Consider the following 57,671-nt stretch of genomic DNA (forward strand, 5'->3'; position numbering starts at 1 on the left):
CGGATGGCGGTGGGCCCGTCGGCGTTGATAAAGCCCTCGACCACGAGCAGGTTGGGCGGCGCATTGATCACATCGGGCGCGTACGGCTCCACGCAACCCGCCAGCCCCACCAGCAGCAGTAGCAACAATAGGCCGTACCGGCAAGGGGGCAGTGCTTTCATCTAAAATTTGAAGTTATAGGTTGCTGTGGGGATGGGCCGTCCGAAAATCGACAGCTTGTAGCCCTTAATCTGCCCGTTCTCCGACTTGAAATAAATCGAGTAAGGGTTCTGGCGGCCCGTAAGGTTATACACTCCCACTGTCCAGGAGCTGTGGGCCAGCTTCTGCACTTTGTGGTTGCCTTCGATATTGAAAGCCAGATCCATCCGCATATAATCGGGTACCCGGTAGGCGTTGCGGTCGGAGTAGTACACGCGCAGCGAGTTGCCGGCGTAGTACTTGGCAATGGGCAGCGTAATGGGCCGGCCGGTGCTGTAGTTGAAGTTGAGCGAGGTGCTGAAGCGGCGGCTGAAGCGGTAGTTACCCACCAGCGTGGCGTCGTGGGGCTTGTCGAAGTTGCTGGCGTAGTAGCGGCCGTTGTTGATCTGGTCGGCGGGCGTGCCGGCGTTGGCGCGCACCAGCGAACGGGAGTACGTGTAGCTCACCCAGCCGTTCACTTTGCCCGTCAGCTTGCGCACCAGCACTTCCACCCCGTAGGCCTTGCCCTCGGCGTTGATGATGTCGGTTTCGATGGTCCGGTTCAGCAGCAGCACCGCCCCGCCCTTGTAGTCCACAAAATCACGCAACGACTTGTAGTAGGTTTCCACCGACGTTTCGATGGTGTTCGACTTGAAGTTGCGGTAATAGCCCACCGACACTTGGTCGCCTACCTGGGGCCGGATGTTGTTGTCGGCCAGTTTCCAGGTGTCGGCCGGCGACACGGAGGCCGTGTTGGTGAGCTGGCTGATGTACTGGCGGGTGCGGTTGTAGCTGAGTTTCACCGACGAGTTGTCGGAGAGCGAGTAGCGGGCCGACACCCGGTACTCGGGGCCGTGGTAGGTGGCCAGCACCTTGCCCGCGCCGTAGCTCACGGTGTCGATAATCGTGTTCTCGGAGCGCGACTCGCCGGGGGCGTACTCGTACACGGTGCGGGCTCCCAGCGCGTTGTAGAGCGAGTAGCGCAGCCCCACCGATACCGACAGGCGCTGGTTCACGTCAATCTTGTCCGACACGTACACGGCGCTTTCCACGGCCTGCTCGCGGTCCAGAATATTGGGCTTAATCAGCGAGCCATCCTTGAGCGGAGTGAGGCCACCGGGGCTCACATTGTAGAGCAGCGAGCTGACGCCGAAATCGAGGCTGTGCTTGGGGTTGGGATAGTAGCTGAAATCGGCCCGCAGGCTGGTCTGGTTGATGGAATACTTGAGCCGCGACGAGTTTACCTCGTTGTCTTCGCTGGTGATGTTGTAATCGTAGTGGCTGAATGCGCCCGTGAGTACGCCCGTGAGCTGGTTGCTGAAGTTGTGGCGCCATTTCAGGCTGCCCGATTTGTTAGCGTAGCGGTAGGTGGTGTCGGAGGCCAGCCGGAACCGGTCGGTGCTGTAGTAGCCGGTGGCGTACACGGCATCCCGGTCGCTGAACTGGTGGCTCAGGTGGGCGCTCAGGTCGGAGAAGGCGGCCGAGCTTTGCCGGAACTTGCTGTCGGAGAGTTTTTTGAGAAGCCAGTCGGAGTAGCTGGCGCGGGCCCCGATCAAGAACGAGCTTTTCTCTTTGATAATCGGGCCTTCCAGCGTCAGGCGGCTGGTGAGCGGCCCGATGCCGCCGGCCCCGCTGAACTTCTTCTTGTTGCCTTCGCGGGTCGTAATGTCGAGCACCGACGAAAGCCGGCCGCCGTACTTGGCCGGCATAGCACTCTTGTACAGCTCCACGCCCTGCAGCATATCGGGGTTGAAGGCCGAGAAGAACCCGAACAGGTGCGAGGGGTTGTACACGGTCATGTCGTTGAACAGAATCAGGTTCTGGTCGGTGGCCCCGCCGCGCACGTTCAGGCCGGTGCTGCCCTCGCCCACCGATTTCACGCCCGGCAGCGTGAGCACCACTCGCAGAATATCTACCTCACCAAAGGCGGTGGGCACCTGCTTGATGGTCTTGATATCGAGCTTTTCGAGGCCCATCTGGGTGCTCGATATGTTCTTGTCCTTCTCGCCCTCAATCACCACTTCCTTCAGGGTGGTAATGTCTTCCTCCACCTCAATTTCGAGGCGGCCGCTGCCGCGCAGAATCACCTGGCGGCGGGTGTTTTTGCTGCCCACGCTCCGGATCTGCAGCGTGTAGCGGCCGGGCGGCAGCGTAAGCGAGTAGAAGCCGAACTGGTTGGTGCTGGTGCCCACGCTCGGCGACTCGGAATAGATGGTGGCGCCGATAACCGGCTCGCCCGACTTGATGTCGCGGATGTGGCCGGCCAGCGTAACCGGGCCGCTGCCGCCGCCCGTCCCGATTTCGTATACCTTGTACTCGGCCACCGTTACGTAGCGCGAGCGGGTAGGAGCGGCCGTGGGGGCCCGGTCTTCGGGTGCGGCCACCACCGGCCCCTCGGCCAGCGTGCCGGCCGGCCGGAAAAACAGGCCCGACAACTCGGGCTCAATGTTCACTTCGCTGGTAATGAAGGCCCGGCGGTCGGCGGTGAGGGCGAAGCGGTAGGGCGTGCCCTCGAATACGCGCCGCAGGGCCGTAGCCAGCGGCAGTTCGCGCGCCTGCAGGCTCACCCGAAAGCTGTCGGGCGGCGCGGTGTTGTCGTAATAGAAGCGGTAGTCGGTCTGGGTTTCCAGCTCGCGCACGAACTGCCCAAACGGCACCTTCGTGAAGTTGCCGGTAACGGTTTTGGCAGGGGGCGCCAGTTGCTGGCCGTAGCTATGCGGCGTGGCCAGCAGCAGGGGTAGCAGCAAGGAAAGTAAAGCGTATACGTGCTTCATACCAGAATAAAAACGCGGGCGAAAAGGAAGTTGCCAGCCGCAGCCAGCCAGCATTCGGATGGACTGCGGCGGGTGCAGACTCGTTGCACCAGCCTGAAGGGCCGTTAGCGCGGGGGCAGCTGGTTGTAGTGGTTGGTGAGCACCACTACCTCGTTCTCAAACTGCTTTTTGCGCAGCTTCAGCTTTTGCTCGCGCATGTAGGCGCGCACCTCCGGCTCGCGGTCGGCCAGCAGCTTCAGCACCGCCGATTTGGAGTTGACGGGGTAGTAGCGGCCTGCCCTGGAGGCGTACAGCCGGTCGTTGGCAATAAACTCAACCCTTACCACGCGGCCTTCAATGCGCTCCTGCCGGCGCTTGGTGCGGCGGGCCAGCAGCTGCACCGGGCCCTCGGCCAGCACCTCGTAGTAGCCGGTGGCCGGCAGTCCGCCCGCCGCGCTATCGGCCTGCAGGTGCTCGAAGCGGTGACCGGCGATGGTAAAGCGGTCCAGTTTCTCGTTTACCAGCCGCAGCGTGAGGGGGCTGGTGGGCTGCTCCAGCACTATCTGGTCGAGCACCACATCGTAGCGCAGCTGCAGGCCTTCGAAGGGCTGCCGGTAGTAAAACACGCTGCCCGTTTGGGGCTCGGGTGTCAGGAAAAACTGGTGGCCCACCCGCTCGGCGTAGCGCATGGCGTAGTTCACGTACTCGGGGCCGTTGTAGAGCAGCGACGAAACGGGGTCGGCGGCCTGGTAGAGCCGCTGCGCAGCGGCCGGGGCCGGGGTGGCGTAGGCGGCAGCCGCTGGTTCTGGTTGGCTCTGGGCCCGGGCCGCGTGGCCGGCCAGCAACAAGGTAGTGGCGAGCAGCCGGGCAAGCGGTGTTTTTACCAACATAAAGTAACGGCGCGATAAGAGCGTAATGCTATGGGTATAGCTGTGGGCAAAAAAAGCGATAATTCGGTGAATAACAAGCAACATGCCGGCCCGGGCCCGGAATAAACTGCGACCATCAACGGGCGTGCCCCAACGCGCGCCGGCCCCGCGCGTACATTCCTGCGCTATGCGCTACATCTCGCTCGACCTCGAAACCACCGGCGGCCGGCCCGCCCGTCACCAGATTCTGGAGCTGGCCGCCGTGGTAGAAGATACCAAAAACCTGCGGCCCCTGGCCGAACTGCCTTACTTCCGTCGGGTAGTGTGCCACCCCGAGTATGTGGGCACGGCCGGGGCGCTGGCCCTCAACGCCGGCCTGCTGCGCGAGCTGGCCCAGAAGGAGCCCAACCCCGAGCTATGCGAGCCGGTCGAGCTACTGTCCCAGCTGCGCGAGTTTCTGTTGGCCCAGGGCTTCAAAACCGATAAGAAGGACTGCGTAGCCGTAACCATGGCCGGCAAAAACATTGCTTCCTTCGACTTGGGTTTCCTGCGCGAATTGCCCGGCTACGGCACGCTGGTAAGGGCCGAGCCCGCCATGCTCGACCCGGCCGCTTTCTACCTCAACTGGCGCAAAGACACCCGCCTGCCTACCATGCAAACCTGCAAGGCCCGCGCCCACTTCGCCGACGACACCGTGGCCCACCAGGCCCTCGCCGATGCCCTCGACGTGATTGAGCTGCTGCGCCCTTTCTATGAGCGGCCGGCGTATAAAATGATTGACCCGGTAAAAGAATAAGACGTGCTGCCGCAACGAGCAAAGCAACTGAGCACATAGCGCTGCAAGACCGGTGCACCTGCGTTAAAACAGGAACCCCCGACGCCTTTACAGCCGTCAGGGGTTCCTGTTTTAACAAGGCTGAGTAGCCTAAGCCTAGGCCTGATAAATCAGGACCCATTCATCCGCCGAGACACTCATCCAAGGCTACCAGCTGCCGGAGGCGCCGCCGCCGCCGCTGCTGCCGCCGCCAAATCCGCCGAAGCCGCCCCCGCCAAATCCACCGCCGCCGCCGCCGAAACCGCCTCCGAAGGTGCCGCGGCCGCCGCTGAAGTCGCCAAAAATGAGCGGTGGAATCATGGAGCCGCCGAAGCCGCGGTTGCGCCGCCCACCTCCCCCGCCCCCGCCGCCGCGGCTACGGAACAGTATGAACAGAATGAGCACCGCAATAATGAGCCAGAACGAGATGCCCGAGCCGCTGTCGTCGGCCGGGGCGCGCTGCCGGGTGGTCTGGTCGGCCTTGTATTCACCCTGGGCCAGCGAAATCAGCTGGTCGGTGGCGCGGTCGAGGCCATCGTAGTAGCGGTCCTGCTTGAAGGCCGGAACAATGGTGTTGGAAATGATGCGCTTGGAAATAGCGTCCGGAATGGCGCCTTCGAGGCCGTAGCCGGTATGGATGCGGGCTTTGCGCTCCTGCTTGGCCACCAGCAGTAGTACGCCGTTGTTATTGCTTTTCTGGCCGATGCCCCAGGCTTGGTACAGCTTCTGGGCATAGTCGAAAATATCGTAGTCGCCGAGGCTGGGCACGGTTACCACCGCAATCTGCGACGAGGTGGAGTCGTTATAGGCCACCAGCTTCCGCTCCAGTTGGGCCACCTCATCGGGCCGCAGCATCCCGGCCAGGTCGTTCACGAGGCGGGGCGGGTTGGGGCGGGGCGGTACGTTCTGGGCAGTGGCTACCAGCGTCAGCAGCAGCAACCCGAAGGTCAGCAGCCAGCCGGCTGGTCGCCGCAGGTTCAGGAGCAAATACTTCATGGGCGGGTGGGGGGCGAGTCGCCGAACGAAATGGAGTCGTCCAGCTCATTCTGATCGGTAGCGGCGTCGTAGGGGAAATATTGCTGCAGCTGCTCGCCCGCCAGCCGGATGCCGGCTTCCAGGCCCAGTACATATTTTTCACTCCGGAAATGCTGCAGGACGTTCTCCTTGGCCGTTTCCCAGAAATCATCGGGCACCACCGAGTTAATGGCCGCGTCGCCGATAACGGCGAACTGCCGGCTCTGCCAGGCCAGGTAAAACAGCACGCCGTTGCGCTGGGCCGTGTGGTGCATGCCCAGCTCGGCAAACACCTGCGCGGCGCGGTCGAGCGGGTCGGGCGAGGGGCAGGTGTCTTCCAGATGCACCCGGATTTCGCCCGAGGTACGCAGCTCAGCCTGGCGGATGGCTTCTACCAGCGCTGCTTCCTGATCAGGGGTGAGAGGGTTGGTCATTTTAGTTGTCAGTTGCTGGTTGTCAGTTGTTAGGGCGTTTTTGACAATCAACAGTTAGCGACTGACAACCGACAACTAGCAACTGACAACTCAATTAAAACTGGACCGTCGGGGCTTTCTGCGAGCCGGCGTCGGCCTCGAAGTAAGGCTTCTCGGCGAAGCCGAACAGGCCGGCGAACAGGTTGTTGGGGAAACTCTTAACGTAGGCGTTGTAGTCGTTTACGAGGCCGTTGAACTTGTTGCGCTCCACGTTGATGCGGTTTTCGGTGCCCTCAATCTGGGCCTGCAGCTCCTGGAAGTTGGCGTTGGCTTTCAGCTCGGGGTAGTTCTCCGACACGGCCAGCAGGCGGCCGAGGCCGGCACCTACCTGGCTCTGGGCAGCCTGGAATTTCTGCAGGTTCTCGGGCGTCAGCTGGTCGGCATTGAGCTGCACGCTCGTGGCCTTGGCGCGGGCCTCGATTACTTCAGTCAGGGTCGATTTTTCGAAGTTGGCCGCGCCTTTCACGGTGTTTACCAGGTTCGGAATCAGGTCGGAGCGGCGCTGGTAGGAGCTTTGCACGTTGGCCCACTGACCCTTCACGGCCTGGTCCTTGGTGACCATCGAGTTGTAGCCGCACGACGACTGGGAGAGCATCAGCACGATGCCGGCAAAGTAGAGCAGAAAGCGTTTCATGGGAGAGAGATTTGGGAGATTGGGGAAGGGAGAGAGAAAAATCGACCGGAAATGGTTTATGCAGCAACCCACCGGGTCGGGCCGGGCTGCGTGCAAAGTACGAATTCGCGGCCCGGCGGTTGTGCTTAGGGCCACTCGGCCGCTAATGTGTATTTTGCGCTTCGGCGCTTCCCGTTTTTGTTCATGAAAGTAATTATTCCCGTAGCCGGCATCGGCTCCCGCCTCCGTCCGCATACCCACACCCAGCCCAAAACGCTCGTGCCGGTGGCTGGCAATACCATCCTGGGCCACATCATCGACCGGCTGGTAGAAGCCGGCATCCACGATTTCGTCTTCATTATTGGCTACCTGGGCGAGAAAGTAGAAAACTACGTGCGCCGCCAGTACCCCGAGTTGCAGACCAGTTTTGTGGTGCAGGAACCCCGCGAGGGCATTGCCCACGCCCTGTGGCTGGCCCGCGAGCAGTTCCGCCACGAGCCCGATGGCGTGCTCATTCTGCTCGGCGACACCATTGTGGACGTAGACCTGCGGAAGCTGATTGCCACACCCGGCAACGTGCTGGCCGTGAAGGAGGTGAAGACGCCGGCGCTGTTCGGTATCGTGGAAACCGGCCCGCGCGGGCTGGTAACCAAGGTGGTCGAGAAGCCGCGCATCCCCAAGTCGAACTTCGCGCTGGTAGGGCTTTATAAGATTGCCAACGCCGACTGGCTGGCCTCGGCGCTGGAGCGCATCGTGGAGCAGGGCCAGCGCACCCACGGCGAGTTTCAGCTCACCGACGCGCTCATGCTCATGATTGAGGACGGGGCCGAAATGGTGAGCGCGCCGGTGGATAACTGGTTTGACTGCGGCCGCAAAAGCTCGCTGCTCGAAGCCAACGCCCGCCTGCTCAACCGCCCCGAATTCCTGCGCCGCCGCGACTACCCCGAGTTTCCCGACACCATCATTATCCCGCCCGTCAGCATCGGCCAGGACTGCCAGATTGCGGGTTCCATCATCGGCCCCAACGTGGCCATCGGCGACCGGACCATCGTGCAGAACGTCATCCTGAGCGAGTCCATCATCGGCTCCTATAGTGAGCTGCGCTCCGCCGTCATGCAGGATTGCATCGTCGGCTCCGATGCGTTGTTCAAGGGCACCAAGCACAGCCTCAACATCGGCGACAACACCGAAATAGATTACAGCTAGCCCGCAGCGGCCCGCGCAAGGTTCAGCCAGGTTCCCAACCCTCCCCAAAGTTTGTCGTTACTTTAACCCGATGCGCTACCCGACCTCCCTTTTCCCGCGCCTGCTGCCCGCCCTGGGCCTGGCATTGCTGCTGCTGCCCGGCTGCTACTCCCGCTCCGACATCGAGCAGGGGCAGGAGCCGACCGTTGGCATGACCGACGTGATGCCCAACGACAACCCCGACGCGCCGGTTGCCACGGCCGAGGCTACGGAAACTGCCCAGCCGCTGCGGCAGGTAAACGTGCTGCTGGAGGTATCGGGTTCGATGGAAGGCTTCATGCCCAAAACCACGGCCGACGGGGGCAACACCCGGTTTCAGCAGCAGGTGGCGCAATTCCTGTCAGAGGTGAACAATTCGCCGGCGGCCCGGCAGAAGTCGTTTTTCCTGCTCAAAGAAAAGCCCTACGCCGAGTCGTACGCCGTCGTATCGGGCACGGTGCGGGCCGGCATCCGGCAGCCGGCCAAGAGCACCGAGCTGCCCGCCGTGCTCGATACGCTCATGACCCGCTACTACCAGCCGGGCACCGTAAATGTGCTGATTTCGGACTTCATCTACTCGCCCAAAAACGCCGGGGCCATTCCCTACATCAAAACCGATATCACCGACGCGCTCCAGCGCAACGCCGCCCAGGCCGATCTGGCCGTATCAGTATACGGCTTCACCTCGGATTTCCGGGGCACCTACTATCCGGCCCTGGTGGCGGCGGGCAAGAAAACCAACTGCTGCGACACCGACATCCCGTACTACTACTGGGTTATCGGCCCCGCCGAGGCGGTGCGGCAGTTTGATGCCGCGCTGCTAACCGACGAAACCGCCCGGCAGGCCCACTTTGGGGTGGTGTACCCGCGCCCGGCCTACTCGGTGCTCGATAAGTTTGAAAATAAAGGCAGCTGGTACTACGGCGACGCCGGGGCCAGCAAGCGCGACGCCGCGGCCTACCGCGTGGTGGCCGTCAGCGAGGCCTCGGCCCAGCAGCCGGTGGAGTTTGTGGTGGGCCTGGATTTGCAGAACCTGCCCGCCCAGTACCGCGACCTGGCCTATCTGCAGCAGAACCTGGCGGTGCAGACCGTGGACACCGACGCCAAGCTGGTGGGCGTAACGGCCGCCACCGCCCAAACCCGCGGCAGCAGCGGTCCGCAAAGTCGGTTCACGCATTTCGCCAAAATCCGCCTGACCAAAGTGCCGCCCGCCGCCCGCCCGCTGGTGCTGAAACTGCAAAATCAGCGCCCCGCCTGGGTAAGCCAGTGGACCACCAAAAACGACGGCACGCCGGCCGCTAAAACCTTTGCCTTGAGCAGCTTGCTTGACGGGTTGCAGGCCTCCGTGCAGGCCCGGCCCACGGTGTTCGAGCTGCCGCTGACCCTGCAGCCGGCCAAGTAGGCCGCCGGGTTGGCACGATAGTCGTTCAGCGGGCCGAGCCGGGTTCGGGGCCGTAATTGGTCGGGCCGGCCGCAATTTCGTTCTTGTTGTATCGTTTCACGAGTTGCCGGGCCGGTGCCGGGCGTTAATTCTTTGCATGAAAGCATTCTTCCGCTTCCTCTACGAAATCATCGGCAACCCCCAGCCCCCGGCCGACACGCCGGTGTACCGCGACGTAGTGTTTCCCAACATCGGCCTGCTGAACATCGGCCTGTCGCTGGCTTTGGCGGTGATATTCTACCTGCTCATCAACCGGGCCATGGGCGTGGCCACCTTCAACAAAGGCCGCCACTGGGGCCTGTTTCTGGGCCTGAACGCGCTGCTGGCTTTCGGCCTGGCCATCTGGCAGGCCCACGCCCAGCAGGTCGCCGACCACAGCTACATCTACTGGCTGGCCACCTGGAACGCCATTCTGGCGCTGCTCTGGTTCTTCATCTTCTCGCTGCTGCTGCGCAAAGGTTCCACCAACGCCAGCACCACCCCCTTCTAACTTTAGACATGAGACGGTGAGAAGTGAGAAATGAGACGCTGTTCTGACGGCTCAGTTGTCAGCCCATAAGTCTCACTTCTCATGTCTCATTATCTCACCTCTCCAATATGGCTAAACTCTTTCTTTTTGGTATTGGCGGCACGGGTTCGCGGGTGATTCGCTCGCTCACGATGCTGCTGGCCGCCGGCGTTAAGCTGCCCAACTGCGACCGGGTGGTGCCCATCATCATCGACCCTGACGCCCACAACGGCGACATGAACCGCACGGTGGAGCTGCTGCAGAACTACCAGCAGATTTACCAGCACCTCGGTCCCCGCGAGGAAGGCTTCTTTCAGACCGATATCAGCACCCTGAGCGGCATTTCCCAGGACGTGAACGGCTCGGTGAAGGACACGTTCATCTTCGACTTCGGCGGCATCAACCAAACCTTCCGGCAGTACCTCGACTACGACGGGCTGAGCGTGGACTCGAAGGGGCTGGTGGACTTGCTGTTTACCCCCGACAACCTCGAAAGCCCGCTTACCATCGGTTTCCGGGGCTCGCCCAACGTGGGCAGCATCGTGCTCAACAAGCTGGTGGAAAGCGCCGAAATGCGGTTTTTCGCCGATAACTTCCAGGACGGCGACCGGGTGTTCTTCGTGTCGAGCATCTTCGGCGGCACCGGCGCGGCGGGTTTCCCGCTCATGCTCAAGAACCTGAAAGACCCCAACACCCGCCTCAGCAACGCCCGCTACCTGCGCGACGCGCCTACCGGCGCCGTAACGGTAATGCCTTATTTCGCGCTCCAGAGCGAGGATGCGGCCGTTATCGACTCTAACAACTTCCTGACCAAGACCAAAGCCGCGCTCAGCTACTACGAGCACAACCTGCAAGGTCTCGACGCGCTCTACTACCTGGCCGACACGCCCGATACACCCTACGAAAACCAGCCCGGCGGCGTGCAGCAGAAGAACAAGGCCCACATCATCGAGCTGTTGGCGGCCCTGAGCATCGTCGATTTCATGAACTACTCGGCCGCCGAGCTGCGCACCGGCGGCCCGCATTTCCACGAGTACGGCCTGGGCACCGACGCGCCCGAAATCCAGTTCAGCCACCTACCCGACGAAACCCGCGAATTGGTGGCCCGGCAACTCACGCAGTTCCTGTACTTCACGCGCTACCACAAGCAGCACCTGCCCACCGACAAGGCGCCCTACCACGACAACCTCAAGCTCGACTACGCCCTGCGCAACGAGCCGATTTTCCGCGAGCTCAACACCTTCCTGCACAGCCCCGACGCGGGCGTCGACCAGTGGCTCCAGGAGCTGGCCCAGAACCGCCGCGCCTTCCGCCCCTTCGACCTGCAAACCGACGATTTCAACGCCATGATTCTGGGCAAGCCGGTGGAAAAGAAGTGGAACGACTTCTTCAACAAAGGCCTCAGCCACAACTACCTGCTCGACAGCCTCAACAAAACCGAAAAGTCCCTGGCCGAACCCGACAGCTTCCGCAAGCTGCTGGACCTGTTCTACCAGGTGACGAACAAGGCGTTTGAGGAAAAGGTGAAGGTGGTGTAACCTTGTGTCCCAGGGCTAAAGCCCTGGGCTAGTCAGCGAGTCGTTGAACGAAAACGTTGCATAGCCTAGGGCTTTAGCCCTGGGAATCTAGAACGAGACGTCAAAACAGCGCATATGAGCCACGTTTTTCAGTCGTTGTGGGTGCACGTAACGTGGGCTACCAAGAACCGACAGCCGTGGCTCACGGCGCAGTTGAAACCGTTGGTGTTTAATCAAATTCGGCACATTGCTGAGAAGGATAAAATCCACCTCGACTTTCTGAATGGAATATATGACCATGTGCATTGCCTGCTTTCGTTGCGCACTACCGACCGGCTCGATGTGGTGATGCAGCAGCTCAAGGGCAAAAGCGCCCATTGGGTGAATGAGCAGAAACTGACAGACTTCACCTTTGGCTGGCAGAATGGCTACGGTGCTTTTTCTGTAAGTCCGTCGCACGTGGAGCGGGTGCGTAACTACATCCGCAATCAGGAAAAACATCATCGAGAGCAGGACTACTGGCAGGAAATGGAAATGCTGGAAAAAATGGCGCGGGTGCATTGATGTGCCAGCGTCCCAAATGCCCTAACGTACCCCCGAAGCCCCAGGGTTAAAACCCTGGGCTAGTTAGCGGGAATGTTGAATAGAACCACTGACTAGCCCAGGGCTTTAGCCCTGGGATGCTAAAACGGCCCAAAAGAACAGAACCGCTAACTAGCCCAGGGTTTCAACCCTGGGAACCGGGATACCCGGAAATTGGAAATACTATGCCCAAAGTCCTTCGCTTACACAACAACGGCTCCCAGCAGGTGCAGGGCTGGCAGAAAACTGCCCCCGTTACGAGCACCGAAATCAACACCGTCACCGACCCGGCGGGCGGCAAGTCGCGCAACCTGGCGGTGAGCATCCCGACGCCGTTTGCGCGAATGCACCTGTTCGAGACAGCCTTTGATTTTCTGGCCCGGGAGGGCAAGAACAACCCCGGCTCGGTGTACCACGAGCTGACGACCCACTTCTGGGATTTGCTGGAGCTACTCTACAACTACCACCTCTACACCCAGGCGGGCCGCAAAATCACGCTGCGCCGCTGGAACGCGGAGGCTGAGATTCAGCGGATGCGGCAGCGCGAGCCCACCCGGCTGCTGGGCGACACGCTGCAACTGTACATGCAGGACGAGCGGTTCCGCGACTTTACCGACATGTATTTGGTGTATTACGAGTCGCCGGAATTGGCGGGCGGGCCGCGGCTGCTGGGCGGCACCTCGCCGCTGACGCTGCTCTTTACCGGCCCCGGCGTGGGCGCGCTCGATTTGGAGCGCCCCCAGGCTCGTGGTCACTACTTCGACCACCAGACGGTGTTGCTCGATGACCGGGACCCGCAATTCCGGGAGTTCGTGTACGAGCTGTTTCTGGCTTACCCGGCCTTGCAGCGCCGCGAGTTTGCGGGCAGCGTGTACGCCGGCCTCGACCGCATCAAAATCAACCAGTTGCAGATGCAGGGCGACCGGAGCGCCCAGCAGTTCGCGGCCCGCTATCCGGCCCTGGCCGACGCCCAGGGCAACCTGGTAAGCGTGAAGGGCGTGCCCCTGCCCGGCCGCGCCGACCAGTCGGCCGTGACCAGCTCCGACCTGTTTATTCAGCCCACTCGCGAAGCCGGTAACGGCCGCCCGCGCCCGCTGGTGCTGCGCCCCAACCTGACCATGCCGGGGGCTAACTACCTCAACGGTCAGCCCTGGGACGACCGTACGCCGGTGCCCTACCACGACGAGCTGGCGCTGGAAAACCGGGTGCTGCCCGGCAAGGGCTTCAAGTACCCCTACCTCACGGTGGGCGACCTGCTGGAAGATTCGTTGGTGGAACTCCCCTACGAGCTGAACACCCAGCGTTTCCACACCGGCAAAGTCACGTTCCAGTACGGGGCCGATGGGCAGGGCCGGGCGCGTTTCCCTTACCTGCTGCCCCTGAAACAGGCGTTTTTCGAGTACTTCACCGAAAACGAGCTGGCCGAGCTGCTCACCTTCACCATCGACCTGAGCCACGTGCGTGTGCAACTGCGGGTGCCGGTGCAAGGCGGGCGCTTCATTACTTTCGAGCGGAGCTACTATACCAACCCCCAGAACCCCAAGGACGCCCAGGGGCGTGAGATTCTGGAGAAGGGCCGCATTGTGAAGGCCAACGTGGGCGTGGGCGTGTTCCCGTTCTATAAGGTGCGCTACCAGCCCGAGTTTAACGACCTGTATAAGGTGATGCTGGTAGATGCCGACAACGCGCCCACCATGCTCAGCCGCCGCTACGACCTCACGTTTTTCGTGAATGGCGAGCGGATTACCGAGCAGGGCGCCGCCCGCCGCGCCACCCGCTACGAGCGCACCCAGAAAAGCGTGGCTTCGGCCGGCAGCACCTACTACGAAATCACCGGCACCCACTTCGACCTGGCCGAAATAACCTGCCCGCCCGCCACGCTGGGCGCTGAGCCGGCCCGGGGCCTGTTCGTGCCGCGCTGGCGCGAGCTGGAGCGCGGTACCCGCCGCTTTACCTTCGCCATCGACTTCGGCACCACCAACACCCACGTGGCCTACGCCGATTCGCCCTCGGCCCACCCGCGCCCGCTCACCATCGGCGAGGCCGATGTGCAGGTGGAGTGGATGCATGCGCCCGTGGGCGATGCTGGCCTCTCGGCGTCGCAACGGTACCGTACTGGGGCCGGGCAGATGTGGGACGCCATAGCTACGCTGCAAAACCGCGAGTTCGTGCCCAGCTTTATCGGCGAAGGCAGCTCAGTGTATGAGTTCCCGATTCGGACGGCAGTTTGCGAAACAACCTCATTCGCCAATGAGCCAGCTAAAGTGCTCAGTAACATCAATATTGGCTTCAGCATCAACACTGAGAATACCGCCGAGCTGCCCCAGAACCGTTTCGTGACCAACCTGAAGTGGAGCGCCGAGCTCGACCCCCAGGGCGTGTCGCGCATCGAGGCGTTCTTCAAGGAAATCCTGCTGTTGCTGCGCCACAAGGCGGCTTTGCACGGCGGTATTCTCGAAGACACCCGGGTGGTGTGGTTTGCGCCGCTGAGCTTCGACGGCTTCCTGCGCAACCAGTTCCAGCAGGTTTGGGACGAGGCCTTCCGGCAGGTGTTCAAGGCCAACCGCCCCACCATCTGCCTCACCGAATCGGTGGCGCCCTACTACTACCTCACCGCCACCAACCAGGTCGTGCCCAACCGCGACGAGAACGTGGTGAACATCGACATCGGCGGCGGTACCACCGACTTGCTGCTCTTCGCCGACCAGAAACCGGCCTACAGCACCTCGTTCCGCTTTGCCGGCGACGACCTGTGGGGCGACGGTTACGCCCGCGTGCAGGGTGCGCCCAAGCAGAACGGCCTGCTTCGCCTCGGCGTGAGCCACGTCGAAAGCCTGCCCGATTCGGAGCAGAACCAGGAGTACAAGGGCTACCTGCAGGCGGCGCTCAAAAACAACGACTTCGGCTCGGCCGACGTGACCAGCTTGCTCTTCAAGTACGACGATGCGTTGCGCTTCACCCAGGCCCTAGGCTTGGGCCGCGGCCGGCAGCTGCGGGTGCTGTTCTACCTGCACTACACGGCCATCATCTACCACACGGCCCAGCTCACCAAGCATTTCGGGCTGAAAACGCCGCGTTACCTGTGCTTCTCGGGTAAGGCCAGCCTGTACCTGCGCCTGCTGGCCGGCGGTAGCTCGCTGGTGTCCATCGAGAAGATTACGAAAGCCATTTTCCAGGCCGTAACCGGTACCGAGCCGCCCCACAATTTCCGCGTTATTCTGGCCGATAACCCCAAGGAAGCTACTACCAACGGCGGTGTGCTGTTCGAGGAGAAAACCAATACCGACTACGACAACATTCAGGCGGTGAAGCTCAGCGGCACCGTAGAAGGCGGCGAGCTGAACCAGCAGCGCCTCAAGCTGAACCAGGTGGATGCGGCCCTTAAAGACGAGGTGCTGGCCAACGTGCGCAACTACCTCACGCTGGTGCTCGAAGGCGACGAAGTGGCACCCTACCTGCGCGAAGTAGGTGTGGACGTGGACCGCCAGCGCGTGAAGGACATCCTGCTCCGCGAAATCGAGGACAGCCTCAGCCTGGGCCTACACCAGTTCCAGCGCCAGCTTTCGGCCGACGAAACCCTGCCTGAAACCCTGTTCTTCCTGCCGCTGAAGCAGGCGTTGTATAACCTGAGCCGGGAGTTGCAGGCGTAACACGTGGCCCGTTGGCCCAGGGTTGAAACCCTGGGTTATGCAGCCTCCTTCGGCTGGCCGACCTGGTTTACCGCTAACTAGCCCAGAGTTTCAACCCTGGGACCCAGGAATGCAGAATACATCTACCCCCACACCTATGACTCTTTCTCGCCGCGCTGCTTCCCTGTTCACCGGCCTGCTGCTACTGGCGTCCGGCGCTACTTCGGCCCAGACTGCCCCCGGTCAGCCCACACTTGATGAGCAGAAGGTACAGATCTGGTGTGCCGCCGCACGCTACGTGTACGATGATAATGGGCGGCCCAACCTCAAGGACAAGCTCAACTGCGGCAGCTCGCTCAAGGCGTTCGAGAACAGCATCAAGGCTGACAGCCAGAAGGTGTACAGCCTGCTCTACCAGCCCCTCGAAGGCCGTGGCACCATGTACGCCGGCCTCGCCAGCAACGACAAGCGGCTGCAGAAACTGACCTCGGAAATCATCGGTAAGCTCAAGTCGTCGGCGGCGCGGCGGGCTAACCCTGCCCGGATGGAGCGCCTGGCGACCCTCGAAACGGCCCTGAATAGCTACGTGAACAGCGGCACGCCCATCGGCGACCTGGGCGGCAACGAGCCGGCCGCCAACGCGGCCGACACTACCTCCGGCCTTGACGAGGCCACGGCTTCGGCGCCCGCCGATGCGGGGCCGGCCGACGCGGGCCTGACCAGCCGGCCAGCCGCTGCCAGCGGGGTAGGGGAAAGTGTGATGGATAAGCTGTTTGCTCCGCTGGCCTTGATTCTGGCGCTGCTTAGTCTGGTGCTGTTCTGGCTGCAGAGCCGCAAAATGGCCGACCTTGCCAGCCGTATGGGCCGGCACCGCAACGATATTGACGCCGTGAAATCGGTAGCCAGCCCCGGTACCGTGGCTGGCCAACTGACCTTGGCCCAGCGCCGGGAAGTGGAGAAAATAGTAGCCCAGCGCATAGCCGAAGAACTGGAGCAGCGCCCGTCGCAACCGGCTCCGAAGTCTGTTGCAGCCTCCACACCTGCTCCAACAGCAGCTCCAGCCACTACCGTACCTCCTGTTGCTGCGCCGACCCCCAGGCCAAAAGCTGAACCGGCAACTACGGCTGAAATGCAGGTAGCCGAGGCCCCGGCCAACCTTTCGGAAATACCGGCCCCGCCAGCGGCCATTCCGGCGGGCTCGCCCACGGCCGCCCCGCACGACGAGTTCGAGAGCCTGGTGCCGCCGGTGCAGCTGCCCGCGCCAGCTGCGCCGGAAACTGATTCGCAAGCAGCGGCCATGCCGGCTGAACCAGCTGCCCGGGCCCAGTTTACCCGCTACGTGAAGGTGCCGGTGAATGGGGCGTTTAGCGAGTATGACCTCTCCGACGAACCCCAGCACGACAGCATCTACGAGCTGCACTTCGACCCGCAGTGGCCCGAGCTGGCAACGTTCAATGTTACGCCCAACCCTGCCATTCACGCCTACGCTATCCAAAGCGCCCAGTACTCGTTGCGCGAGGCCTGCCGCTACCAGCAGCCCACCGAACCGGTTACCCGCATCGTAACCGAGGAGGAAGGCGTGCTGCGCAAAGTGGCCGGCAGCTGGCAGATTGAGCAGAAGGCCGCTATCCGGTTCGAGTAGAACGGCTTATCGTCTGTCATCCTGAGCATTCCGCGTATCAAGCGGCGACGAAGGACCTTATAACCCTAAAACGACCTTAGCTACGATTCGTTTTAGGGTTATAAGGTCCTTCGTCGCCGCTTGATACGCGGAATGCTCAGGATGACAGGTTTTTCCTGGCTACTCACGAATAGCTGTAGCTTCGTAATCTATGCTTGAAATTGCCCTTGAAGTCCTGGTGGTGCTGGTGGTGGTGGGCCTGCAGATTCGCACGTTCCTGCAAACCCGCGCCAAAACCCGCCAGCTCAGCCAGCTGTACCCGCCCCGCGAAACCCTGCGGGTGGAGCAGCGCCTCGTGCTGCCCGACGGCCGCGACCTGCCCGAATACGCCGCTGATGCCCCCGCCGACGCCTATCCGGCTACCCTGCTCAAGGCCGATAGCCCCTCGACTGAGTTCCAGGAAATCCTGCTCGACACCAACGACTACCTGCGCCACAACAAGGGCGCGGCGGCCGATTTCGGGATTCTCAAGGATATATCGGAGCGCCGCAGCCAGGTGCTCGACAACGAGGTACAGGCCAACGTTTCGACGCCCCTGTACTTAGGCCTGCTGGGCACGTTTCTGGGCGTGATTCTGGGCCTCGTGGGCATTGCCCGCAACGGAGTTTCCGACGAAAATGCGCTGACGCCCTTCCTGACCGGCGTGCTGATTGCCATGACGGGCTCGTTTGTGGGGCTGCTGCTCACGCTGCTCGGCAACGGGTTGCTGCGCGAGGCCCGCCGCCAGCTCGACGGCCGCCAGAACCAGTATTACACCGTGCTCCAGGTGCGGCTGCTGCCCATTCTGCACTCCGATATGGCCGGCAGCCTCAACAACCTCAAATCGGTGCTCGATGCCTTCAACCAGCAGTTCGTGGGCCAGGTGGACTTGTTCAACCCGCTCATGGACAAGGTGACGGCCAACATCAAGGTGCAGAGCGACTTTCTGCAGCGCCTCGACACGATTGGCTACGACAAGATGGCCGCCGCCAACATTGCCGTGTTCGACAAGGTGCGCGAGTCGGCCGAGCTGTTCGCGGCTTTCACCGGCTACCAGCAGCAGCTCAACCAGATGCTGGAAAACGGCTACCAGTCGGCCCAGAGCGTGAACGGGATTCTCGACCGGCTGCGGGGCTTCGAGAAGGGCATCAACGACCTGGGCCAGTACGTGGGCAGCGGCAACAACTCGGTGCAGCTGATGCTGGATTTCTTCCAGAAGCACCAGACCGAGCTGCGCAACCTGCGCGACCGGGCCGAGCAGCACATCGACCAGGCCGGCATCAGCCTGGCCGACATCCTCACCCAGCGCCAGAACCAGAATGAGCGCCAGGCCCAGCTGGCCTACGAAAAGTGGCAGCAGTACTACGAGCAGCTTAACGCCGACAACATCTTCGAGAAGCTCCTCAAGCAGCTGGAGCCCCTGCAAAGCCTCAATGCCCAGCAAACCGACCTCAGCCGCGACGTAACCGCCACCCAGCGCGAGCTACTCCGCAAAGTGGAGCTGGACTCCCAGATTCAGGCCAAGCTACTAGCGGAAATTTCCAACCTGAACACGGTGCTGGTGAAAGCCACATCCAAGAACCGTTTCCAGCGGTTTATGGACAGCCTGTTTGGGGGCGTAAAGCCGGTGTAATAGTAACCATATGGATACGTGCAATTATGGAGGGTATTCATAGCGTAATTGTTAATAATGAAAGATGGCAAGACGTTGCAAACCGCTTATCGAAGTTTCCATCTCACTTCTATCCTAATAAAACAGCTGAGTTGTTGAAACTGTGTCGTTCATCCAGAATCATTCGATACTTATTGCCCTGCATTAGTTTGGGCCGTTTACAATTGGAGCGATATAATGGCTATGAACGTGGGGTTGCTGATAACTTTTTGTGCCTTTATTTCCATGATGATAAATACGTTGCCTCAACCTATGATAATGAGCGTAGATGGTTTTTTGAAATTCCAGAGTTAGCAATTGAGTTTGTTGAGAGAAACGTGAAGCGAGAAGCTGTATTCTTCTAATATAATGAGAGTTATAAAATGCTGATGCGTTGATTATTGGATAAAAAATAAGGCAAAGCATCAATTGAATATATGAACAACCCCTCCTCCAACAACCGCCAAAACAACGACTTCTTCTGGCCCAGCTACGTGGACCTGATGACGTCGCTGTTCGTGGTGATGCTGGTGCTGTTCGTGTACAGCTTCAAGCTGTTTAAGGACCGCGAGGGGGAGTTGAAGCAGGCCAACGGCGAGCTGAAGGCCAAGGCCGAGGAGCTGGAGCAGATAACCAAAATCCGCCGCTCGCTGGAGCGGCTGGAAGGCAAATACTTCAAGTACGACCCCGCCAACGAGCGGCACGAGCTGCTGGTGCCGGTGCAGTTCAAAGCCGGCCGCGACGAAATCCAGGACGCTTACAAGCCCGCCCTGCTGCAGGCGGGCCGCACGTTGCGCACGGTGCTCAAAAGCATTAAAACCGACCAGCCCGTGCGCTACCTCGTGATTGTGGAGGGCATGGCCGCCCGCTACCCGGCCGGCGACCCGCGCAACCAGCGCGAGGAGCAAACCACCTACCAGCTCAGCTACCGCCGGGCGCTTAATCTGCTCAACTTCTGGAAGCAGAACGGCCTCGATTTTGGCCAGGACCGCAACATCGAGCTGATCATCGGGGGCAGTGGCTTCTTTGGCACCGGCCGCTACCAGGGCCGCCGCGAAGGCGACAACAAGCGCTTCCTGATTCAGGTGATTCCGAAAGTGGGGCGCATGCAGTAGGGGGTGCGAGGAGGCTACAGACCAGCTAGCTTTCTAGCTCTAAACCGCAGCTTCGGCTGTTCACGCTGACTAGCCCAGGGCTTCAGCCCTGGGCGCTGAGAGCCGGCTGTGGGCGCGGTTTCTTCTTCTTGTTGCGGCGGCCCCACCACACGATGGTGCCCGTAACGGGCAGGCTGGCCGAAATCAGGCTGGCCAGGAAGGCTACTATTTTGCCGCCCAGGCCCAGTAGCTGGCCGGTGTGTAGGTCGTAGTTCATGTCGGAAAACCTGGTGCCGTTGCTCTTTTGGCTGTGGGGCGTGGTGCGCAGCAGCTGGCCCGAGGTCGGGTGGAAGAAGAACTCGCTGCGGTAGTAGTAGTGCAGGGCCCGCTCGTAGGCCCAGCATTGCAGGGCCGCTTTGCCGGTGCCCGCCGGCGAGATAATTAGCATGTGGGTGCCGGGCAACTGGCGGCGGATGGTGCGGTAAGCTACGTCCGGCAGAGGCTGCGCGGCAGTGGGCACGGTTTGCAGCGTATCGATTCTGGGCGTGAGCTGCTCCGGCGCGGGCGGCCACTTGCCGTCGATGGCGAATACCGTGACGTTGAGCATCCAGGGATACATCATGAATAAACCCGACAGGGCCAGCACCAGCGCAATGCTGGCCACGTAGAAGCCCAGCACGTTGTGCAAATCGTAGTTCACGCGCCGCCAGCGGGCGCCCCACTTCACGGTGAAACGCTGCTTACGCTCCTGTTTCCGCTTGGGCCACCACAGCACAATGCCCGTGCCCAGCATCACCACAAAAATGCTGATGCCAATGCCCACCACCCATTTGGCCACCGCCTCGGGCAGCAGCAGGTGCATGTGGATTTCCTGCACGATGGTGAAGAAGTGAGTGCGCAAATCCTGCTCGTGCAGCACCCGCCCGGTATAGGGGTTCAGGTATACCTGAATGGGCGCCCCCGACTTATCAGTAAAAAACACGGTGGCCGAACGCTCGGGCCCGAAGTAGGTAAACCACGTATCCCGGGCGGCAATGCCGGGGTGCGTGGCCAGCGCCGCCGCCTGCAAACGCGAGGGCAGCAGGGGCGCCGTGGCCTGCACCTCCACTTTGCGCCAGGGTTCCGTCAGGTCCCGGATTTCGTCCTGAAACACGAATATGGCCCCCGTGATGCTCACAATGAACACAATCAGTCCCGAGGACAGCCCCAGCCACAGGTGCAGCTTACCGCTGATTTTCTTGAACGTCATGGGGTAGTCGGGTTGATTGGTGGCCGGTTGGGCGGCGGTAGTAGGGGAGGAGCAGCTGCCGGCTGAGCATCCAGCCAGCGTAGCAGATGGCGCAGCCGGCACAGCTGGTGGTCGGGGGTGAGGTGGCAGAGCCGGCAGCCCGCGCAGCTCCAGGCCGGCATGGCGGCGTGCGGTTCGGGCGGCTGGCGCGGGCTGCTCATCGGGCTAAAACTTGTAGGCGATGCTGCCGATAATGCTGCGCAGCTTCTGCGGGTTCATGGTGGTGTAGCCGGTCCAGTACTGCTTGTCGGTGAGGTTGTCGACCTTGGCCGAGAGGCGGTAGCGGGGCTGGTCGTAGAACAGGCTGGCGTTGAGAATGGTGTAGCTGGGCAGCGTAAATACGTTGGTGCTGGTGTTCTGCACCCGGTTCTCGTTGGCGTAGTTGCCCCCGAAACCGGCCCCCAGGCCCTGCAACGGGCCGGTCGGCTGGCGGTAGCTCAGCCAGGCGTTGGCCACAATGGGCGAGGAGGCCGTGTTGGGCCGGCGGCCGTCCACGGTTTCATCCTGAGTTTCAAACTTCGAGTCGTTGTAGGCAAAGCCGCCCACCACGTTCAGGCCCGGCAGCGGGTTGGCCACCACGCTTACCTCTATGCCCTTGCTGCGCTGGTTGGCATCCTGGGCGCTGATGGCCTGAAAATCGGCATTGTAGCTGACCACGCGCAGGCGGTCCTTCACGTAAATATCGTAGTAGCTCACTGTGGCGCTGAGGCGGCCGCCGGCGGCATCCAGCTTCACACCGCCCTCCCACTGGTTGGCGCGCTCGGGCCGGGCTACCAGGCTACTGCCGCCGCCGTTCAGGTACACACCCAGGTTCTGAAAGCTGTTCTGGTAGTTGGCAAACACGCTCACCCGGTCTTTCACTGGCTGGTACACGGCCCCGAACTTGGGCGAGAAGGCCGTTTGGGCGTACGCCGCTACCGGCGAGTACAGCAGCCCGCCCTTGTTGTCGAAGTGGTCGATGCGCAGCGCGGCCAGCACGCTCAGCCGGTCGGTCAGGTTCAGCACGTCCGATACGAAGGCGCTGTAGGTGTTGGTAATGGTCGTAATCAGGTACTGGCCGGGGGGCTGGGCCGCGTACTTGGCCGCCACGCTCGGGCCATTGAAGCCGCGGATGATGCTGCCGGGGGCACTAAGCGAAATCGTATCGATGTTGCCGCCCAGGAAAGTCACGTCGGAGGTCACGCGCAGGAAGTCGAGGCCCACCACCATGCGGTTGCGCAGGTTGCCTACCCGGAAGTCGCCGTTGAGCAGCTGCTGGGCCTCGAACACGGTGCGCTGGCTGTTGTCGGTCGATTGGTCGGCGCGCACCAGCCGGTTGTTGGGCAGCAGGTAGAAGTAGGGGTTGAAGCCGTTGGAGTAGCTGTGGCTGCTGGTGAGGTAGGTGGTGGTGGTGAAGGCGGGCGAAATGCGGTACTGCACCTGCCCGAACAGGTTGGTGCTGCGCGTATCCTGGGTCAGGCCCGCGCCCTGGTACGACTGCCGGTAGTTGAGCGGCGCCTTATCGGCCCGGTCGAAGCCCAGCGCCGCCGAGGGCTCATAGAAGAAGATAACCTGCTTGCCCACGTTGGTGCCCTTGTAAATCTCGGCGTCCACGTTCACCGTCAGCCGCTCGGAGGGCCGGAATTGCAGGCTCGGGGCCACGGCCAGGCTTTTGGTGAAGCCCGGCGAGTCGAGGTTCTGGAAGCTGTCTTCGTAGGTGTAGGCTGTGTTGAGGCGGAAGGCCAGCGTTTTGGGCTGCCCGGCCGGAGCCGAAGCATCCACCAGGTTCACGTCGGCCGATACGCGGTGGAAGCCGTAGGAGCCGGCCGCCACGTTCACTTCGCCCCCGAATTCATCGAGCGGCTTCTTGGTTACGCGGTTCAGCAGGCCGCCGTACGAGGTAAGCGAGCTGCCGAACAGCGTGGCCGAGGGACCCTTAATCACCTCCAGTTTTTCGAGGTTGATGGCGTCGATGTCGCTGGTGACGTTGCCGGCCACGCCGTTGCGCAGCTGGCTCGACACGATGAAACCCCGGCTGCCATAGAACGCGCCGCCGTCGCCGCCGCGGCCGGTGGCGTCCCACATTTTCTGCACGCCCGGAGCATTGCGCGTGGCGTCGTCCACCGAAAACACCAGCTGCTCCGCCAGTAGCTCTTTGCCCACCGTGGCGTACACCTGCGGGTTTTCGAGGTTGCTGAGCGGCATCTTACCCACGTACTCGCTGGCCTTGCGGGCGAACTTATTGGTGCGGTTGCCGCTGATAACCACTTCCCGGAGCTGCTCGGCGTTTTCGGCCAGCACGAAGTCCACGGCCGTGGCCTGGCCGTCGCGCACGGTTACCGGCTGCTCGGTCGTTTTCAGGCCCACGGCCGACACCACCACCGTGTACTGCCCGTCGGCCACACGCTCAATGGCGTACTCGCCCCGGCCGTTGGTAATGGCTCCCTGGTTGTGGCCTTTCAGCCCCACCGTTACCGATTCGGCCGGGCGGCCATCGATGGTGGTAACGCGGCCCCGAATGGTGGCCGTTTGCTGAGCCTGCACGGTGAGGGCGCAAAACAGCGCGGCAGAAGTGAGGCCCAGCAGGCGAAGATGAAACATGTCGGTTGTTTAGAATGAATCTTAATTGCTGCAAAGAAAGGCGAGAAATGTTATTTAGAAAAATTATGAATAAAAATAAGTCTGCTACCTGTCCTGTTGAAAGGCGGGCAGGGCGGGGCGGTGGGGCACGGAATTCGGATCCCCGGGGGCATCTGCCAAACTTGTCGGCTATCTTCGGCTTTCACCCCTACTTGTTTCTTCCCATGCGCACTCTTACCATTCCGCTGCTGGCGTTGGCCGGCCTGGCCGCCTGCCGCTCCTCCCAGCCAACTGGGCCAACCGCGGCCACTCCCGACGTTAAAACCGCCGCTCCCACTTCTGCCAAGTTCGTGCTCAACTACCCCGAAACCCGCAAATCCGACCAGAAAGACGACTATTTCGGCACTACGGTAGCCGACCCTTACCGCTGGCTCGAAGACCCCGATGCACCCGAAACCAAGAGCTGGGTGACGGCCGAAAACAAGGTGACGTTCGGCTACCTGGAGCAGATTCCGTTCCGCGACAAAATCCGCGAGCGGCTGACTACGCTCTGGAACTATGAGAAGTTCGGCATCCCGCACCAGGAGGGCAACCAGCTGTATTTCAGCAAGAACGACGGCCTCCAGAACCAGGCCGTGCTCTACGTGCAGCAGGGCGACGGCACCCAGGGCCAGCCCGACGTGCTGCTCGACCCCAACAAGTTCTCGGCCGATGGCACCACGGCCCTGGCCGGCACCTACTACTCCAACGACCAGCGCTACATGGCCTACGCCACCAGCGGCGGCGGCTCCGACTGGCAGACGATGAAGGTGCTCGACCTGAAAACCCGCCAGCCGCTGGCCGACCAGCTCGACTGGGTGAAGGTGTCGGGCGCGGCCTGGTACAAGAACGGCTTCTTTTATAGCCGTTACGACGCGCCCAAGGCTGGCGAAAACAAGCTGGCCGGCAAAAACGAGTTCCACAAGGTGTACTACCATCAGCTGGGCAAGCCCCAAAGCACCGACCGGCTGGTATACGAGGACCCCAAAAGCCCGCTGGGCTTCCGCACCGTGGGCACCACCGACGACGAGCGGTTCCTGGTGCTCTACCTCACCGATGGCAAGGCCGACGGCAACCGCATCTCAGTGCGCGACCTGACCGACCGGCGGCAGGAGGGAAGCTTTACGTCTATCATCACGAGCTACGAGCACAATAACTCGGTGGTCGGCAACGTGGGCGGGCAGCTGCTGGTGCTCACCAACAACGGCGCGCCCAACTACCGCGTCGTGCTCATCGACCCCAAAAAGCCCCAGGAGAAAAACTGGAAAACCGTGCTGCCCGAAACCCAGCAGAAGCTGGAGGGCGTCGACCACGTGGGCGGCTACCTGGTGGCCTCGTACCTGAAGGACGCCAGCAGCCTGATTAAAGTGTACACCGAGAAGGGCGAGTTCAAGCACGATGTGGCCCTGCCGGCCATCGGCACGGCCTCGGGCTTCGGCGGCAAGCGCGATGCCAAGCAGGTGTACTACGCCTTCACCTCGTTCACCTACCCCACCACCATCTATAAGTACGACCTGGCCACCAACACCAGCACCGTGTTCCGGGCCCCGAAGGTGGATGTAAACCCGCCGGATTACGTCACGACCCAGGTTTTCTACCAGAGCAAGGACGGCACCAAGGTGCCCATGTTCATCACCCACAAGAAGGGCCTCAAGCTCGACGGCCAGAACCCGACTTACCTGTATGCCTACGGCGGCTTCAACATCTCGCTCACGCCCAGCTTCTCGGTGGCCCGCATGCTGTGGCTCGAAAACGGGGGCGTGCTGGCCATTCCGAACCTGCGGGGTGGCGGCGAGTACGGCGAAGCCTGGCACCAGGCCGGCATGACGCCCAAAAAGCAGAACGTGTTCGACGACTTCATTGCCGCCGCCGAGTACCTGAAGGTGCAGGGCTACACCAGCGCCGACCGCCTCGCCATTGCCGGCGGCTCGAACGGCGGCCTGCTGGTGGGCGCTACCATGACCCAGCGCCCCGACCTGTGCAAAGTGGCCTTCCCGGCCGTGGGCGTGATGGATATGCTGCGCTACCAGAAGTTCACCATCGGCTGGAACTGGGCCCCCGAGTACGGCACCTCCGACAACTACGAGCAGTTCCAGAACCTGTACAAGTTCTCGCCGCTGCACAACCTGAAGCCGGCCGCCTACCCCGCCACCATGATTACCACCGCCGACCACGACGACCGCGTGGTGCCAGCCCACTCGTTTAAATACGCCGCCGCTCTGCAAGCCGCCAACACCGGCCCCAACCCCCAGCTCATCCGCGTCGACGTCAACGCGGGCCACGGCGCCGGCAAAAGCACCAAGCTTCAAATCCAGGAGTGGGCCGACGTCTGGTCCTTCGCCTTCTACAACATGGGCGTTCAGCCGTTTAGCAAGTAAGTTGTCAGTTGTTGGTTGTCAGTTGTCAGGCCGTTTATTTAATGGTACTGACAACTGACAACCAATAACTGACAACTCATTTACCGTATCTTTGCGGCTGCAAACCGCGTAACTGCTTTCGTCTTTCTCTTTCTGATATGAAAAAAATATCCCTGCTCGGCCTGCTGGCCGGTTCGCTGCTGCTCTCCGCCACTTCGTGTAGCAACCCCGATAATAAGCGGGACGAAGACATGACCGTGAAGCCCCTCGAATACCCCGCACCGGTAGATACAACCGGCGGCAAAACCGATGCTACGCGCGAAATCAACGCGGTCAACGCCACCGAATCCATCAAGAAAATGCAGCCGGTGATGTAATTGCCCCTTTCTGGCCAACAGCAAAAAGAGCAGCGTACCCACCGGGGCGCTGCTCTTTTCGCGTTAAGGCCTCTATCTTAGGAGTGGCCGACGGGCCCCGGACAAAGAGCACTCGCGTGCGCTTCTTCCTTTCAAAGGGCCGCATTTTACGGACGCTTCTCACTTCTCACTTCTCCATCCATGTTTATTCGCCGGGGCCGGGAGGCCGACTTGCCGCAGGTGCTGGCCCTGATTCAGGAGCTGGCCGAGTATGAAAAGGCCGCCAACGAAGTCACGAACACGCTGGCCGATATGCAGCGCGACGGGTTTGGCCCCGAGCCCATCTTTGGCTTTTTCGTGGCCCTGGAAGTGCCCGAGGGGCCCATTGTGGGCATTGCGCTCTACTACACCGCCTACTCGACCTGGAAGGGCCGGATGCTGTTTCTGGAAGACCTGGTCGTGACCGAGGCCATGCGCGGCACCGGCCTGGGCCGCCGGCTGTTCGAGGCCGTGGTGGCCGAAGCGCGCCATACCGGGGCGCACCGCCTCCGCTGGCAGGTGCTGGACTGGAACGAGCCGGCCATTGGCTTCTACAAGAAGCTGGGCGCTAACCTCGACCCCGAGTGGTACAACGGCAACCTCACCGCCGAGCAAATTCAGGATTTCCCCTGCGACCCGGCTGTGGAAGCGGCCGTGCGGGAAGAATAGGGGGTAACGTGGCCCGGACTTCAGTCCGTAGCCCGCTGGTTTGGCCGTTCCAACCAGCGTGCTACGGACTGAAACGCTTAGTGTGAGTTAGAATTAGCAGCTAAAAAACTAGCTCCCCTCCTTGGAAAGGAGGGGCTGGGGGTGGTTGATTAGCGTTGAACGGAGGCTAGAAACTAGCTCTAATCATCGTTCCTGCATCCTCAACCACCCCCAGCCCCTCCTTGGAAAGGAGGGGAGCTAGTGGCTAGTTTTTAACTCATGCCAAGCATTGAAGGCCGGGCCACGTTTTCCACCATTAGCCAAGCACTTCCAGCATGGTGCGGAAAGAAGCGTAGCGGCCGCCGAAGTGGCGGTCCATATCGGCAATCAGGGCGGGGGCGGCCACTTGCTGGTAGGTTTCGAGCTGCTCCCGGCTCACGGCATAGTACTGCGAGGCGTAGGTGATGCCGCCTTCCTCTTCATCGAGCATCCGGCAAAGCTGGGCCTTCAGGAAGAAGCCGGTAGCCAGCACTTCCGGCATGTGGGTGTCCTGCATGTAGGCCAGCCACTGGTCGGCAATTTCCGGGTCGAGGCTGGTGGTTACGTTGTATAAAATCATGGCTGGTTGGGGCCGGGGAATAGGGTTGAAAGGAACGTTGCGCTATTTCGGGGCGAATGGCCCGAAATAGCGCAACGCAAAAGTCAGCTAAAAAATCCTGAAGCCGGCATTTTTAACGCCAGGGCCTGCTGGTTGCCGGCCAACCGCCGGCCCCCTAATCAAACGCGCATATGGTCGAAGTGGAAATCCTGGATGCGGGCCTGAATGTCTTTCGACGACAGGTTTTCGCGGATGGCGGCCTGGGTGAGCTCGGCCAGCTCGGCGTCGCCGGCGAATCGCAGGGCCAGAATCTGGCCGAGCTTTAGTTTGTCTTCGAGCGGGCGCAGGCTCTGGCCGGTTACCTCGAAGTAGCGCTGGCGCACTTCCAGGCGCAGCAGCCGGTCTTGCAGCGTGAGGGCGTAGTGCTGGCGCAGCATCAGCAGCACCCCGAAGCCAACGACGGCCAAGGCAGCCACCGTAAACCAGAGGCGGGAAATTTCGGAGTCGTCGCCGGCCACATCAAGGTAGCGCCGCACGCCGTAGATGGCCAGAATGAGGGCCGCCGGCAGCAGCACAAAGTGGTGCCAGGGGTAAAACATGGGCTTGTTCTTGGTCGGTTTGGCGGCCATAGGATGCGGGTTGAGGAGAAATGGGTGAACTGCTGATACGCAAAAACGCCGGCCAATGGCCGGCGTTTAGGTTTTCTGTTGGTTCAGGCGCGCAACAGCCACGCTTTGAAAGGCGCGCCACCCGCAAGCGGGGGCGGCCGGCTGTCTTACTTGAACGACAGCGGCACAATGAGTTTCACGCTCAGGTTGCGGCCCATGTTGAACACGCCCGGCCGGCCGGTGGCGTAGTTTACGTCGGTGTACTTGAGGCGGCTCAGGTGGTTCTGGTAGGCTACATCGAACACGTTATTGAGCGTCAGGTAAAGCGAGAACAGCGTGCGGTCTTTGGCCGACACCACATCGGAGCCCAGCCCCAGGTTTACCAGCGTGTAGCCGGCCGTGCGGGTTTCGGTATCGAAGGCTGAGAAGATGCGGTTCTGGGCGAAATTGTGCTCCAGCGCCGTACGGGCGTACAGGTTGCGCAGCCGCGAGCCGCCCACCTTGGCAAAGTTCACCCGCAGCTCCGACTGAAACCGGTCGGCCGGAATAAACGGCAGGTGGCGCTGGCCGGCGGGCTGGCCCAGCTGCACGGCCCGCACCAGCGAAAACGAGTTTTCGAAGTGCAGCCAGTCGAGCGGGTGGGGGTGCAAATCGAGGCTGATTTCGCCGCCCGCCAGCCGCGCATCGCCCTGCCCGTAGCGGAACACCCGGTCGCCCTCCACCGACAGCGAGTCGCCGCCGCCGGCCGCTCCCAGCACGCTCGGGAATATGTAGTTGCTGATGCGGTTACGGAACGCGTCGACCGACAAATCCACGTGCTCGGAGGTGAAGGCCAGGCCGCCATCGAGCTGGAAGCTGGTTTCGGCCCGCAGGTTGGGCTCCCCGATTTCGTAGCGCACGGTGCCCTCGTGCTTGCCGTTCGAGCCCAGCTCGGCAATGTTGGGCGCCCGAAAGCCGCGGGCCGCGTTGGCCTTAAGCACCAGGTTCTCGCCCAGCGAATACGACCCGCCCAGGCTGCCGCTCACGTTGCGGAAGGTGCTCGTGAAGCCCCCGAACTTGGTTTCGCCTTGCCCGGCGGGCACCGGCTGCCCGTCGGCGTCCAGGTACAGCGCGTCGGCCTTGATGCGGCGCAAATCGTAGCGCAGGCCCCCGCTTACATCGAGCCGGCCGAAGCTCTTTTTGGTTACGCCGAACAGGCCGCCATCGAGCAGCCTATAGGCCGGAATCAGGAACTCCACGCCCCTGTTCTGGTTTTCCTGCTGCATCCCGCTCACGCCAAACGTGGTGTTCCAGCCGTTCATCTCGGGCAGAAACCAGCGCACGGCGTAATCCACGGTGCGCAGCTGGAAGAAGAGCGAGGTTTCGGCCGGCACCAGCGCGTTGCCGAACTCCCGGCGCAGGTTCTGCTGCCACCCCAGGTTGGCCGTCAGCCGGTGCCGGCCCAGAATAAAGCTGTTGTCGAGGCCGATGCGCAGGTGGTTGACCTGCTGGCGGGGCACGGCCAGACCGTAGCCGCGCAAATCGGCGTCGGAAACCGGTACGTCGGTTAGCTCGTCGCCGGCGGCCGTGGGCACTTCTTTCAGGAAACGGCCCGTCAGCGAGTCGCGGGCGCCCTCAATCAGGCCCAGCTGCTGGTTGAAGGAGTTGAAGGTGAGGTGCGAGTAGCCCCAGCTTTTGTTCAGGCCCACGTAGCCGCTGCCGTCCAGCTCCCGGAAGCCCGAGTTGTACACCCGGCCGTCGTAGCGGTTGCGGTAGTTGCCGGCCAGCTTGCCCGAGCCGCGCAGCTGCCAGTTCAGGCCGTTCAGGTTGCCCGCGTTCCAGAGCGAATAGCCCTGCTGCTGGTTGTTGGCCTGGTAGGTGGCGGCCACGGCACCCAGCACCCGGCCCTCGGCCACGGGCTCGGGGGGCAGAAAGTTGATGACGCCCGCCAGCCCGTCGGAGCCATACAGCAACGAGCCCGGCCCTTTGATAATCTCGGCCCTATCGATGCTGAACTCGTCGATTTCGATGCCGTGCTCATCGCCCCACTGCTGGCCCTCCTGCTTGGCGCCGTTGTTGAGGGTGATGACGCGGTTGGACCCCAGCCCCCGGATAACGGGCTTGCTGATAGCGGCCCCCGTCGTAAGCTGGTTCAGACCGGGCACGTGGGCCAGCGCATCCACAGCGTTGGTGGCCGAGCTTTGCTGCAACTGGCTTTGGCCGACTACGGTAGTGGGCACCGGCGAGCGGCGCAGTTCCGTGCTGGCCGACACGCCCGTTACCACCACCTGCCCGATTTCGGTGGCCGTGGGTTCCAGCGCCATATTCAGCGCCGCGCCCGCGCCCGTATCTACGGTGCGGGCCACCGTCGAGTAACCAACGAAGCGCACCTGCATCAGAAACCGGCCCCGGGGCAGGTCGGCGAAGCTGAACCGGCCGTCCTCGTCGGTGGCCGTAGCCTGGCGCAGGTCGGGGAAGTAAATGGTAGCCCCGGGCAGGGGCTCGCCGGTAGCCGCGTCGGTAACGCGGCCCGTGACGGGCGCATTGGCCGCGGCGCGTGTCGGAGCCGGCATGGAAGTCTGGGCCACAGCCAGGCCCGAGCCGAGCGCCAGGCTCGTCGTGATAAAAAACTTAAGCATAAAAGCAGAAAACGGAGGAGACCAGCAGCCAACGAAGTGACGCAGCTGCTACGCGACCAGCTAATGGTCAAGCGCTAGCAGGCGCATCACCCGCCACAAATGGCCGGTCACCTCAGGAAGTAAAATGGAAAGCAGCCTGGCAAGGCCGTAGCGCCGCTAAAAGCAGCCCAACGCGCACCAGCAGCACAGTGCCATCCTCAAAAAGACAGTATTCGGCCCACCAAAGAGCCCGGCTCGCATAGCCTCACTAAGCACTAAGCACGAGAGGCGGGCCGCGCGAATCGGCCGTGGCGCGGGTGGCCGAGTGCCACACCGAGAAAGCGGGCAGCGAGCGGGCCAGCAGGTAGCCCACGGGCGCCGCTGGCAGCACGAGCGGGGCCGGCGGCTGAAAAGCCGCGTTGAAAAAATGGTCGACCGCGCAGTGCTGGTGCTGGCTGCTGACTATGGCCTTGCGGCTGCCCGCCGGGCCGGCCTCCAGCGGGGCATCAACGGTATGCTGGTGCTCGTGCAGCGCCAGAATCCAGGCGTCGGGTACCTGCACCCGCGCAAAGCACAGGAGCAGCACCAAAGCCAGCCGGGACCGAAGAGCGCGCATCAGCAGAACGAGACGAATGAGGGCTAAATGTACGGCAAATTGCCCGACTGCCACCTCCCCGGCCGCCATTGGGCACGAACCCAAGGGCAATAGAATAACTGGATTTTAGGCTGTGCCGGACCGTTGGCGAAACGCAGCGAATAGCCTAAGCACAAATGGAATAGTTGTATTTCGTTGAATTTAAGGCCTTCTGAAAAATTTGTATTTGTAGAATGCGGCACGAACTGTAATATTGTATCCTCGTTTTGATATATGTAGTGGTGACGGGAGTTAATCAGGTGTGGAAGAGATGGAGGTTGAAACGCTGAAAAGCCCCTTGGTAGTAAGATACGAGCGAAATGCGGCGCTGCTGCATGCGCAGTGGCAGTTTCTGTCGGCCCCGCACCGGGCTCCATCGGCCCTGCAAAGCCTGCTGACGGCTGCGGCTGCTCCGCGGGTGCGCGACTGCCTCTTGGATTTACGGCATATGCCCGACCTGGCCTCCATGGGTCAGCCGCAGACGGAATACCATTTACTGGTGCAGCTGGCCTCACTGCCGCTCCAGCACTTGGCCTTGGTATTTAAGGCTGATTGGCAGCATGAGGCCCTGCTCGCCGCTACCGACTACCTGGCGCCCACCTACGAAGTGCAGGTGTTCGATGATGACGCTACGGCCCTCGACTGGCTCCGGCAAACCGGCGAAGGCTATCGGGGCCGGGGTGGGAGCATGGGGCCGCTGTCAAACTGACAGCCAAAGCCAGACTGGAACAGGGTTTGAAACCAGCTTTCCGCGCCGCTGATGCTCCCTTGGGGCTGGCAGAATGGCCGGTTTCGTTTTCATTCACCTTTTCTGATTCTGTTATGCAAGAGAAAGGCAGCATCTCGATTCACACCGAGAACATCTTTCCTATCATCAAGAAATTCCTGTATTCTGACCACGAGATTTTCCTCCGCGAGTTGGTCAGCAATGCCGTCGATGCCACCCAGAAGCTCCAGAGCCTGGCCCGCCAGGGCGAGTACCAGGGGGAGCTGGGCGAGCTGAAAGTGCGCGTGACCGTAGACAAGGAAGCCCGCAAAATCACGGTTTCCGACCACGGCCTGGGCATGACGGCCGAGGAAATCAAGAAGTATATCAATCAGATTGCCTTCTCCGGGGCCACCGAGTTTGTGGAGAAGTACAAGGAAACCGATGCCCAGGCCAAAGACCAGATTATCGGCCAGTTCGGTCTCGGCTTCTACTCGGCCTTTATGGTGGCCAAGGAGGTGGAAATCTGGTCGAAGTCGTACAAAGAGGATACCCTGACGGCCCACTGGACCTGCGACGGCAGCACCGAGTTTACGCTAGAAGAAACCGAGGGCGAGCACGCCAAGGCCGAGCGCGGCACCGACGTGGTGCTGCATGTGGCCGAAGACTCGGACGAGTTTCTGGAGGAGGCCCGCCTGAAGGGCATCCTCACCAAGTACTGCAAGTTCCTGCCCATCGAAATCGAGTTCGAGGGCGAGGTCATCAACCAGACCAAGCCCATCTGGACCAAGCAGCCCGCCGACCTCACCGACGAGGACTATGTGAAGTTCTACCAGGAGCTGTACCCGTTTTCGGAGCCGCCCCTGTTCTGGATTCACCTCAACGTCGACTACCCCTTCAACCTGACGGGCATCCTGTACTTCCCGAAGGTGAAGGACGAGTTGCAGCTCCAGCGCAACAAAATCCAGCTCTACTCGCGCCAAGTGTTCATCACCGACGAGGTGAAGGACGTGGTGCCCGAGTTTCTGATGCTGCTGCACGGCGTCATCGACTCGCCCGACATTCCGCTCAACGTGAGCCGCAGCTTCCTGCAGGCCGATGGCGCGGTGCGCAAAATCAACCAGTACATCACCAAGAAAGTAGCCGACAAGCTGGCCGAACTGTTCCGCAAAGACCGCGCGGGCTACGAGCAGAAGTGGCCCGACATCGGCCTGTTCGTGAAGTACGGGATGCTTTCGGATGAGAAATTCTACGAGAAGGCCAAGGACTTCGCCCTCGTGCAGAACGTGGCCGGCAAGCTGTTCACGCTGCCCGAGTACCAGGAGCAGGTGCAGGCCAACCAGAAAGACAAGAACGAGCAGACCGTTATCCTCTACACCACCGACGCCGAGGCCCAGCACGGCTTCGTGCAGGCGGCTCAGGAGCGCGGCTACGACGTGCTCGTGCTCGACGGTCCGCTCGATTCACACTTTATCGGCCAGCTGGAGCAGAAGCTCGAAAAAACGACTTTCAAGCGCGTGGACGCCGAAACGGCCGGCAAGCTCATCGAGAAGGACGATGCGCCCGAAAGCGTACTCAGCGACGACGAGAAAACCCGCCTGACCGACGTGTTCAAGCAGGCCATCAGCAATGAGCACATGCAGGTGCAGATAGAGGCCCTTTCGCCCCAGGATGCGCCCGTCATCATCACGCTGCCCGAATTCATGCGCCGCATGAAGGATATGCAGCGCACCGGCGGGGGCGGCGGTATGCAGATGTTTGGCTCGCTGCCCGATTCCTACACCGTGAGCGTGAATGCCAATCACCCCATCACGCAACGGGTGCTCAGCGCCGAGGGCGAGGCCGGCAGCCAGCTGGCCCGGCAGGCCTTCGACCTCGCACTACTGGCCCAGGGCATGCTGAAAGGGGAAGCCCTGACGGCCTTTGTGAAGCGCAGTGCCGATTTGCTAGCCGCCGGGTAGTTCTAGAAGGTATATAAAGTTCTAAGCGGTATAAAACCCTGATGGCTCCGGTCGTCAGGGTTTTGTGTTTAGGGGGCTGTTGCTTTGGGTCGGTCTGTTCTGCAGCCCGCGCCCGGCTGTTTGTAGGCCTGGCAAGCTAACCGCCAGCAGCTAAAAGCGAATAGCGCAAAAGCGAGGGTACCAAATCCGTTTATCTTTACGTTTCTGGCTTCGAACGAATCCTGCCCGATTTTCTCCATGCGTCTGTTCCGATTGACTTCTTTGCCGGCCCTGCTGCTGCCGGGGCTCCTGCTGCTGGCCGGCGCCTCTGCTTCCTGCTCCCGCCAAACTGTTTCCTTCAACAGCCAGCCCGATGCCCCCGGCCAGCTGGCCGCCGCCCCCGACAGCCTCACGACCACCGCCGACTCGGCGGCCGCCCCCAGCCTGGGCGACAAGCGCGTGGCCCTGACCAAGGAGCAGGAGCGGGCCGCCCGTGCCAAAGAGCGCGCGGCTCAGCGCAAACCCAAAAAGAAAAAGAACGTCTTCCTGAATGAGCCTATCAAGAAGGGTTACACCAAAAAAGGACCCAAGGGCAAAAAGCAGGAAGTAGAGATTTTCTACTACCTGCGCACCTTCAAGCAGCCCGACCCCATGGCTTTGGCGGTGTACTACTATAATCCGCGTAAGCGCAAAATATTCAAGGCCGCCGGCGAGCTGGACCCGGCTACCGATAAGGTGATGCACGGTCCCTACAAGATGCTGCGGGGCGGTAAGGTGGTGGAAACCGGCTCTTTCGCCTACGGCACCCGCCACCTGCGCTGGGAGAAGTTCACGCCCGACAACATCCTGGTTTCCAAAACGCACTACGAGCGCGGCTTCCCGCGCGACGCCAACGTAACCTACTACGACGCCGACCACAAACAGCTCAAGGAAGTCGTACCCTACCTCAACGGCCAGATGGAGGGCGACTACGTGCGCTTTCTGCCCACTGGTAAGCGCGAGTGGGAAGGCCAGTTTGAGAACGGCAAGCGCGTGGGCGAGTGGATAAACTACTGGGGTTTCCGCAACCTGAAAGACCGCCGCCACTACGTGCTGGGCTACGGAGAATCGGGCTACGAACCGGAGGTAAAGGAGCCGGTGCTTCTAAAGGAGTATAACCGCAACGGCGTGCTCATCTACGAAAAAGACAAGCTCGATAACCGGGAGAAGGGCAAATAGGGGAGGGCAAGTAAGCGCAGAGCAGATCAGAGCAGAAGGCGGTTGTCATGCTGAGCGAAGCCGGAGGCGAAGTCGAAGAATCTCGCGTGCCAAAGTAACCCTGCTATCAAAAGTTGCCAGTGCCCGCGAGATTCTTCGCGCTGCTCGGCATGACAACCGTCCTCCTTCGCCCCGCTCAATAAAACGCATCCTCGAAGTGCTCGATTCGCAGGCCTTCGGCGGCGGGGGTGAGGGCTACAATGTCGAAGCGGATGTCGGTGGGCCAGACCAGGGTTTCCTGCAGGTGCTCGGCGGCGAGGCGTAGCAACTGCCGCTTACGCTCGGTTACGAACTCCTCGGGGTAGCCGTAGCGCTCCGATGAGCGCGCCTTCACCTCTACCAGCACCAGCAGCGCGGGCGGGTGGCGCAGCACCAGATCCACCTCGGCGCGGCGGAAGCGGTAGTTGCGGTGCAGCAACTCGTAGCCCTGGGCCAGCAGGTAGCGTAGCGCGGCCTCTTCGCCATCGTGGCCGAGCTGGTGGGCGGGAATGAGCATGGCTGGAGTGCTTACAGGGTAACAGGAAGCTCGGCGGAGCAGGGAAAGCGGCGGCTGGGGTACCGGTTTGGGTCGAAATCTAGTACCTTTGTGTGCCATTTGAAACAGCCGCTGTCGGGGCCGGGGCCGGAAGGTTGCTGTCTTTTCTTGAAAAAAAGACAACTGCCCGCTGCCGGCCAGGGGGCAGTAAGCTGCTGAATGCCAAAGTGCAGCCCCCAGCCATGCCCCCGGCCGCTCCCGTTCTGTCTGCCCAACCCGCCATGACCACCCTCTTCTCTTCCTGCGCAAGCCCGGCCGTGGCCCCTCAGGCCCTGCCAACGGCCGGCGCCGCGCCGGCCAATTCGGGTCAGAACCGCCAGGTGCTGGTGCGCCGGCTGGGCCGGGCCGAGTATTTGCCGGCCTGGGAGCTGCAGGAACAGCTGCTGGCCGAAACGCTGGCCCTGAAAACCCAAAACCGCCTGGCCTCCGAAGCCGGGCAGCCGCTGGCCGTTACGCCCAACCACCTGCTGCTGTGCGAGCATCCGCCCGTGTACACGCTGGGTAAGAGCGGCAAGCCCGAGCATCTGCTACTCGACGACGCCGGCCTTGAGGCGCACGGCGCCACCTTCCACCGCATCAACCGCGGCGGCGACATCACCTTTCACGGCCCCGGCCAGCTGGTAGGCTACCCCATCTTCGACCTCGACAACTTCTTCACCGACATTCACCGCTACCTGCGGCTGCTCGAAGAAGCCGTTATCCTCACGCTGGCCGATTACGGTTTGTGCGCCGGGCGTATTGCCGGGCTTACGGGAGTTTGGCTCGATTTTGAAGAGGGGGCCCCCGACCCGCGCAAAATCTGTGCGCTGGGCGTAAAGTGCAGCCGCTGGGTAACCATGCACGGCTTCGCCCTCAACGTAAATACCGACCTGAGCTACTTCAGCCACATTGTTCCCTGCGGCATCACCGACAAAGCCGTTACCTCGCTGGAGCGCGAGCTGGGCCACGCCGTGCCCCTGGCCGAAGTGCAGGAGCGCCTGCTGCCCCACCTGGCCGCCCTGTTTGCCGCCGACCTGATTTCCGTGAGTTCATGAAAAAAGACATCCTCATCCGGCCCGTAGTGGGCGTTAGCGTAGCCGTAACGCCCGACGAGCAGGCGGCCACGGCGACGGCCGAAGCCCCCGGCTGGCAGGTATTCCTGATCAACGACAACGACCAGCCCCTGCAGAACGTCATCGTCAGCGCCAGCGGCTATGGCACCAACGCCCAGGGTGAAGCCATCCGCACTTCCACGCTGCGCCACACGCTGCCCGAGGTGCCCCCGCACGCCGCCGCCCCCATCGAAGCCCTCGACTCGGCGCTTTTTCGGCTGCACAACCAGTACTGGGTCAGCTATTATATAGATGGCCAGGTGTTCGACAAGAAATTCGTTTTCGCGCCCGATTCGATTGGCTTCGGGCAGCTGAAACCCATCAGCTTGCTTATTCCGCAGGGCATTCTAGCCATTTAAATCAGCAGCTTTTGTCTGTTTTCTCCCTCCCGGACCAAGCAGCCCTTACCGCAAGCGCCACCCCCTTATGAACGCACTTGGAATTCAGCTGAGCCTGTCCTTCCTGTGGGCCTTTCTGGTAGCTATGTTCGCCGTGCCGTCCATTATCTACATCGCCCACCTCAAAAACATGCTCGATACGCCCAACGTGCGCACCGTGCATGAGTCTTTGACGCCGCGGCTGGGCGGCGTGGCCGTGTTTGCCGGCTTCATGTCGGCCCTCACCATTTTCGCCCCCCTCGACAACGGCGTGCAGCAGCTGCTGGCCGGCTGCATCGTGCTGTTTTTCGTGGGCCTGAAAGACGACCTCGTGAGCATTTCGGTGGCCAAGAAGTTCGTGGGCCAACTGCTGGCAACGGGGGTGGTCATGATTATGGCCGACGTGCGCATTACCAGCTTTCAGGGCATTCTGGGCATCGGCGAGCTGCCCATCGGCATCAGCTACGCCTTCACCTTCTTCGCCATTGTGGGCATCACCAACGCCATCAACCTGATTGATGGCCTCGACGGCCTGGCCGGCTCCATTGTGCTCATCATCGTGAGCACCTTCGGCTACTACTTTTACCAGTACGGTGGTCCGGGGTTCCAGAACTATGCTTACGTTGCGGTGTGCGTGGTGGGCGGTTTGCTGGGTTTCCTGCGTTATAACTTCCACCGGGCCAGTATTTTCATGGGCGACACTGGTTCGCTGGTATGCGGCTTTATCGTGTCCATTCTCACCATTCAGTTTATTGAAATGGGCCTGAAAGTGGGCCAGCCCTTCGGCAGCGCGTCGCCGGCTGTGGCCCTGGGCATCCTGTTCGTGCCGCTGTTCGATACGCTGCGCGTGTTTATCGTGCGCATGATGGCCGGCCGCTCGCCCTTCTCGCCCGATAAAAACCACGTGCATCACCGTATTCTGGCTATGGGCTTTCAGCAAATCAGCACCGTCATGCTGCTGGGCCTGCTCAACGTGGTCGTCATTCTGCTCGTCATCAACTTCGCCTACCTGGGCAGCATACTGCTGATTGGGCTGCTGATTGTCTTCTCGCTGCTGCTTAGCGTGCTGCTGGGCGTGTACCACAGCCGGGCCGAACGCCAGCGCATCGCCTCCTGACTGAGGCAGGTGCGCCCGGCGCCGCCACGGCCCAGCCGGCGGCCTCGGGGGGCGCTACCCGCTTTCTAAATCCACTGACCAACCTCGTGCGCTGCCCGCTTTTCATCCGGAACCTGTGGCTGCTGTTGCTGCTGGGACTGCTGCCGCTGGCGGCCGGGGCCACCGAGTACCGTCGGCTGCCGCCGCCGCCCCGCGCCGGCCTCACCACCGACTGGCTGATCAAGGACCCGGACCGCAACCGGCTGGTGCTGTATCTGCCCAACTACCACGCGCCCGAGCACGCCTACTACCAGTGGCTGAGTGTGCGGCCCGGCCGGCCGCTGCCCATCACGTTCACGGCCCGCGAAAACCTGAGCCTGTTTCTCGACAACCAGCTCGTATTCACGGCGCCCGCCCCGGCCTCCTACACCCTCGATTTAGCCGCGCTGCTGCCCGCCGGCGCCCAGCCGGGGGCGCAGCATCTGCTCTGCGTCTGGCATCCGGATGCAGTTCCCAACTTGGCTTCGTTTCAGAATGCGCTGGCCCCCACGGAAAGCCCCGTCGGGGCCCCCGAGGCGCTGGCGACCGGGGCGCAGCCGCGGCCCCGCGGGCACCAGGGCCAGAACGTGTTTCTGGGTTTTCTGCTGCTCATCGGCCTGGGCTACGGGGGCCTGCGCGCTAGCTACCAGCCGGGCTTTGCCCGCATCTACCAGCTGGAAGGCCTGTGGGGGCAGGGTACGGCCGAGCAGGACTTTCTGGTGAAGCCCACGCTCACCTGGCTGAACCTGGCGCTGGTGCTGCTGTTTGCGCTGTCGTTTGCGCTGCTGCTGGTGGCCATTCATACCAACATCGAAAACATCGTGATTCTGCGCCGGCTGTTCGACGTGGCTGAATCGACGATTGTGGTGAAAGTGCTCCTGTATACGGCTCTGGTGGCAACTTTCGTGCTGGGCAAATACCTGTTTCTGGAGTTGATGGGCTACATCTTCGACGTGGCCGAGCTGGTAACCATTCAGTACCGCGAGTTTATCCGCACGGTGCTGTTTATGGGTCTGTTTCTGCCCGGCGTGATGCTGCTTTACCTGGGCCTCAACCGGCAGCTGCCCGAAACGGTGCTGTGGGTGTCCAACGGGGTGGTTTCCTTGCTGTTGATTGGCACCGTATGGCGCGTGGCCCGCACGCTGCACCGGAAAAGGTCACTCCTGAATCTACATTTGTTTTCGTACCTTTGCGCCACCGAAGTGATTCCTTTGGTCGTTTTGCTCAAATTAATCGTTTTTACTTACTAATCAGGCGCTCAGCCAGCGCTTCTTTCCTTCCTAACGCTCCCCTATCGCTCCAGATTTTACCCCAATTTCCTACCCAATGGCCGACATCAAAGACCAGCCGGGAACGGGCCGTCATGCCGTTCCTATTGCCACTATTCTGGTCAGCCAACCCCAGCCGACCAGCGACGTCTCCCCGTATTTCTCGATTGCCGAAAAGTATGGTATCAAAGTGGATTTCCGCGAGTTTATTGACGTGCAACCGGTTTCCTACAAGGATTTCCGCAAGGAGAAGGTGAACATCGCCGAGCATACGGCCATTATCTTCACCAGCCGCAACGCCGTCGACCACTTCTTCCGCATCTGCCAGGAAGCCAAGATTGAGATGCCGGCCGAGATGAAGTACTTCTGCATCTCGGAGCAGACGGCCAACTACCTGCAGAAATACATTGTGCTGCGGAAGCGCAAGCTGTTTGTGGGCCAGCGCACGGCCGCCGATATGTTCGACGTCATCCGCAAGCACAAGGGCGAAACGTTCCTGTATCCCTGCTCCGACATCCGCAAGGATGATATTCCGGAGTTTATGCGCGAAAACAAGTTCAAGTTCAGCGAAGCCGTCATCTACCGCACCGTCGCCGCCGACCTCTCGGACCTGACCGATGTGAAGTACGACTGCATTGCGTTCTTCAGCCCCTCGGGCATCAGCTCGCTGTTCATCAACTTCCCCGATTTCGTTCAGAACAACACCCGTATTGCCGCCTTCGGACCCACTACGGCCAAGGCCGTGCTCGACGCGGGCTTACTGCTCGATATTGAGGCGCCGCACCCCAATGCCCCTTCCATGACGGGCGCTATCGAAGAGTATATCCGGCTGCACCAGCGCAACGGCGCGGCCAAAACGGCTGGCAAGTAAGCAACAGGTAGTTATAGTATAGGGAACGCCGGTCCGAAACACGTCTAGGCAGGCTGTTTCTTTCGTGGGTTTGGTGCAGAAATTAGAGCGGTTTTTCGTTACATTTGGGAACGTAGGCCCGCTGCTATTCCGGGGCTGACTCACGGCATTTATATGAAAAAATATATACTATGCGCCGGAGCGCTGCTGTTGCTGGGCAAAGCCACTGCCCAGCAACAGCCGCAGTTCAGCCACTACGGGCTTAATGGAATGAGCCTGAACCCGGCCTACGCGGGCGTGAAAGGCTACGGCGAAATCACGGGCATCGGCCGCATTCAATACTACGGCTACAATCCTACCTTCTATACCGGCGGCTCACCTACCACGGCCTCGCTTACGGCCTCGCTGCCCGTTGCAGTGCTGGGCGGCGGCCTGGGCCTGGGCGTGTACCGCGACCGGATTGCTGAACTCTACACCACCAACGTCCAGCTTTCTTATTCGCGCCACCTCAAGCTGGGCGAGGGTACGCTGGGCCTGGGGGTGCAGGGTATTTTCAACAACATTTATCAGGGAACCTACAAGGCCGTTGACGACGACGATATTGCCGTGCCGCGCGAGGGCTCGGATGCCAAGTTCGACGCCGGCGCCGGAGTTTGGTACGAAGCGCCCAAACTCTACGTGGGGCTGAGCCTGAACAACCTGCTGCGCTCGGGCTACCGGTTTAAAAGTGAAGTAGCCACAAGCGGAAAGTCGGCCCAATATTTGACTGAGAATCATGCCTATCTGACGGGCGGCTACAATATCGACCTGACTCCGGACGTTGTACTTACCCCAACTGCGCTGGTGAAGCTGGTGTTGCCGGGGGAATTTGGCGACAGCGGCAAACTGACCCTGCGCAACGCCTCGTATGAGGTAGGGGCCCGGGCAACGTTCAACGACCGTTTCTGGGGCGGGCTGGGGTACCGTTCGGGCGACGCATTTACAGCCTTAGGCGGCATTTCCTTTGCGCAGGATAATGCGCTTCGGTTGGGATTGGCCTATGACCTAATTGCATTTGGCCAAGAAGCAAAAGCTACCAGCTCTTTTGAGATTATGCTCAGCTACCGGCTGCCTAAACCAAGCCTCAGCATCCGGCCAGCTATCAGAACACCGCGGTACAGCTTCTAGCGAACCGTTTTGAAGGGGGAGAAAATGTGCTGCAGTTGCAGGAAACAGAATGTTCGCTTAATTAGCTGGCCAAATGAGCCGAATGCTCTTTTAACCGGCTGATACTTTAGTTGGTAGACAAATGTGCGGTGTTGGGCGGATTGCTTGCGTACCAACGGATGATTCATTAGATTTGCCAGCCCGAAAAATTGTAATCTTTGGATATCACCCTCGGTCGTCTTTTTACTCTTTACGATGAATAAGTTTTTCCTCCTGCCCCTGGTCGCTTTTTCAGCTTTGCTGTTGGGCGGGTGCAGCTTCGGCAAAGGCCCTACCGGCGACTTGGTTGGCGCGGAAGACCGGCCGGAATTCAACCCCCAGGAAGTGCCCTACGGCATGGTTCCCTGCCCCGGCGGTACGTTCCACATGGGCCAGACCGACCAGGATATTTCGGCCTCGATGGTTAACATGAACAAGCAGGTAACTATTGCCGGCTTCTACATGGACGAGACGGAAATCACCAACAACCAGTACCGCCAGTTCATGAATGCCATCCGGCAGGACTCGATTGACGTGCTGGGTGAGGAGTACGTGATGACCGAACTCTACCCCGATACCACGGTGTGGGTGCGCGACTTCACCTACCACATGGGCGACCCGCTGATGGAGTACTATTATACGCACCCGGCTTTCGACGACTACCCGGTAGTGGGCGTTGACTGGTTTGCGGCCAAGTATTTCTGCAACTGGCGTACCAAGCTGAAAAACCAGGCCAACGAAGAAGCCGGCCTAGCGCCAACGCCAAACTTCCGCCTGCCCTCGGAGGCTGAGTGGGAGTACGCCGCCCGCGGGGGCCGCGACCTCGCTACCTACCCCTGGGGTGGCCCGTACCTGCGCAACTCCAACGGCTGCATGCTGGCCAACTTCAAGCCCGGCCGCGGCGACTACGCCTCCGACGGTTACGCTTACACCGGCCCGGTGGCCTCGTTCTTCCCCAACGACTTCGGCCTGTACGATATGTCGGGCAACGTGAGCGAGTGGTGCGATGACGCCTACATGGAAGCCTCCGTGCCCGTGGTGTGGGACATGAACCCGACCAACCCCGACGACAACGAGCCCCGCAAAGTAGTGCGCGGCGGTTCCTGGAAAGACATTGCCTACTTCCTCGAAACGGGAACCCGCAATTTCGAATACCAGGATTCGGCCCGCTCCTACATCGGCTTCCGTACCGCCATGATTCAGATTGGCTCGGGCAGCGGCCGCTAGGCTGCCGCGGTCTTCCCCACGACTCCTTTTTAACCTCACCACTTCTTCTTCAACAACACAATCAAATGGCAGCTAAAGGCGGTAATTTCCTGTACGATGTATTGATGCCCAAAATCTATGGCATCGGCGCAGCAGTCGTAATCGTAGGGGCACTATTCAAGATCCAGCACTGGGAAGGTGCTAGCGAAATGCTTATCCTGGGTCTGGGTACCGAGGCACTTATCTTCTTCCTGAGCGCATTCCAGCCTACTACTAAAGAGGTTGACTGGTCGATGGTATACCCCGAGCTGAGCGAAGGTTACGATCCTTCCACTGGCAACTCCAGCTTTCTGCAGCAGGACAACGGCGGCACGGGGCTTACCCGCAAGCTCGACGACATGCTGAAGGATGCCAACGTAACGCCCGAGGCTATCAACTCGCTGGGCCAGGGCCTGAACCGCCTGAGCACCACCACTCAGCAGCTCGCCGGCCTTGGCGATGCCACCAACGCCACCGACGAGTACACCACGAAAGTCCGCTCGGCCGCTCAGTCGCTGGAGCGCATCAACGAGTCGTACTCGAAGACGGCCGATGCCATGAGCACGATGGCCGATGCCACCGCCGACGCGGGTGCGTATCAGCTGCAAGTGCAGAACGTAACCAAGAACCTGGGCGCTCTGAACGCCGTGTACGAGATGGAGCTGAATGATGCCAACTCGCACCTTAAGTCCATGAACCAGTTCTACGGTACGCTGGCCCAGGCCATGCAGAACCTGACCGAAGCCGGCAAGGAAACCGACCAGTTCAAGACTGAGGTAACCAACCTGACGTCGAACCTGGGCTCGCTCAACCGCGTGTATGGCAACATGCTGAACGCCATGCGCTCCGGCAGCTAAGCCCAACTGCGGCTTAGCAATCAACACTCATATAGGATAGCAACAGGCATACACGATGGCGGGAGCAAAGGAAACTCCACGGCAGAAGATGATCGGGATGATGTACCTGGTACTCACCGCGCTTCTGGCCTTGCAGGTAAACTCAGCAATTCTACTCAAATTCAAGTTTCTCGACGACAGCCTCTCTTCCATTAACGGAAAGGTGTCGAAGGCAAACGACGGGACGGTAAAGGGAATTCAGGCGCAGGTAGAGAAGGCCCGCAATCAGCCCAAAGACCTGGCTGTGCTCAAGCAGAGCCAGGAGGTGCGCGAGCGGACCAAGGAAACGATTGCCTACCTGGCCTCGGTACGGGAGCAGCTGCTCACCAAAACCGAGAACAAGGGCAAGAATGAGTTCAAGAACATGAGCGCCGAAGATAAGGTGGCCGAGCTGATGCTGGGTGCCAACAAGGACGGCGTAGGCTACAAGATGAAAGGAGAGCTGAACAAGTACTCCGACTACATCAAGAACATCATCCCCGGCGTTGCGCCGCTGGCCCTCGATGCCAGCCAGGACCCGATGGTGACGGACAAGGAGCAGAAGAACAAAAACTTCGCTCAGCTCAGCTTCGAGAACACGCCGGTAGTAGCCGCTTTGGCCGTACTGTCGCAGAAAGAAGCCGAGGTGCTGAAGTACGAGTCGGACGCGCTGAAAGTGCTGTCGGACCGGGTGGGTGGTACCATCATCGTATTCGACAAAATCGGGGCTTTCGCCAGCGCTGAGTCGAACACGGTAGCCGCCGGCACCAAGTACAAAGCCGAGTTGTTCCTGACGGCTTCAGCCTCGGGCCTCAACCCCAGCATGACCCTCAACGGCTCGCCGCTGGCAGTAGGCCCCGATGGCCGCGCCAAAGTGGAGTTCACGGCGCGTCCGGGCAACTTCGACAAGGACGGCAATGCCAAGGCCAGCTGGACCGGTACCGTGCGCTTCAAGCAGAACGGCCGCGACACCACCTTCAAGGTGACCATGCCCTACACCGTTACCAAGCCGGTGATGCAGATTCAGTCGGCTTCGGTGCAGGCGCTGTATTTCCGGTGCGGCAACAAGCTTAGCGTAAACGTACCCGCTCTGGGTGCCCAGTACGACCCGAGCTTCTCGGCTACTGGTGCTGCCACCATCAAAGGGGCGGCCAAAGGCGAGGTAACGCTGGTGCCCAACGCCAGCGAAGTAACCCTGAGCGTGAGCAGCGGCGGTAACCCCATCGGCTCGCAGAAATTCGAGGTGCGTCGCATCCCCAAGCCCGACATTCAGTGCTGGGTAGGTGGCCGGCCGGCCAACGAAAAGCAGGGTACGCCCATCTCGGCTGTGCGCAACATGAACATGAAGGCCATTCCTGACGCCAGCTTCGCCACCTTCCTGCCCGAGGATGCCAAGTTCCGGGTATCGCGCTACGAGGTGACGCTGGTGCGTGGCAAGCGCCCGGCCATGGCCACTATCAACGTAAGCGGCCCGACCGTCGACTTAACCTCGATTGTGAATGCGGCCCGCGAAGGCGACCGTCTCTACATTGAAGTGAAAGGCGTGCAGCGCCAGAACTTCCAAGGCAATGTCGAAGATGTACAGATGCCCAACAAGTCGTTCAATATTCCGCTGAACTAAGCGTTGGTATGGTTATGGGTAGTAGGTAGTAAGCATTTGGGCACTTTTTGCGGCCCGGAGTGCTTACTACCAAAATCCAACTACCAACGACTTATTACCAACTGATTTCTCTGGTATGAACAAATTCCTTTCCTTCGCCGCCTTGGCGGCCGGCCTTTCGCTGTCGGTGGCAGCTTCGGCCCAGGAACAAGCTACCACCGCGAGCAGCAACGGCTCGTACCGCCCTATTCCGAATTCGGACATCATGTTCCGTAAAACGATTTGGCGGGCCATCGACCTTCGCGAGAAGCAGAACAAGCCCATGTTCTCGGAAGGAAGGGAAATCAGCGGCATCATTATGGATGCGGTGAAGCGGGGTGAGCTGCAGGCGTACACCAACGACTCGCTGACTACCACGCTTTCGGCGGCCGAGATGATGAGTAAGATGTCGTACCAGGAAGCCGCAGCAGGCCTCAGTGATGAGGAAAAAGCGGCTGGTTTCTCCAACGAAGCCACCGACGACTGGGGCGCTCCGGTGAAGAAAGGCTCCAAAGCGGCTGCGGCACCTGCCGCGCCCGCGAGCTATGCGTATCGCCCCAAGGAAATCTACCAGATGGAACTGAAGGAGGATATGATTTTCGATAAGAAACGCTCGCGCATGTACCACGACATCAAGTCGCTGACGCTGCTCGTGCCTTCTACCCTGAGCGGCAACACCTCGGGAATCGAGCGGCCAATCGGCTCCTTCAAGTACAGCGACCTGGTGCGCGTGTTCCGGGCCAACCCCGACAAGGCTATCTGGTTCAACCCGCAGAACGATGCCCAGCATAAGAACCTGGCCGATGCGTTTGAGCTGTGGCTGTTCAACTCCTACATCGTGAAGGTATCGAACCCCACCGATTCGCGCCTCGACGAAATCTACGGTAGCCAGCAGCAGGGCATCCTCGCCTCGCAGCAAGCCGCCGCCGACCTGATCGAGTACGAGTACAACCTGTGGTCATTCTAAATCACAGATGTTGCAGATGATGGGATGACGCAGATGCAGGCGTCCCTTCAGAAAGACGGTGATAAGCTTAAAAAGGCCCCTAACCAAAAATGGTCAGGGGCCTTTCGCTTTGCAGCCAATTTTGGCTGTGTTTGTTCAGGCTGTGTTTGTTCAGACTTCGGCGGAGTTCGTTTTAGCGAAGTATTCGATGAGGATGCGGGCTTTGGCTTTGCCAACTTCGGCTACCAGCTCGGCCTCGGTTAGCTCGCGGATTTTTTTGACCGACTTGAACTTGGTTAGCAGTTTGTCGGCCGTGACGGGGCCGAGGCCTTTTACGTCGGTCAGCTCGGTTTTGAGCGTACCCGCGTCGCGCCGGTCGCGGTGGAAGGTGATGCCGAAGCGGTGGGCCTCGTCGCGCATGCGCTGGAACAGGCGTAGGCTTTCGCTCTTCTTGTCGATATAGAGCGGCAACGGATCGTTGGGCACGTAGATTTCTTCGAGACGCTTGGCGATGCCGATAACGGCCATCTGGCCCCACAGACCGAGGTCTTTGATAGCCTTGACGGCCATGCCGAGCTGACCCTTGCCGCCGTCCACAATCACGAGCTGGGGCAGGGAGGCGCCTTCGTCGGTGAGGCGGCGGTAGCGGCGGGTTACGACTTCGTACATCGAGTCGAAGTCGTTGGGGCCGATGACGGTTTTGATGTGGTAGTGCCGGTAGTCCTTTTTGCTGGGCCGCGCGTTGCGGAAACACACCATGGCGGCCACCGGGTTGTCGCCCTGGAAGTTGGAGTTGTCGAAGCATTCGATGTGCTTGGGCAGCTCGGTCAGGCGCAAATCCTTCTTGATGGTTTCCATGATGCGCACCTCGTTGAGGTCCTTGCTCCGGTCGTTCATGCTCTCCTTTTCCTTGCGCAGGTAGAGCACGTTTTTGAGGCTCAGCTCCAGCAGCTTGCGCTTGTCGCCAATCTGGGGCTGGGCGACAGTTACGCCGGGCAGCGGTAGGGGCGGCAGGGCCACGTTGGTCAGGATTTCCTTTGATTCGCTTTCGAACTCCTCGCGCATCTGCATCACCAGCGGGGCCAGAATCTCATCGTCGGGCTCGTCGAGCTTCTTCTGCACCTCTACCGACTGCGTGAGCACGATGCTGCCGTTCATCACCTTGAGGTAGCTGATAAAGGCTGACTTCTCGTTGGAGGCAATGGCGAAAACGTCGATGTTGGTGAGGTTGGCGTTGACGATGGTGCTCTTGCTCTGGAACTCATCGAGCTTGTCGAGCTTGACCTTGAACTGGTGGGCCAGCTCGTACTGCTGCTCCTGGGCGGCCTGGGCCATCCGGTCGCGGAAGTACTGCTTGGGCAGGCGCAGGTCGCCGTTGAGAATCTGGCGGATTTGCTGGATGTACTGGTTGTAGGTTTCCTCGTCCTGGTGGCCCTCGCAGGGGCCCTTGCAGTTGCCGATGTGGTACTCCAGGCACACCTTGAACTTGCCGGCCGCGATGTTGGCCTCCGAGAGGTTATAGGTGCAGGTGCGCAACGGGTACAGCGCCCGGATCAGCTCCAGCAGCAGGTTCATGCCGGTCACGTTGGCGTAGGGGCCGTAGTAGTGGCCGTCGCCGGGGCGTTTGGTGCGGGTCGGTATCAGGCGCGGAAACCGCTCGTTGGTCAGCAGCAGGTAGGGGTAGGTCTTGCCATCCTTGAGCAGGATGTTGTACTTGGGCTGATGCTGCTTGATGAGGTTGTTTTCGAGCAGAAACGCATCCGACTCCGAGTCCACAATCGTGAACTCGATGCGGCGGATGTTCTTGACCAGCTGCTGGGTTTTCTTGTTGTGGTCCTGCTTGGTGAAGTAGCTGCTGACCCGCTTGCGCAAATCAATGGCCTTGCCCACGTAGATAATCGTGTCTTCGTCGCCAAAGTACTTGTACACCCCCGGCCGGTGCGGGAGCTGGCGGATTTGTTCCTTAATCGCAGCTGTTGCAGATGAAGATGATGACGCAGATTCGTTCTGAATCGCAGATGGTGTAGATGCCGCGGATGACGCAGATTCGTTCTTTGCCATTGATAAAGATGATGAGAATGTATAGGTGGTTACGAAGAATTGCTTTGGATGATTGGTCAACTGCTCAACCAAGCAACTTGCTAATCAGGCCAACCAAGTTCCGCATTCATCCTTAACAAACAACGCAGCCCTTTTCATCTCCCTACCTCTCAAATCATTCGCAAAACGAAAGAACGAATCTGCGTTATCCGCGGCATCTACACCATCTGCGATTCAGAACGAATCTGTGCTATCTGCGGCTTTATCTGCACCATCAGTGATTAAATGTCTTCGCCCCGCAGGTCCTCCAGTTTCACCTGGTTTAGCTTTTCGGCGCTCGGGATGGTGTCGCGCTGGCCGCCGGGGCCGCCGTAGTAACGCGAGCAGTCGGTTTCGATGGTGAGGCTGGCTGGTTTGGGGAAGGCGCCGGTATTGATGTCGAGGCTCTTGTCGGCGTACACTTTCTTCATAAACAGGCCGTACATGGGCAGGGCCATACGCGAGCCCTGGCCGTAGTAGCCGTTGCGGAAGTGGATGCTGCGGTCTTCGCCGCCCACCCACATGCCGCACACCAGGTCGGGCGTGAGGCCCATAAACCAGCCGTCGGAGTAGTTGTTGGTGGTGCCGGTTTTGGCCCCGATTTCATACGGAAACTTGAAACCGGTTTTGAGGATGATGCTGGTGCCGCCGCGCTCCTCGGTGGCGCCGCGCAGCATGTAAGTCATCAGGTAGGCCGTTTCTTCGCTTAGCGCCTCGCGGGTCTGCGGAATAAATTCGCGCAGCACGTTGCCGTTCTTGTCCTCGATGCGCGTCACCATCACCGGCGAGGTCCAGATGCCCTTGTTGACGAACGTGCTGTAGGCGCCCACCATCTCGTAGATGCTCACGTCGGACGAGCCGAAGCCCACGGCCGGCACCGCCTCGATGGGCGAGGTAATGCCCAGGCGCTTGGCGTAGCTGACCACCGTTTCAGGCCCCAGTTTCTGCACCACCCAGGCCGTAATCGAGTTCATGGAGCGGGCCAGCGCCTGCCGTAGCGTGAAGGTGCGGCCCGAGAACGTGCCCTCGAAGTTGCGGGGCGTGTAGGCCGGCCGACCGGCTACGGCCGGGAAGGTAGTGGCCACGTCGGGGCGCTGGTAGCAGGGCGAGTAGCCCTGGTCGATGGCGGCCACGTACACGAAGGGCTTGAACGTGGAACCCGGCTGGCGCTTGCCCTGGCGCACGTGGTCGTACTTGATGTACTTGTAGTTGATGCCGCCCACCCAGGCCTTGATGCGGCCGTTGAGCGGGTTGATGGCTACGAAACCCGCCCGCATCAGCCGCTTGTAGTAGGCCAGCGAGTCCATCGGCGACATGGTTACCTCCTTCTCGTTGTTGGGGCTGTTCCAGCTGAAGACCTTCATCGGGTACTTCTTGTTGAGATAGTACTTCACCGAGTCGGGCTGGTCGGGGAAGCGGCCCTGCAGGGAGCGGTAGCGGCCGGTGCGCTTCACGGAGGTTGCCAGGAAGTTCGGAATCACCCGGCCGCTTTCGTCGCGCCAGGGCAACTGACCCTTCCACTGCTGCTCGAACCATTTCTGCTGCAGTTTCATGTGCTCGGCCACGGCCGACTCGGCGTACTTCTGCATGCGCGAGTCGATGGTGGTGTAGATTTTCAGGCCGTCGGAGTACAGGTCGTGGTCGGTTTCCTTGGCCCACTGGCGCAGCTCCTTGCTCACTTCCACCCGGAAATAAGGCGCGATGCCCTCGTTCTGGTTTTCCACCTGGTAGTCCAGCTTCATGGGCTGCAGCGTGTCGGCCTGCAGCTGCTGGGCCGTGATGTAGCCGTACTTGTTCATCTGGCGCAGCACCCAGTTGCGGCGCAGCCGCGAGCGGGCGGGGTTGAATTTGGGGCTGAAGCGCGAGGGCGCGTTGAGTACGCCTACCAGCGTGGCGGCCTCGGCGCGGGTCAGCTTCATAGGCTGCTTGCCGAAAAACGTTTTGGCCGCCGTATTGATACCGAAGGCGTTGGAGCCATAGTCGTTGGTGTTGAGGTACATGCGCAGGATTTCGCGCTTGGTATAGCTGCGTTCCAGCCGCACAGCCAGAATCCATTCCTTGGTTTTGCTGATGACCATGCGCACGCCCGGCACATCGTTGAGCAGGCCGTCGCTCAGGTCGCCGCGGGTGCGGAACAGCACCTTGGCCAGCTGCTGGGTGAGCGTGGAGCCGCCGCCGCTGCCGCCCGTAAACAGGCCTACTACCACCCGGCCGGTGGCCTTGGCATCGACACCCGAGTGCTCTTCGAACCGCGAATCCTCGGTGGCAATCAGGGCATCCACCAGGTGCTGGGGCAGGTCTTCGTACTCGGCCGGGGTGCGGTTCTCGCGGAAATATTTGCCCATCAGCACATTGTCGGCCGAGTAGATTTCCGAGGCCAGTTCACTGCGCGGGTTTTCCAGCGACTTCAGGTTGGGCATGCGCCCGAACAGGTTCAGGAAGTTGGCGCTGACCGCCCACACGTAGAACACCAGCCCCAACAGGCCGAACCCGAACAGCACCCAGAACGAGCGGGCCCATCCGGTGTAGCGCCCGGGGCGGCTGGGTTTAGAACGAGAAGCAGTGGGTTTTTTAGTGGCGGGAGAAGCCATTGAAGGGAATTAAAAATTAAGAATTAAAAATTAGAAATTAAAAGTTGCCAGTGGGTTCCACAACCCTGCCAAACGTCTCGAAGGACGGAGCCATCAGCGGCAATTTTTAATTTTTCACTTCTAATTTTTAATTCGAAGTTAACGGTAGTTCTGGTCGTAGAAGCGCTGGTAGTCGGCGGGCTTGCCTTCCTGCAGCAGCACCGGCAGGTTATCAATACCCACAACCAGGGTTTGGTAACCCGCCCCGCGCATCCGGCTCAGCGGCGACTGGGGCCCCCGCAGCTTCAGGGCGTAGCTCTGGGCCAGCTTGGCGTTGGTCAGGCCCTCAATGATAACGGCTTCCTCCGTCGCGTTCAGGGCCTGGCGGCGCACCAGCAGGCTGCTCGACTTGTAAAAGCGGCCGTTGTAAGCCGTCAGCTGGGTGGTGAGCTCGGCCAGTTGGGGAGCATCCTTGGCCAGCACGATTACCACCGAGTGCGCGGCCGTCAAATCGGGTTTGTAGGGTGACGCCGGGGCGGCAGGAGGCGAAACCGGCGCGGGCGCCGGCGCAGGTGTTGTAGTGGACGGAGCTGCCGGAGCAGGGGTGGGGCTGGTTGCCGGCGTGCCGGCCGGTGCAGTTGGCGCGGCCGGTGTTGGCGCGGCCGGAGTAGCGGTTTCGGCAGTTTTTTTTGGAGGCGCGGGCGGCTTCTGGCCCCGGGCGCGGGCCTGGGCCGCGGCCCGCCGGGCGGCAGCTGCCTCCTCGGCCGGCGTGAGTGGGGTAGGGGCCACCGGCTCGACCGGAACCGGAGTTTCGGTTGGGGCCGGGGTCGGCGTCTGGGCCGGGGTAACGGGCTGCGGAGTAGCGGCTGGTGCGGCAGTGCCAGTTGCGGCGGCCTTACGCCGGTCAGCGGGCGTAGCCTTTGAGGCCGGGGCTACGGGCGCGGGCAACCCCACGAGTGGGGCCGGCTCGGGCCGGAAGCGGCGCACCGAGCGCGGCTCAATCTCGCCGGGCCGGAACTCCGACTTGCTGGGCTCGGTGGTGCTGGCCATGGCTCCGGCAATCTGGCCCTGGTCGTATTTCTGGTAGGTTTCGAGCAGCGTGGCGGCCTTGGGGGCCAGCGGGCTTTGGGGGTAGTCCTTGTAGAACTTCTCCACCGCCGCCTTGGCCGTGGGCGGCGGCTGCGTGCGCACGCTCAGCAGTGCCCCCAGGTAGGCCACCTGGTCGTTGAGGTCAGTTTCGGGGTACTGGGCTTTTGCCTGGTCCAGGGTGGCGCCGGCCTTCTTGAAGTCCTGCCGCTTATAGGCTGCAAACGCCGAATCGACGAGCACCGCTACCTTGGCGTTGGCCACCGAGGTGCGGCGCAGGTACTCGGGGTCGGCCACCAGGCGGGCGTACGACGAGTTGGGGTAGGCCTGCCGCAACCGGGCCGCGTACTGCCCGGACTGGGCCGGGTCGCGCTCCTTCTTTATCAGGTACAGAATATACAGCGTTTCGGGCGTGTGGGGGCCCTGCGGATAGCGCTGCAGCTGGGTTTCGTAGGTTTCCACGGCCTTGTCGGGCTCGCGCAGCTGCTGGTTGTAGATGCCGCCGAGCTGGTAGAGCGCCTCCTGGGTCTGGTCGTCGGACTTGGCCAGCAGCTCGGGCGTTAGCGGCACGTTCTGGCGGTACTGGCTTACCAGGTCGCGCAGCTGGGCCTGCGGGTCGGCCGCGGGTTCCGCGGGGCTGCCCGGGTTCAGTCCGGTACCATTAACGGCGGTGCTGCTGTTGCCGGCAATGCCCACCGGCACGTTGCCGCCCTGCGCCGTTACGGGCGAGTTGCTGGCCTGCGTGACGGTGCGCCAGTTGTCCTGCAGCGGCCGGTCGCCCCAGCGCCGGATAAAGTCGTTGCGGGCCGTACCCAGGGCCGTGGGGTTATCGAAATACCATTTGCCGCCGGTGTTGGCCGCCAGAAAATCCTCGGAGTTGATGTTGGGCTGCAGGTCGCGGCCGGGCGCCAGACCCACGGCGGTTTGCTGCTGGGCCTGCTGGCGCGCCTCTTCCTTAGCCTGGCGGGCGGCCAGCAACTCGGCCTGGCGCTGGCGCTCGGCCAGCTCGGCTTCAGCATAGCTGGTCAGGCGGGCCGTCAGCTCGTCGGGGCCGAGGCGGGCCAGGGCCTGCAGGCTGTCCTGGGTTTCCACTACGGTCAGCTCGCGGGCGAAATCCTGCAGAATGCCCGCCCGCTCGGCCACGGCCGCGTAGGTGGGGTTGGTTTTGGGCATGGCCTGCACGGTGCTATCGTAGTAGGCCGCAGCCAGGCGGTAGCGTTGCAGGTTTTCGTAGTAGATGCGGCCCTGCAGCAGATGGGTGTAGGCCTTCTGGGCCGGGTTGCCCTTGGGCACGCGCACCGATTTTTCGAGCAGCGCCAGGGCCGCCGGATAGCGCTGCTGCCGGTATTCGAGCCGGCCCATCTCGTAGTAAATCTTGTCGGTGTACTCCTTGTTGTTGGGGTCTTTGAGCAGCTTGGCAAAGTACTTATCCAGCCGGGCGCGGTCGTTCAGATTCAGATCCGACACCTGCCCAAGCATCAGCTTACTGAAGAAATCCAGCTCGTAGGGCGGGTTTTTCTTCAGAATCTGGTTGAGCTGGGCGTAGGCTTTCTTGTCTTCGCCCTGCAGTTGGTACAGCTGGGCCAGCACGTAGCGGGTGCGCGACTGCTCGTTCTTCTCCTCAATATAAGGAATGGCCTTTTCGAGGTTTTCAATAGCCAGCTTCGGCTCGTTTACCCGCTGGTAATACTCGGCGCGGGTCAGGAACAGGGCCCGGGCGTTGCGCTCGGTGCCGGCTTCCTTGTCGAGGATGTTCGATACGGCCGCCACGTTATCCAGCTCGTCGAGGGCCAGAAACGTGCGCATGAGCCAGACCAGCGCCTCGTGGCGGGCGTTCAGGTCTTTGCCGGTGCTGTTGACGTACTTGAACGTCTTGGCCGCATCCTCGAACTCGCGCTTGTAGTAGCGGGCCTGCCCGATGAGCAGGTAGGAGTCGTCGGTCCAGTCGGAGCCGGGGCGGTGCTGCACCGGCAGCGAGGCTTTTTTGATAATGTCGTCCATGTCGGCCGTCAGGCGGGTGGCCGTGGGCTCGTCAATCACCGGAAACAGCGGCAGTACACGGTTGTAGTCGTTCACCCGCTCTTTGTTGAGCTTGGCTTCGACTTCCTTCATCTTCTCGCGGGCCAGGAAGTAGGCATTGTCGCGGGCCACCACGTTGTCGTAGGTGCGGCCCACCAGCGAGCGGCGGTCGGAGCCGGCGCAGCCCTCCAGGGCCGTGGCCAGCAGTCCGGTAGCGGCCAGCGCCGCAAGGGAGCGGAAAAGAGCAGCGCGAAGGGTCGTCGGGGTCGTCGTCAAGGCGGCAGAGAGGCTCGGGGCAGAAAGATGGACGGACGGAAAACGCCCGCCGCCCACCGATTCGTTCGGGGGCACGGTTTTTCCAGCAACGTCGCAACCCGAGTAAAAGTACGGCTTTCTGTCCGGACGCTACCTGCGCCCGGCCCGGCCCGCTGCTAACGCGCTAAGCTGTAATTTTGTCGGCCCCTCCCACCTTTGCCAGCCCGTTATGGCCAGCCCTGCCAAGCCCACCGACCCCAACAATAACTCCGACCGCCTGCGCAGCGTGGCTCGCTACTCCGGCATCGGCGTGCAGATGGCCGCTACCATTGGCCTGAGCACCTGGGCCGGCTACTGGCTCGACAAGCACTACCAGACCAAAACGCCCTGGTTTACGCTGGGCCTGATGCTGCTGGGCCTGTTCGCAGCCCTCTACAATGTGATTCGGGCCGTGAGCAAGGGAGAATAAATATGAACAGTTATCCTACATCCATCTCTATTACCGATTTAGAACAGGTGCTGCTTCAAAGCCTAGCCGCACTGAAAAGTCAACACGGTGAGCAGGGACATATCGAGTTGAAGCATGACTTCTATTGGGATATTCCCGATGATCAACTCTATGCAGTATACCAAGAGCCACAGCAGCTCACCATCGGTCAGCTAAGTGAGAACTGCCAGATCATCAGGGAGAGTCAGGAAAGAGTCCTTACAGGATTCGACCTGCTCAAAGCAGCGCACTTGCTGCGCTATATCAGCCATACTCATATCATTCTGTAGCTAGCGTGAAATCCTTCCTCAAGCCTTACTTACTGTTCAGCCTGCTGGTGGGCTTTGTGCTGTATGCGCTCTACAGCCAGTTCGGGCCGCGCGTCATTCATCCGTTCACGGTGTACACGTTTGCTTTTTTCTTCGTGCTCACGCTGGTCCTCTACCGCATGATGGAGCGGCTGCTGCGGGCCGATGCCGACAACTTTCTGGTTGCCTACTTCGGGGCCATGGTGGCCCGGCTGCTTTTGTCGCTCACGCTGGTGCTGGTGTACCTTTTGCGGGGCGGCGGGCAGGAGGGCCCGGCCCGCTGGGCCTTCCTCGGCAGCTTCTTCGTACTCTATTTTCTCTTCGCCGGGTTTGAAGTATGGGCCGTTCTGAGTAACTTGCGCCCGTTTTCAAAACGGGGCGAAATCACAAAATGAAGATTTTGTGAGTAAATCCCTAAGCCACTCTGAATGAAGCGCTTACTTTTTGCCCTCTTTTGCCTCCTGTCGCTGACGGCCCGTGCCAGCGAGCCGGTCGCCACCACGGCCGACGCAACGGAGTCCGAAAACTTCAACCCGGGCGAGATGATTCTGCACCACATCGGCGATTCGCACGAGTGGCACTGGTTCTCGACCGACAACGACCACTACACCACCTACCTGCCCATTATTGCCTTCCGGCCGGGCCAGGGAGTCGCCGTATTCTCGTCGCGCCACCTGGCCGAAGGGGAGGTGCACGAGGGTCTGAAGCTGGAGCATGAGCACCTGGTATCGACCGATGGCGCTAAGGTGTACGACTTCTCCATCACCAAGAACGTGGCCACCCTCATGATTGCCTCGGCCTTGCTGCTGGTAGTATTCATGACCGTAGCCCGGGGCTATGCCAAGCGCGGCACCGCGGCACCGCGCGGCGTTCAGTCGTTCTTCGAGCCAATTATCGTCTTCATTCGCGATGAAGTAGCCAAGAAGTCCATTGGGCCGAAGTACGAGCGTTACCTGCCCTACCTGCTCACAGTGTTCTTCTTTATCTGGTTCAGCAACCTGCTGGGCCTGCTGCCCGGCTCGTCCAACCTCACCGGCAACATCTCCGTGACCATGACGCTGGCCGTCATCACGCTGCTCATCACGCTGTTCAGCTCCAACAAAAACTACTGGGCTCACATCTTCGCCACGCCCGGCGTACCCAAGCTACTGCTGCCCATCATGATTCCGGTTGAACTCATCGGCATTGTGGTGAAGCCCTTCTCGCTGATGGTGCGACTGTTTGCTAACATCACGGCCGGCCACATCGTAACGCTGAGCTTCATTTCGCTCATCTTCATCTTCCGCAACGTTGGGGTGGCTCCTGTGTCGCTGGCCTTCGGCCTGTTCATCAACATGCTGGAGTTGCTGGTCGCCATTCTGCAGGCCTACATCTTCACGCTGCTGACCGCCATGTACATTGGCGGGGCCGTGGAAGACCACCACGATGCCGACTACCAAATGGGTGGTGGCGACGGGGCTACCCCGGCCCAGGTACACTAAGCCCGCGCATTTTATTCCTCTGACTTTTTTCCGTTTTTCACTTCCCCAAATTCTTTTTTATGCTTCTTTCTCTGTTGTTGCAGGCCATTACTAATTCTGCTGGTCTGGCTGTATTCGGTGCTGCTATCGGTGCTGGTCTGGTTGCTTTGGGTGCCGGTCTGGGCATTGGTCGTATCGGTGGTCAGGCTATGGAAGCCATCGGCCGTCAGCCAGAGGCCTCGGGCAAAATTCAGACGGCGATGCTGATCGTGGCCGCTCTGATTGAAGGTCTGGCACTGTTCGCCGTAGTAGTCTGCCTGCTGATTTCCTTTAATCTCTAGGGCTAGAGGCAACACCCCGTAAGGCCCGCTACGCTAAGCCGCTTCAGCGTATAGTGTAGCGGGCTTTATGGGTTTTTAAACCTGAGACAACTCTTTCAACCGGCCGGAACATCCGGCTGGTTGAAGCGGTTAGCAGGACCCTCTTTACCCACCGTCTAGTTTTTGCCCATGCCTCCGTTAGTAACCCCCGAACTCGGCCTGATTTTCTGGCAGGTGGTGATCTTCCTCATCGTGCTGCTGTTGTTGCGCTCGTTTGCTTGGAAGCCCATCCTCAG

The 57,671-nt window shown here is 60.9% G+C and carries 48 protein-coding genes (1 of these 48 only partly in view); 32 read left to right on the forward strand and 16 right to left on the reverse strand.

All coding sequences use genetic code 11. The features are described 5' to 3' along the window. Positions 1-161: 161 nt before the first annotated feature. Entirely contained in the window at positions 162-2,951 is a 2,790-nt protein-coding gene (locus tag BMY67_RS00835) for a TonB-dependent receptor (protein ID WP_092767392.1), read from the reverse strand. A gap of 104 nt (positions 2,952-3,055) precedes the next feature. Continuing rightward, on the reverse strand, positions 3,056-3,820 hold the full coding sequence (locus BMY67_RS00840) for a hypothetical protein (protein ID WP_143069652.1): 765 nt from the start codon (positions 3,818-3,820) through the stop codon (positions 3,056-3,058). A gap of 166 nt (positions 3,821-3,986) precedes the next feature. Between BMY67_RS00840 and BMY67_RS00845 the strand changes: the two genes are divergently transcribed. Continuing rightward, a complete protein-coding gene (locus BMY67_RS00845; protein WP_092767396.1) occupies positions 3,987-4,595 on the forward strand; it encodes a 3'-5' exonuclease in 609 nt (202 codons plus the stop codon). A gap of 186 nt (positions 4,596-4,781) precedes the next feature. Here BMY67_RS00845 and BMY67_RS00850 read toward each other — a convergent pair whose 3' ends face one another. From BMY67_RS00850 to BMY67_RS00860, 3 genes are all read right to left on the reverse strand, one after another. Continuing rightward, positions 4,782-5,609: a TPM domain-containing protein gene (locus BMY67_RS00850; protein WP_092767398.1), complete on the reverse strand. Its 828-nt coding sequence runs from the start codon at positions 5,607-5,609 to the stop codon at positions 4,782-4,784. Next, positions 5,606-6,061 carry a TPM domain-containing protein gene (locus BMY67_RS00855; protein WP_092767400.1) on the reverse strand — a complete coding sequence of 152 codons (456 nt, stop codon included), beginning with the start codon at positions 6,059-6,061 and terminating at the stop codon, positions 5,606-5,608. The genes BMY67_RS00850 and BMY67_RS00855 overlap by 4 nt, the downstream gene beginning before the upstream one ends. A gap of 94 nt (positions 6,062-6,155) precedes the next feature. Further along, positions 6,156-6,734, reverse strand: coding sequence for a LemA family protein (locus tag BMY67_RS00860; protein ID WP_092767402.1), 579 nt, complete (start codon positions 6,732-6,734; stop codon positions 6,156-6,158). Positions 6,735-6,917: 183 nt separating this feature from the next. On the opposite strand from BMY67_RS00860, the gene BMY67_RS00865 reads away from it, so the two are divergent. The 9 genes from BMY67_RS00865 to BMY67_RS00905 all read left to right on the forward strand — a co-directional run bounded on the left by BMY67_RS00865 (position 6,918) and on the right by BMY67_RS00905 (position 20,040). Then, positions 6,918-7,919 (forward strand): sugar phosphate nucleotidyltransferase, encoded by a 1,002-nt coding sequence (locus BMY67_RS00865; RefSeq protein WP_092767404.1) that lies wholly within the window; start codon positions 6,918-6,920, stop codon positions 7,917-7,919. A gap of 70 nt (positions 7,920-7,989) precedes the next feature. After that, positions 7,990-9,339: a hypothetical protein gene (locus BMY67_RS00870; RefSeq protein WP_092767406.1), complete on the forward strand. Its 1,350-nt coding sequence runs from the start codon at positions 7,990-7,992 to the stop codon at positions 9,337-9,339. Positions 9,340-9,475: 136 nt separating this feature from the next. Continuing rightward, the gene (locus BMY67_RS00875; protein ID WP_092767408.1) at positions 9,476-9,868 is read left to right on the forward strand and encodes a hypothetical protein; all 393 of its coding nucleotides are present in this window, start codon (positions 9,476-9,478) and stop codon (positions 9,866-9,868) included. 107 nt (positions 9,869-9,975) lie between these two features. After that, entirely contained in the window at positions 9,976-11,424 is a 1,449-nt protein-coding gene (locus BMY67_RS00880) for a hypothetical protein (RefSeq protein WP_092767410.1), read from the forward strand. Positions 11,425-11,538: 114 nt separating this feature from the next. Continuing rightward, positions 11,539-11,967 carry an IS200/IS605 family transposase gene (gene tnpA / locus BMY67_RS00885; RefSeq protein ID WP_092767412.1) on the forward strand — a complete coding sequence of 143 codons (429 nt, stop codon included), beginning with the start codon at positions 11,539-11,541 and terminating at the stop codon, positions 11,965-11,967. A gap of 203 nt (positions 11,968-12,170) precedes the next feature. Then, positions 12,171-15,635: a hypothetical protein gene (locus BMY67_RS00890; protein ID WP_092767414.1), complete on the forward strand. Its 3,465-nt coding sequence runs from the start codon at positions 12,171-12,173 to the stop codon at positions 15,633-15,635. Positions 15,636-15,771: 136 nt separating this feature from the next. Then, the gene (locus BMY67_RS00895; protein WP_092767416.1) at positions 15,772-17,256 is read left to right on the forward strand and encodes a hypothetical protein; all 1,485 of its coding nucleotides are present in this window, start codon (positions 15,772-15,774) and stop codon (positions 17,254-17,256) included. A 190-nt stretch (positions 17,257-17,446) separates the two neighbouring features. Continuing rightward, positions 17,447-18,907, forward strand: a complete 1,461-nt coding sequence (locus tag BMY67_RS00900; protein WP_092767418.1) for a hypothetical protein — start codon at positions 17,447-17,449, stop codon at positions 18,905-18,907. 455 nt (positions 18,908-19,362) lie between these two features. Next, entirely contained in the window at positions 19,363-20,040 is a 678-nt protein-coding gene (locus tag BMY67_RS00905) for a hypothetical protein (RefSeq protein WP_092767420.1), read from the forward strand. 82 nt (positions 20,041-20,122) lie between these two features. On the opposite strand, the gene BMY67_RS00910 is transcribed toward BMY67_RS00905, so the two are convergent. Genes BMY67_RS00910 through BMY67_RS00915 form a run of 3 tightly spaced genes read right to left on the reverse strand, consistent with a single transcriptional unit; the run spans position 20,123 to position 23,887 of the window. Beyond that, positions 20,123-21,268: a PepSY-associated TM helix domain-containing protein gene (locus BMY67_RS00910; RefSeq protein ID WP_092767422.1), complete on the reverse strand. Its 1,146-nt coding sequence runs from the start codon at positions 21,266-21,268 to the stop codon at positions 20,123-20,125. Then, positions 21,265-21,468 (reverse strand): hypothetical protein, encoded by a 204-nt coding sequence (locus tag BMY67_RS18735; protein WP_143069653.1) that lies wholly within the window; start codon positions 21,466-21,468, stop codon positions 21,265-21,267. Before BMY67_RS18735 ends, BMY67_RS00910 begins: the two co-directional genes overlap by 4 nt. A gap of 4 nt (positions 21,469-21,472) precedes the next feature. Next, positions 21,473-23,887 (reverse strand): TonB-dependent receptor, encoded by a 2,415-nt coding sequence (locus tag BMY67_RS00915; RefSeq protein WP_092767424.1) that lies wholly within the window; start codon positions 23,885-23,887, stop codon positions 21,473-21,475. Positions 23,888-24,090: 203 nt separating this feature from the next. Here BMY67_RS00915 and BMY67_RS00920 point away from each other — a divergent pair, with 203 nt between their 5' ends. The 3 genes from BMY67_RS00920 to BMY67_RS00930 all read left to right on the forward strand — a co-directional run bounded on the left by BMY67_RS00920 (position 24,091) and on the right by BMY67_RS00930 (position 27,326). Then, positions 24,091-26,283, forward strand: a complete 2,193-nt coding sequence (locus BMY67_RS00920) for a prolyl oligopeptidase family serine peptidase (protein ID WP_092769517.1) — start codon at positions 24,091-24,093, stop codon at positions 26,281-26,283. Positions 26,284-26,420: 137 nt separating this feature from the next. After that, a complete protein-coding gene (locus BMY67_RS00925; protein WP_092767425.1) occupies positions 26,421-26,639 on the forward strand; it encodes a hypothetical protein in 219 nt (72 codons plus the stop codon). Positions 26,640-26,819: 180 nt separating this feature from the next. Continuing rightward, on the forward strand, positions 26,820-27,326 hold the full coding sequence (locus BMY67_RS00930; protein WP_092767427.1) for a GNAT family N-acetyltransferase: 507 nt from the start codon (positions 26,820-26,822) through the stop codon (positions 27,324-27,326). 295 nt (positions 27,327-27,621) lie between these two features. Here BMY67_RS00930 and BMY67_RS00935 read toward each other — a convergent pair whose 3' ends face one another. The 4 genes from BMY67_RS00935 to BMY67_RS00950 all read right to left on the reverse strand — a co-directional run bounded on the left by BMY67_RS00935 (position 27,622) and on the right by BMY67_RS00950 (position 31,724). Further along, entirely contained in the window at positions 27,622-27,924 is a 303-nt protein-coding gene (locus tag BMY67_RS00935; protein WP_092767429.1) for a DUF4286 family protein, read from the reverse strand. Positions 27,925-28,082: 158 nt separating this feature from the next. Beyond that, positions 28,083-28,532, reverse strand: coding sequence for a DUF6526 family protein (locus tag BMY67_RS00940; RefSeq protein ID WP_092767431.1), 450 nt, complete (start codon positions 28,530-28,532; stop codon positions 28,083-28,085). Between the two features lie 146 nt (positions 28,533-28,678). Continuing rightward, positions 28,679-31,129: a TonB-dependent receptor gene (locus BMY67_RS00945; RefSeq protein ID WP_092767433.1), complete on the reverse strand. Its 2,451-nt coding sequence runs from the start codon at positions 31,127-31,129 to the stop codon at positions 28,679-28,681. Positions 31,130-31,376: 247 nt separating this feature from the next. Next, complete coding sequence (locus BMY67_RS00950; RefSeq protein ID WP_143069654.1) at positions 31,377-31,724, reverse strand: hypothetical protein; 348 nt, start codon at positions 31,722-31,724, stop codon at positions 31,377-31,379. A gap of 316 nt (positions 31,725-32,040) precedes the next feature. Between BMY67_RS00950 and BMY67_RS00955 the strand changes: the two genes are divergently transcribed. The 3 genes from BMY67_RS00955 to BMY67_RS00965 all read left to right on the forward strand — a co-directional run bounded on the left by BMY67_RS00955 (position 32,041) and on the right by BMY67_RS00965 (position 35,606). Further along, complete coding sequence (locus BMY67_RS00955; RefSeq protein WP_177189635.1) at positions 32,041-32,451, forward strand: STAS/SEC14 domain-containing protein; 411 nt, start codon at positions 32,041-32,043, stop codon at positions 32,449-32,451. A 113-nt stretch (positions 32,452-32,564) separates the two neighbouring features. Further along, entirely contained in the window at positions 32,565-34,409 is a 1,845-nt protein-coding gene (htpG, locus tag BMY67_RS00960) for a molecular chaperone HtpG (protein ID WP_092767438.1), read from the forward strand. 237 nt (positions 34,410-34,646) lie between these two features. After that, positions 34,647-35,606 (forward strand): toxin-antitoxin system YwqK family antitoxin, encoded by a 960-nt coding sequence (locus BMY67_RS00965; RefSeq protein WP_143069655.1) that lies wholly within the window; start codon positions 34,647-34,649, stop codon positions 35,604-35,606. Positions 35,607-35,781: 175 nt separating this feature from the next. Here the strand turns inward: BMY67_RS00965 and BMY67_RS00970 are convergent, their stop codons facing one another. Further along, the gene (locus BMY67_RS00970) at positions 35,782-36,141 is read right to left on the reverse strand and encodes a YraN family protein (protein ID WP_092767442.1); all 360 of its coding nucleotides are present in this window, start codon (positions 36,139-36,141) and stop codon (positions 35,782-35,784) included. A 260-nt stretch (positions 36,142-36,401) separates the two neighbouring features. On the opposite strand from BMY67_RS00970, the gene lipB reads away from it, so the two are divergent. The 10 genes from lipB (at position 36,402) to porN (ending at position 46,812) form a co-directional block, all read left to right on the forward strand. Continuing rightward, entirely contained in the window at positions 36,402-37,214 is an 813-nt protein-coding gene (lipB, locus tag BMY67_RS00975) for a lipoyl(octanoyl) transferase LipB (protein WP_092767444.1), read from the forward strand. Next, on the forward strand, positions 37,211-37,630 hold the full coding sequence (locus tag BMY67_RS00980; RefSeq protein ID WP_092767446.1) for a hypothetical protein: 420 nt from the start codon (positions 37,211-37,213) through the stop codon (positions 37,628-37,630). Before lipB ends, BMY67_RS00980 begins: the two co-directional genes overlap by 4 nt. 67 nt (positions 37,631-37,697) lie before the next feature. Then, complete coding sequence (locus tag BMY67_RS00985; protein WP_245744821.1) at positions 37,698-38,765, forward strand: MraY family glycosyltransferase; 1,068 nt, start codon at positions 37,698-37,700, stop codon at positions 38,763-38,765. 86 nt (positions 38,766-38,851) lie between these two features. Next, positions 38,852-40,033 carry a DUF4271 domain-containing protein gene (locus BMY67_RS00990; RefSeq protein ID WP_177189636.1) on the forward strand — a complete coding sequence of 394 codons (1,182 nt, stop codon included), beginning with the start codon at positions 38,852-38,854 and terminating at the stop codon, positions 40,031-40,033. 76 nt (positions 40,034-40,109) lie between these two features. After that, complete coding sequence (locus BMY67_RS00995) at positions 40,110-40,922, forward strand: uroporphyrinogen-III synthase (protein WP_092767450.1); 813 nt, start codon at positions 40,110-40,112, stop codon at positions 40,920-40,922. Positions 40,923-41,075: 153 nt separating this feature from the next. Beyond that, a complete protein-coding gene (locus BMY67_RS01000) occupies positions 41,076-42,068 on the forward strand; it encodes a PorP/SprF family type IX secretion system membrane protein (RefSeq protein WP_092767452.1) in 993 nt (330 codons plus the stop codon). Positions 42,069-42,302: 234 nt separating this feature from the next. After that, positions 42,303-43,313 (forward strand): T9SS ring complex lipoprotein PorK/GldK, encoded by a 1,011-nt coding sequence (porK, locus tag BMY67_RS01005; protein ID WP_092767454.1) that lies wholly within the window; start codon positions 42,303-42,305, stop codon positions 43,311-43,313. Between the two features lie 65 nt (positions 43,314-43,378). Continuing rightward, a complete protein-coding gene (gene porL, locus BMY67_RS01010; protein WP_092767455.1) occupies positions 43,379-44,188 on the forward strand; it encodes a type IX secretion system motor protein PorL/GldL in 810 nt (269 codons plus the stop codon). 55 nt (positions 44,189-44,243) lie between these two features. Continuing rightward, positions 44,244-45,827, forward strand: a complete 1,584-nt coding sequence (gene porM / locus BMY67_RS01015) for a type IX secretion system motor protein PorM/GldM (RefSeq protein WP_092767457.1) — start codon at positions 44,244-44,246, stop codon at positions 45,825-45,827. Positions 45,828-45,942: 115 nt separating this feature from the next. Next, positions 45,943-46,812 (forward strand): type IX secretion system ring subunit PorN/GldN, encoded by an 870-nt coding sequence (porN, locus tag BMY67_RS01020; RefSeq protein WP_092767459.1) that lies wholly within the window; start codon positions 45,943-45,945, stop codon positions 46,810-46,812. 150 nt (positions 46,813-46,962) lie between these two features. Here porN and uvrC read toward each other — a convergent pair whose 3' ends face one another. From uvrC to porW, 3 genes are all read right to left on the reverse strand, one after another. Then, a complete protein-coding gene (gene uvrC, locus BMY67_RS01025; RefSeq protein WP_092769521.1) occupies positions 46,963-48,759 on the reverse strand; it encodes an excinuclease ABC subunit UvrC in 1,797 nt (598 codons plus the stop codon). Between the two features lie 353 nt (positions 48,760-49,112). After that, positions 49,113-51,461: a transglycosylase domain-containing protein gene (locus BMY67_RS01030; protein ID WP_245744824.1), complete on the reverse strand. Its 2,349-nt coding sequence runs from the start codon at positions 51,459-51,461 to the stop codon at positions 49,113-49,115. Positions 51,462-51,599: 138 nt separating this feature from the next. Then, positions 51,600-54,821, reverse strand: coding sequence for a type IX secretion system periplasmic lipoprotein PorW/SprE (porW, locus tag BMY67_RS01035; protein WP_092767461.1), 3,222 nt, complete (start codon positions 54,819-54,821; stop codon positions 51,600-51,602). Between the two features lie 208 nt (positions 54,822-55,029). Between porW and BMY67_RS01040 the strand changes: the two genes are divergently transcribed. The 6 genes from BMY67_RS01040 to BMY67_RS01065 all read left to right on the forward strand — a co-directional run. Further along, positions 55,030-55,269, forward strand: coding sequence for an AtpZ/AtpI family protein (locus BMY67_RS01040; protein ID WP_092767463.1), 240 nt, complete (start codon positions 55,030-55,032; stop codon positions 55,267-55,269). A 2-nt stretch (positions 55,270-55,271) separates the two neighbouring features. After that, a complete protein-coding gene (locus BMY67_RS01045) occupies positions 55,272-55,577 on the forward strand; it encodes a hypothetical protein (RefSeq protein WP_092767464.1) in 306 nt (101 codons plus the stop codon). A gap of 5 nt (positions 55,578-55,582) precedes the next feature. Next, a complete protein-coding gene (locus BMY67_RS01050; protein ID WP_092767466.1) occupies positions 55,583-55,990 on the forward strand; it encodes a hypothetical protein in 408 nt (135 codons plus the stop codon). 33 nt (positions 55,991-56,023) lie between these two features. Then, positions 56,024-57,076, forward strand: a complete 1,053-nt coding sequence (atpB, locus tag BMY67_RS01055) for a F0F1 ATP synthase subunit A (RefSeq protein WP_092767468.1) — start codon at positions 56,024-56,026, stop codon at positions 57,074-57,076. A 59-nt stretch (positions 57,077-57,135) separates the two neighbouring features. Continuing rightward, positions 57,136-57,396, forward strand: a complete 261-nt coding sequence (gene atpE / locus BMY67_RS01060) for an ATP synthase F0 subunit C (protein ID WP_019946527.1) — start codon at positions 57,136-57,138, stop codon at positions 57,394-57,396. 168 nt (positions 57,397-57,564) lie between these two features. After that, on the forward strand, positions 57,565-57,671 hold the start of the coding sequence (locus BMY67_RS01065) for a F0F1 ATP synthase subunit B (protein WP_092767470.1). 391 nt of this gene lie beyond the right edge of the window; only the first 107 of its 498 coding nucleotides appear in the window; it begins with the start codon at positions 57,565-57,567; its stop codon lies off the right edge, out of view.

This window comes from Hymenobacter actinosclerus (assembly GCF_900111515.1).
Classification (GTDB): Bacteria; Bacteroidota; Bacteroidia; order Cytophagales; family Hymenobacteraceae; genus Hymenobacter; species Hymenobacter actinosclerus.

Bases quoted from the DNA above. Each gene is read 5' to 3' on its own strand.
- BMY67_RS01040 (WP_092767463.1), top strand. From the start codon at position 55,030: ATGGCCAGCCCTGCCAAGCCCACCGACCCCAACAATAACTCCGACCGC.
- BMY67_RS00935 (WP_092767429.1), bottom strand. From the start codon at position 27,924: ATGATTTTATACAACGTAACCACCAGCCTCGACCCGGAAATTGCCGAC.
- porK (WP_092767454.1), top strand. From the start codon at position 42,303: ATGAATAAGTTTTTCCTCCTGCCCCTGGTCGCTTTTTCAGCTTTGCTG.
- BMY67_RS00945 (WP_092767433.1), bottom strand. From the start codon at position 31,129: ATGCTTAAGTTTTTTATCACGACGAGCCTGGCGCTCGGCTCGGGCCTG.
- BMY67_RS00835 (WP_092767392.1), bottom strand. From the start codon at position 2,951: ATGAAGCACGTATACGCTTTACTTTCCTTGCTGCTACCCCTGCTGCTG.
- BMY67_RS01045 (WP_092767464.1), top strand. From the start codon at position 55,272: ATGAACAGTTATCCTACATCCATCTCTATTACCGATTTAGAACAGGTG.
- BMY67_RS00890 (WP_092767414.1), top strand. From the start codon at position 12,171: ATGCCCAAAGTCCTTCGCTTACACAACAACGGCTCCCAGCAGGTGCAG.
- porM (WP_092767457.1), top strand. From the start codon at position 44,244: ATGGCGGGAGCAAAGGAAACTCCACGGCAGAAGATGATCGGGATGATG.
- BMY67_RS00910 (WP_092767422.1), bottom strand. From the start codon at position 21,268: ATGACGTTCAAGAAAATCAGCGGTAAGCTGCACCTGTGGCTGGGGCTG.
- BMY67_RS00995 (WP_092767450.1), top strand. From the start codon at position 40,110: ATGGCCGACATCAAAGACCAGCCGGGAACGGGCCGTCATGCCGTTCCT.
- BMY67_RS00985 (WP_245744821.1), top strand. From the start codon at position 37,698: ATGAACGCACTTGGAATTCAGCTGAGCCTGTCCTTCCTGTGGGCCTTT.
- BMY67_RS00970 (WP_092767442.1), bottom strand. From the start codon at position 36,141: ATGCTCATTCCCGCCCACCAGCTCGGCCACGATGGCGAAGAGGCCGCG.
- porN (WP_092767459.1), top strand. From the start codon at position 45,943: ATGAACAAATTCCTTTCCTTCGCCGCCTTGGCGGCCGGCCTTTCGCTG.
- BMY67_RS00870 (WP_092767406.1), top strand. From the start codon at position 7,990: ATGCGCTACCCGACCTCCCTTTTCCCGCGCCTGCTGCCCGCCCTGGGC.
- BMY67_RS00950 (WP_143069654.1), bottom strand. From the start codon at position 31,724: ATGCGCGCTCTTCGGTCCCGGCTGGCTTTGGTGCTGCTCCTGTGCTTT.
- BMY67_RS00915 (WP_092767424.1), bottom strand. From the start codon at position 23,887: ATGTTTCATCTTCGCCTGCTGGGCCTCACTTCTGCCGCGCTGTTTTGC.
- BMY67_RS01030 (WP_245744824.1), bottom strand. From the start codon at position 51,461: ATGGCTTCTCCCGCCACTAAAAAACCCACTGCTTCTCGTTCTAAACCC.
- atpE (WP_019946527.1), top strand. From the start codon at position 57,136: ATGCTTCTTTCTCTGTTGTTGCAGGCCATTACTAATTCTGCTGGTCTG.
- htpG (WP_092767438.1), top strand. From the start codon at position 32,565: ATGCAAGAGAAAGGCAGCATCTCGATTCACACCGAGAACATCTTTCCT.
- BMY67_RS00905 (WP_092767420.1), top strand. From the start codon at position 19,363: ATGAACAACCCCTCCTCCAACAACCGCCAAAACAACGACTTCTTCTGG.
- BMY67_RS00895 (WP_092767416.1), top strand. From the start codon at position 15,772: ATGACTCTTTCTCGCCGCGCTGCTTCCCTGTTCACCGGCCTGCTGCTA.
- BMY67_RS00865 (WP_092767404.1), top strand. From the start codon at position 6,918: ATGAAAGTAATTATTCCCGTAGCCGGCATCGGCTCCCGCCTCCGTCCG.
- BMY67_RS00860 (WP_092767402.1), bottom strand. From the start codon at position 6,734: ATGAAACGCTTTCTGCTCTACTTTGCCGGCATCGTGCTGATGCTCTCC.
- BMY67_RS00965 (WP_143069655.1), top strand. From the start codon at position 34,647: ATGCGTCTGTTCCGATTGACTTCTTTGCCGGCCCTGCTGCTGCCGGGG.
- BMY67_RS00900 (WP_092767418.1), top strand. From the start codon at position 17,447: ATGCTTGAAATTGCCCTTGAAGTCCTGGTGGTGCTGGTGGTGGTGGGC.
- BMY67_RS18735 (WP_143069653.1), bottom strand. From the start codon at position 21,468: ATGAGCAGCCCGCGCCAGCCGCCCGAACCGCACGCCGCCATGCCGGCC.
- atpB (WP_092767468.1), top strand. From the start codon at position 56,024: ATGAAGCGCTTACTTTTTGCCCTCTTTTGCCTCCTGTCGCTGACGGCC.
- BMY67_RS00880 (WP_092767410.1), top strand. From the start codon at position 9,976: ATGGCTAAACTCTTTCTTTTTGGTATTGGCGGCACGGGTTCGCGGGTG.
- tnpA (WP_092767412.1), top strand. From the start codon at position 11,539: ATGAGCCACGTTTTTCAGTCGTTGTGGGTGCACGTAACGTGGGCTACC.
- lipB (WP_092767444.1), top strand. From the start codon at position 36,402: ATGACCACCCTCTTCTCTTCCTGCGCAAGCCCGGCCGTGGCCCCTCAG.
- BMY67_RS00855 (WP_092767400.1), bottom strand. From the start codon at position 6,061: ATGACCAACCCTCTCACCCCTGATCAGGAAGCAGCGCTGGTAGAAGCC.
- BMY67_RS00845 (WP_092767396.1), top strand. From the start codon at position 3,987: ATGCGCTACATCTCGCTCGACCTCGAAACCACCGGCGGCCGGCCCGCC.
- BMY67_RS00940 (WP_092767431.1), bottom strand. From the start codon at position 28,532: ATGGCCGCCAAACCGACCAAGAACAAGCCCATGTTTTACCCCTGGCAC.
- BMY67_RS00840 (WP_143069652.1), bottom strand. From the start codon at position 3,820: ATGTTGGTAAAAACACCGCTTGCCCGGCTGCTCGCCACTACCTTGTTG.
- BMY67_RS00875 (WP_092767408.1), top strand. From the start codon at position 9,476: ATGAAAGCATTCTTCCGCTTCCTCTACGAAATCATCGGCAACCCCCAG.
- BMY67_RS00930 (WP_092767427.1), top strand. From the start codon at position 26,820: ATGTTTATTCGCCGGGGCCGGGAGGCCGACTTGCCGCAGGTGCTGGCC.
- porL (WP_092767455.1), top strand. From the start codon at position 43,379: ATGGCAGCTAAAGGCGGTAATTTCCTGTACGATGTATTGATGCCCAAA.
- BMY67_RS00980 (WP_092767446.1), top strand. From the start codon at position 37,211: ATGAAAAAAGACATCCTCATCCGGCCCGTAGTGGGCGTTAGCGTAGCC.
- BMY67_RS00920 (WP_092769517.1), top strand. From the start codon at position 24,091: ATGCGCACTCTTACCATTCCGCTGCTGGCGTTGGCCGGCCTGGCCGCC.
- BMY67_RS00850 (WP_092767398.1), bottom strand. From the start codon at position 5,609: ATGAAGTATTTGCTCCTGAACCTGCGGCGACCAGCCGGCTGGCTGCTG.
- BMY67_RS00925 (WP_092767425.1), top strand. From the start codon at position 26,421: ATGAAAAAAATATCCCTGCTCGGCCTGCTGGCCGGTTCGCTGCTGCTC.
- BMY67_RS01000 (WP_092767452.1), top strand. From the start codon at position 41,076: ATGAAAAAATATATACTATGCGCCGGAGCGCTGCTGTTGCTGGGCAAA.